52 protein-coding genes, 2 pseudogenes and 1 riboswitch (2 of these 55 only partly in view) are annotated in these 57,671 nt (G+C 69.2%); of the genes and pseudogenes, 19 read left to right on the forward strand and 35 right to left on the reverse strand.

Features of this window, described 5'->3' with window-relative positions; all coding sequences use genetic code 11:
* The 3 genes in view from NE236_RS33840 to NE236_RS44790 are tightly spaced (at most 42 nt apart) and all read left to right on the forward strand, a layout consistent with a single transcriptional unit that may run on beyond the window.
* Positions 1-179: the 3' portion of a dioxygenase family protein gene (locus tag NE236_RS33840; protein ID WP_252846306.1), read on the forward strand. Its footprint begins 691 nt before the window's first position; only the last 179 of its 870 coding nucleotides appear in the window; the start codon falls outside the window, past its left edge; the stop codon is at positions 177-179.
* 42 nt (positions 180-221) lie between these two features.
* Positions 222-722, forward strand: coding sequence for a flavin reductase family protein (locus NE236_RS33845; RefSeq protein WP_252846307.1), 501 nt, complete (start codon positions 222-224; stop codon positions 720-722).
* An 11-nt stretch (positions 723-733) separates the two neighbouring features.
* Positions 734-2,962 carry a helix-turn-helix transcriptional regulator gene (locus NE236_RS44790; protein ID WP_252846308.1) on the forward strand — a complete coding sequence of 743 codons (2,229 nt, stop codon included), beginning with the start codon at positions 734-736 and terminating at the stop codon, positions 2,960-2,962.
* A gap of 30 nt (positions 2,963-2,992) precedes the next feature.
* On the opposite strand, the gene NE236_RS33855 is transcribed toward NE236_RS44790, so the two are convergent.
* Both NE236_RS33855 and NE236_RS33860 read right to left on the reverse strand, forming a co-directional pair.
* The gene (locus tag NE236_RS33855) at positions 2,993-3,604 is read right to left on the reverse strand and encodes a malonic semialdehyde reductase (protein WP_252846309.1); all 612 of its coding nucleotides are present in this window, start codon (positions 3,602-3,604) and stop codon (positions 2,993-2,995) included.
* A gap of 147 nt (positions 3,605-3,751) precedes the next feature.
* On the reverse strand, positions 3,752-5,278 hold the full coding sequence (locus NE236_RS33860; protein WP_252846310.1) for a 4-hydroxyphenylacetate 3-hydroxylase family protein: 1,527 nt from the start codon (positions 5,276-5,278) through the stop codon (positions 3,752-3,754).
* Positions 5,279-5,507: 229 nt separating this feature from the next.
* Here NE236_RS33860 and NE236_RS33865 point away from each other — a divergent pair, with 229 nt between their 5' ends.
* Positions 5,508-6,380 (forward strand): ADP-ribosylglycohydrolase family protein, encoded by an 873-nt coding sequence (locus NE236_RS33865; protein WP_252846311.1) that lies wholly within the window; start codon positions 5,508-5,510, stop codon positions 6,378-6,380.
* 131 nt (positions 6,381-6,511) lie between these two features.
* Here the strand turns inward: NE236_RS33865 and NE236_RS33870 are convergent, their stop codons facing one another.
* The 12 genes from NE236_RS33870 to NE236_RS33925 form a co-directional block, all read right to left on the reverse strand.
* The gene (locus NE236_RS33870; RefSeq protein ID WP_252846312.1) at positions 6,512-6,826 is read right to left on the reverse strand and encodes a hypothetical protein; all 315 of its coding nucleotides are present in this window, start codon (positions 6,824-6,826) and stop codon (positions 6,512-6,514) included.
* Between the two features lie 583 nt (positions 6,827-7,409).
* A complete protein-coding gene (locus tag NE236_RS33875; protein ID WP_252846313.1) occupies positions 7,410-8,567 on the reverse strand; it encodes a glycoside hydrolase family 5 protein in 1,158 nt (385 codons plus the stop codon).
* Positions 8,568-8,732: 165 nt separating this feature from the next.
* On the reverse strand, positions 8,733-10,418 hold the full coding sequence (locus NE236_RS33880) for a glycoside hydrolase family 6 protein (protein WP_289851216.1): 1,686 nt from the start codon (positions 10,416-10,418) through the stop codon (positions 8,733-8,735).
* A 14-nt stretch (positions 10,419-10,432) separates the two neighbouring features.
* On the reverse strand, positions 10,433-13,354 hold the full coding sequence (locus tag NE236_RS33885) for a glycoside hydrolase family 48 protein (protein WP_252846314.1): 2,922 nt from the start codon (positions 13,352-13,354) through the stop codon (positions 10,433-10,435).
* 79 nt (positions 13,355-13,433) lie between these two features.
* On the reverse strand, positions 13,434-14,462 hold the full coding sequence (locus tag NE236_RS33890) for a LacI family DNA-binding transcriptional regulator (RefSeq protein ID WP_252846315.1): 1,029 nt from the start codon (positions 14,460-14,462) through the stop codon (positions 13,434-13,436).
* A gap of 240 nt (positions 14,463-14,702) precedes the next feature.
* Positions 14,703-15,479, reverse strand: a complete 777-nt coding sequence (locus NE236_RS33895) for a CPBP family intramembrane glutamic endopeptidase (protein ID WP_252846316.1) — start codon at positions 15,477-15,479, stop codon at positions 14,703-14,705.
* A complete protein-coding gene (locus NE236_RS33900; protein ID WP_252846317.1) occupies positions 15,476-16,228 on the reverse strand; it encodes an enoyl-CoA hydratase-related protein in 753 nt (250 codons plus the stop codon). Before NE236_RS33900 ends, NE236_RS33895 begins: the two co-directional genes overlap by 4 nt.
* A 244-nt stretch (positions 16,229-16,472) precedes the next feature.
* Positions 16,473-18,401: an ATP-binding protein gene (locus NE236_RS33905; protein ID WP_252846318.1), complete on the reverse strand. Its 1,929-nt coding sequence runs from the start codon at positions 18,399-18,401 to the stop codon at positions 16,473-16,475.
* A 3-nt stretch (positions 18,402-18,404) separates the two neighbouring features.
* Positions 18,405-20,003, reverse strand: coding sequence for an acyl-CoA carboxylase subunit beta (locus tag NE236_RS33910; protein ID WP_252846319.1), 1,599 nt, complete (start codon positions 20,001-20,003; stop codon positions 18,405-18,407).
* Positions 20,004-20,096: 93 nt separating this feature from the next.
* A complete protein-coding gene (locus NE236_RS33915) occupies positions 20,097-21,308 on the reverse strand; it encodes an RNA-guided endonuclease InsQ/TnpB family protein (RefSeq protein WP_252846320.1) in 1,212 nt (403 codons plus the stop codon).
* Positions 21,292-21,738, reverse strand: coding sequence for an IS200/IS605 family transposase (gene tnpA, locus NE236_RS33920; protein ID WP_252846388.1), 447 nt, complete (start codon positions 21,736-21,738; stop codon positions 21,292-21,294). Before tnpA ends, NE236_RS33915 begins: the two co-directional genes overlap by 17 nt.
* A 260-nt stretch (positions 21,739-21,998) precedes the next feature.
* Positions 21,999-22,451 (reverse strand): MarR family winged helix-turn-helix transcriptional regulator, encoded by a 453-nt coding sequence (locus NE236_RS33925; RefSeq protein WP_252846321.1) that lies wholly within the window; start codon positions 22,449-22,451, stop codon positions 21,999-22,001.
* A 132-nt stretch (positions 22,452-22,583) separates the two neighbouring features.
* Here NE236_RS33925 and NE236_RS33930 point away from each other — a divergent pair, with 132 nt between their 5' ends.
* The 3 genes and pseudogenes from NE236_RS33930 to NE236_RS45325 all read left to right on the forward strand — a co-directional run.
* Complete coding sequence (locus NE236_RS33930; RefSeq protein WP_252846322.1) at positions 22,584-22,982, forward strand: PPOX class F420-dependent oxidoreductase; 399 nt, start codon at positions 22,584-22,586, stop codon at positions 22,980-22,982.
* A gap of 50 nt (positions 22,983-23,032) precedes the next feature.
* On the forward strand, positions 23,033-23,266 hold the full coding sequence (locus tag NE236_RS33935) for an RNA polymerase subunit sigma-70 (RefSeq protein WP_252846323.1): 234 nt from the start codon (positions 23,033-23,035) through the stop codon (positions 23,264-23,266).
* Between the two features lie 2 nt (positions 23,267-23,268).
* A pseudogene (locus NE236_RS45325) lies at positions 23,269-23,799 on the forward strand (Clp protease N-terminal domain-containing protein); the annotation flags it as partial.
* Positions 23,800-23,896: 97 nt separating this feature from the next.
* Here NE236_RS45325 and NE236_RS33945 read toward each other — a convergent pair.
* Entirely contained in the window at positions 23,897-25,426 is a 1,530-nt protein-coding gene (locus NE236_RS33945; RefSeq protein WP_252846324.1) for an MDR family MFS transporter, read from the reverse strand.
* A 345-nt stretch (positions 25,427-25,771) separates the two neighbouring features.
* On the opposite strand from NE236_RS33945, the gene NE236_RS33950 reads away from it, so the two are divergent.
* Positions 25,772-26,782, forward strand: a complete 1,011-nt coding sequence (locus NE236_RS33950; RefSeq protein ID WP_252846325.1) for a pectate lyase family protein — start codon at positions 25,772-25,774, stop codon at positions 26,780-26,782.
* A 63-nt stretch (positions 26,783-26,845) separates the two neighbouring features.
* Here NE236_RS33950 and NE236_RS33955 read toward each other — a convergent pair whose 3' ends face one another.
* The 3 genes from NE236_RS33955 to NE236_RS33965 form a co-directional block, all read right to left on the reverse strand.
* On the reverse strand, positions 26,846-27,868 hold the full coding sequence (locus NE236_RS33955) for a glycosyl hydrolase 53 family protein (RefSeq protein ID WP_252846326.1): 1,023 nt from the start codon (positions 27,866-27,868) through the stop codon (positions 26,846-26,848).
* Positions 27,869-27,881: 13 nt separating this feature from the next.
* Positions 27,882-29,750: a rhamnogalacturonan lyase gene (locus NE236_RS33960; protein ID WP_252846327.1), complete on the reverse strand. Its 1,869-nt coding sequence runs from the start codon at positions 29,748-29,750 to the stop codon at positions 27,882-27,884.
* Positions 29,751-29,869: 119 nt separating this feature from the next.
* Positions 29,870-30,127 (reverse strand): hypothetical protein, encoded by a 258-nt coding sequence (locus tag NE236_RS33965; RefSeq protein ID WP_252846328.1) that lies wholly within the window; start codon positions 30,125-30,127, stop codon positions 29,870-29,872.
* A 153-nt stretch (positions 30,128-30,280) separates the two neighbouring features.
* Here NE236_RS33965 and NE236_RS33970 point away from each other — a divergent pair, with 153 nt between their 5' ends.
* The 7 genes from NE236_RS33970 to NE236_RS34000 all read left to right on the forward strand — a co-directional run bounded on the left by NE236_RS33970 (position 30,281) and on the right by NE236_RS34000 (position 35,650).
* Positions 30,281-31,018: a hypothetical protein gene (locus NE236_RS33970; protein ID WP_252846329.1), complete on the forward strand. Its 738-nt coding sequence runs from the start codon at positions 30,281-30,283 to the stop codon at positions 31,016-31,018.
* Between the two features lie 335 nt (positions 31,019-31,353).
* Complete coding sequence (locus NE236_RS33975; RefSeq protein ID WP_252846330.1) at positions 31,354-31,779, forward strand: DUF4262 domain-containing protein; 426 nt, start codon at positions 31,354-31,356, stop codon at positions 31,777-31,779.
* A gap of 499 nt (positions 31,780-32,278) precedes the next feature.
* The gene (locus NE236_RS33980; RefSeq protein ID WP_252846331.1) at positions 32,279-32,725 is read left to right on the forward strand and encodes a GNAT family N-acetyltransferase; all 447 of its coding nucleotides are present in this window, start codon (positions 32,279-32,281) and stop codon (positions 32,723-32,725) included.
* Positions 32,726-32,764: 39 nt separating this feature from the next.
* Complete coding sequence (locus NE236_RS33985) at positions 32,765-33,205, forward strand: SMI1/KNR4 family protein (protein WP_252846332.1); 441 nt, start codon at positions 32,765-32,767, stop codon at positions 33,203-33,205.
* Between the two features lie 145 nt (positions 33,206-33,350).
* Complete coding sequence (locus NE236_RS33990; RefSeq protein WP_252846333.1) at positions 33,351-33,797, forward strand: PaaI family thioesterase; 447 nt, start codon at positions 33,351-33,353, stop codon at positions 33,795-33,797.
* A 68-nt stretch (positions 33,798-33,865) separates the two neighbouring features.
* A riboswitch (TPP riboswitch) is annotated at positions 33,866-33,964 on the forward strand.
* 60 nt (positions 33,965-34,024) lie between these two features.
* Positions 34,025-34,705, forward strand: coding sequence for a TenA family protein (locus NE236_RS33995; RefSeq protein WP_252846334.1), 681 nt, complete (start codon positions 34,025-34,027; stop codon positions 34,703-34,705).
* Positions 34,706-35,242: 537 nt separating this feature from the next.
* Positions 35,243-35,650, forward strand: a complete 408-nt coding sequence (locus tag NE236_RS34000) for a hypothetical protein (protein WP_252846335.1) — start codon at positions 35,243-35,245, stop codon at positions 35,648-35,650.
* Between the two features lie 106 nt (positions 35,651-35,756).
* On the opposite strand, the gene NE236_RS34005 is transcribed toward NE236_RS34000, so the two are convergent.
* The 3 genes from NE236_RS34005 to NE236_RS34015 all read right to left on the reverse strand — a co-directional run bounded on the left by NE236_RS34005 (position 35,757) and on the right by NE236_RS34015 (position 37,403).
* Positions 35,757-36,116 (reverse strand): hypothetical protein, encoded by a 360-nt coding sequence (locus tag NE236_RS34005; RefSeq protein ID WP_252846336.1) that lies wholly within the window; start codon positions 36,114-36,116, stop codon positions 35,757-35,759.
* A 185-nt stretch (positions 36,117-36,301) separates the two neighbouring features.
* Entirely contained in the window at positions 36,302-37,009 is a 708-nt protein-coding gene (locus tag NE236_RS34010) for a hypothetical protein (RefSeq protein ID WP_252846337.1), read from the reverse strand.
* 76 nt (positions 37,010-37,085) lie between these two features.
* Positions 37,086-37,403: a hypothetical protein gene (locus NE236_RS34015; protein ID WP_252846338.1), complete on the reverse strand. Its 318-nt coding sequence runs from the start codon at positions 37,401-37,403 to the stop codon at positions 37,086-37,088.
* A 229-nt stretch (positions 37,404-37,632) separates the two neighbouring features.
* Here NE236_RS34015 and NE236_RS45330 point away from each other — a divergent pair.
* Positions 37,633-37,998: pseudogene (locus NE236_RS45330) on the forward strand (transposase); the annotation flags it as partial.
* On the opposite strand, the gene NE236_RS34025 reads toward NE236_RS45330, so the two are convergent.
* The 6 genes from NE236_RS34025 to NE236_RS34045 all read right to left on the reverse strand — a co-directional run bounded on the left by NE236_RS34025 (position 37,971) and on the right by NE236_RS34045 (position 43,248).
* Positions 37,971-38,333 (reverse strand): cyclic nucleotide-binding domain-containing protein, encoded by a 363-nt coding sequence (locus NE236_RS34025; protein ID WP_252846339.1) that lies wholly within the window; start codon positions 38,331-38,333, stop codon positions 37,971-37,973. The pseudogene NE236_RS45330 and the gene NE236_RS34025 overlap by 28 nt on opposite strands.
* Positions 38,334-38,585: 252 nt before the next feature.
* The gene (locus NE236_RS44015) at positions 38,586-38,720 is read right to left on the reverse strand and encodes a hypothetical protein (RefSeq protein ID WP_289851218.1); all 135 of its coding nucleotides are present in this window, start codon (positions 38,718-38,720) and stop codon (positions 38,586-38,588) included.
* A gap of 43 nt (positions 38,721-38,763) precedes the next feature.
* Positions 38,764-39,360 (reverse strand): DUF1036 domain-containing protein, encoded by a 597-nt coding sequence (locus tag NE236_RS34030; RefSeq protein WP_252846340.1) that lies wholly within the window; start codon positions 39,358-39,360, stop codon positions 38,764-38,766.
* Between the two features lie 363 nt (positions 39,361-39,723).
* A complete protein-coding gene (locus NE236_RS34035) occupies positions 39,724-40,575 on the reverse strand; it encodes a hypothetical protein (protein ID WP_252846341.1) in 852 nt (283 codons plus the stop codon).
* A gap of 156 nt (positions 40,576-40,731) precedes the next feature.
* Positions 40,732-41,241 (reverse strand): hypothetical protein, encoded by a 510-nt coding sequence (locus NE236_RS34040; RefSeq protein ID WP_252846342.1) that lies wholly within the window; start codon positions 41,239-41,241, stop codon positions 40,732-40,734.
* A 48-nt stretch (positions 41,242-41,289) separates the two neighbouring features.
* Positions 41,290-43,248, reverse strand: coding sequence for a LamG domain-containing protein (locus NE236_RS34045; protein WP_252846343.1), 1,959 nt, complete (start codon positions 43,246-43,248; stop codon positions 41,290-41,292).
* A 707-nt stretch (positions 43,249-43,955) separates the two neighbouring features.
* Here NE236_RS34045 and NE236_RS34050 point away from each other — a divergent pair.
* Positions 43,956-46,928: a sialidase family protein gene (locus NE236_RS34050; RefSeq protein ID WP_252846344.1), complete on the forward strand. Its 2,973-nt coding sequence runs from the start codon at positions 43,956-43,958 to the stop codon at positions 46,926-46,928.
* Positions 46,925-48,082: a GDSL-type esterase/lipase family protein gene (locus NE236_RS34055; protein ID WP_252846345.1), complete on the forward strand. Its 1,158-nt coding sequence runs from the start codon at positions 46,925-46,927 to the stop codon at positions 48,080-48,082. Before NE236_RS34050 ends, NE236_RS34055 begins: the two co-directional genes overlap by 4 nt.
* Positions 48,083-48,086: 4 nt before the next feature.
* Here NE236_RS34055 and NE236_RS34060 read toward each other — a convergent pair whose 3' ends face one another.
* The 7 genes from NE236_RS34060 to NE236_RS34085 are packed head-to-tail and all read right to left on the reverse strand — an operon-like array spanning position 48,087 to position 55,830.
* Positions 48,087-49,307: an acyltransferase family protein gene (locus tag NE236_RS34060; protein ID WP_252846346.1), complete on the reverse strand. Its 1,221-nt coding sequence runs from the start codon at positions 49,305-49,307 to the stop codon at positions 48,087-48,089.
* Positions 49,308-49,313: 6 nt separating this feature from the next.
* A complete protein-coding gene (locus NE236_RS44020; RefSeq protein ID WP_289851219.1) occupies positions 49,314-49,436 on the reverse strand; it encodes a hypothetical protein in 123 nt (40 codons plus the stop codon).
* Positions 49,437-49,442: 6 nt separating this feature from the next.
* Positions 49,443-50,834: an ATP-binding cassette domain-containing protein gene (locus NE236_RS34065; RefSeq protein ID WP_252846347.1), complete on the reverse strand. Its 1,392-nt coding sequence runs from the start codon at positions 50,832-50,834 to the stop codon at positions 49,443-49,445.
* Positions 50,835-50,836: 2 nt separating this feature from the next.
* Positions 50,837-51,733, reverse strand: coding sequence for an ABC transporter permease (locus NE236_RS34070; RefSeq protein WP_252846348.1), 897 nt, complete (start codon positions 51,731-51,733; stop codon positions 50,837-50,839).
* Positions 51,730-53,838 carry a glycosyltransferase gene (locus NE236_RS34075; protein WP_252846349.1) on the reverse strand — a complete coding sequence of 703 codons (2,109 nt, stop codon included), beginning with the start codon at positions 53,836-53,838 and terminating at the stop codon, positions 51,730-51,732. The genes NE236_RS34070 and NE236_RS34075 overlap by 4 nt, the downstream gene beginning before the upstream one ends.
* Positions 53,835-54,971 (reverse strand): UDP-galactopyranose mutase, encoded by a 1,137-nt coding sequence (glf, locus tag NE236_RS34080; RefSeq protein WP_252846350.1) that lies wholly within the window; start codon positions 54,969-54,971, stop codon positions 53,835-53,837. Before glf ends, NE236_RS34075 begins: the two co-directional genes overlap by 4 nt.
* Positions 54,961-55,830 (reverse strand): glycosyltransferase, encoded by an 870-nt coding sequence (locus tag NE236_RS34085; RefSeq protein WP_252846351.1) that lies wholly within the window; start codon positions 55,828-55,830, stop codon positions 54,961-54,963. The genes glf and NE236_RS34085 overlap by 11 nt, the downstream gene beginning before the upstream one ends.
* Positions 55,831-56,015: 185 nt before the next feature.
* On the opposite strand from NE236_RS34085, the gene NE236_RS34090 reads away from it, so the two are divergent.
* A complete protein-coding gene (locus NE236_RS34090) occupies positions 56,016-56,888 on the forward strand; it encodes a glycosyltransferase (protein ID WP_252846352.1) in 873 nt (290 codons plus the stop codon).
* Here NE236_RS34090 and NE236_RS34095 read toward each other — a convergent pair.
* A protein-coding gene (locus NE236_RS34095) for an LCP family protein (RefSeq protein WP_252846353.1) crosses the window boundary here: on the reverse strand, positions 56,860-57,671 show its 3' portion. The gene runs 763 nt beyond the window's last position; only the last 812 of its 1,575 coding nucleotides appear in the window; the start codon falls outside the window, past its right edge; the stop codon is at positions 56,860-56,862. The two genes, NE236_RS34090 and NE236_RS34095, sit on opposite strands and share 29 nt — an antisense overlap.

Consider the following 57,671-nt stretch of genomic DNA (forward strand, 5'->3'; position numbering starts at 1 on the left):
TGCTCTTCCCGTCGGACGACCTCTACCTGGACGCGGACCCGGTCTTCGGCGTCAAGCAGTCTCTGGTGGCCGCCTACGACGAGTACGCGGCGGGCACCGGTCCCCACTCCGAACTGACGGATGGCCCTTACACCCTGCTGCGGCACACCTTCGTTCTCGAGCCCACCACCGGGCGCTGAACGCTCCCTCACCCCCGAACCTGGCTCTCCAGGGAGGTCTCGATGTCTGACAGCACCGTCCTTGAACCGGCGAACGCCTTCCGCTCCACGATGGGCAAGCTCGCCACCGGCGTCAGCGTGATCACGACGCGGACCGCGGATCGCCCCATCGGGATCACGGTCAGCTCCGTCGCGTCCCTGTCACTGGACCCGCTGCAGGTCCTCGTCTGCGTCAGCAACCACCTGTACACCCGCACCGCCATCGAGGAGCACGGCCGGTTCGCCGTCAACATCCTCGGCGAGGAGGGCGAGTACCTCGCCCGGCAGTTCGCCTCCTCCCGCCCGGACAAGTTCACCGGAGTCGACATACAAGAGGACCACGGGGTGCCGGTCCTCAGGGACGCCATCGCGTACCTCGTCTGTGACGTGTCCGACGTCCTGCCCGGGGGTGACCACACGATCTTCGTCGGCGACGTCCGGCACTTCGAGCACATCCAGGACGGCCGGCCGCTGCTCTTCTTCGCGGGTGCGTTCCACGCGCTGCCCGGAGCCGCGGCAGGATGAACCGGCCCGTCGTGCACGATTTCAAGCTGCGACCGCCCATGCCGCACCACCGGCTGGTGCACCGACCGCGTCTGCTTCGGCGGCTGGACACCGCGACCGGAACGCTGGTCGTCCTGTCGGCACCGGCCGGGTACGGCAAGACCGCGCTGCTCGCCGACTGGTCGCGAGATCTCCTGGCGCGAGGCGACTGCGCGTGGCTCAGCCTCGACGCGCACGACAACAGGCCCGACCGTCTGTGGGGCGGCATCCTGCGAGCCCTCCGGCAGGCCCGGCCGGACCTGCGGCTGCCGGAGGGCACCGACGGCTGGACCGTGGACCTATGGGTCGAGGAGATGCTGCCCGCCCTGCTGGCCGCACTCCCCGGCGACAGGCCGCTCACGCTCATCCTCGACGGTGCGGAGAACGTGACGGACGATGAGGCGGCCGGCAGCCTGGGCGACTTTCTCGTCCGGCTGCCGGCCGGCCTCCGCGTCGTGCTGTCGACGCGGTACCGGCCCGGCGCGCCGGTTCCCGCTCTCCGCGTGCAGGGGGCGGTGGCCGAGTTCGACCAGATGGATCTGCGATTCTCCCGGGAGGAGGCCGCCGCGCTGCTCGCCGACGGCCTGGGAGCGTCGCTTCCCCCGGATCGGGTGGAAGAACTCCATGCGGTCACCGAGGGCTGGGCCGCAGGGCTGTGCCTCACCGGCCGTACGCTCGCCGGGCAGGGGGGCGAGGCTCTGCCGCTGCTCGCCCCGGCGGGACGGGTGGTCGCGGACTACCTGACGACCGAGGTACTCGACCCGCTGACGGCCGAGCAGCGCCGTTTCCTGGCTCGATCCAGCGTCCTCGACGTCCTCGACGTCGGAGCGTGCGAGGCCGTCACCGGGAACGATCACGCGGGCCTGCTGCTCCGTGAACTGGCACGGAAGGTGCAGTTCCTGGTGCCCGTCGGTGCCGGGAGGGAGACGTACCGCCTCCACGGCGCCCTGCGGTCGGTCCTGACGACGTTCCTGTCCGCCGAGCAGCCGGCCGGTCCGGCGGAACTGCACCGTACGGCGGCCCGGTGGTACGCCGGGCAGGGGCGGACCGAGTCGGCGATCCTTCAGTCGGCCCTGGGCGGCGACATCGCATCGGCGACGACGACCGTCCTGGACCGATGGGAGGAACCGGTCGCCACGGGGCGGGCGGCGGACGTCGCGCGGTGGCTGCGCATCCTGCCCTCTCGCACGGTCTCGAGCGACCCCCGCCTCTGCGTGGTGGCGGCCATGGCCGCGCTCTCCTGCGGAGACCTGGAAGAGGCCCAGCGCCGGCTCGACATCGTGCAGGGCCCGGCACGCGGTGCCGACGCGTTCGGGCCGGCGACGACGGTGATCGACGCCGCCACCGTCGCGCGGGCCGTGGCGGGGTGCCTGAGGGGCGACATCCAGGCCGCCGACCGGTTGCCCGATGTCGGCGACCCCCGCGACGCACGGGAGCTTCCCACGATGTGGCGGGCGCTCGCCCGAGTCGCCTGCGGTACCGCTCTGCTGTGGCAGGGAGCCTACGAGGAAGCCGACCACCGGCTCAGCGAAGCGGTCCGGGACGCGTACGCCGCCGAGCACACGCTCGTCCTGGTCCGCGCCTTGGGCGCTCGCGCGGTCTGTGCCGCCCTCGACGGTCGCCAGGCGGATGCCCGGCAACTGAGCGAGGAGGCCGTGCGGATCGCCGAGGCGGAGGGGCTGAGCCGCCATTTCGTGGCCGCGCTCGGCCATGTCTGCCGCGGCCGGCTGCTGATCCGATCGGATGCCCTCGATGAGGCGGAGCACTCCCTGATGTGTGCGGAGGAAGCCCTCGCGGCTACCACCGCGGCCGGCGGCGAGCCGCACGCACGGACTTTGTGCCAGCTCTCCCGGGCGATGCTCGAGGACGCGCGCCGCGATGCCGATGCCGCGCGAGCGGCGGTCCGTGCCGCCGTTGACACGGCGGCGCGCTGTGAGTCGCCCGGCGTCTTGGGCGACCTCCTCATCCGGGCGGAGACGCGCTGCTCCCGGACACGACCCGCCTCCGGCCACGTGGACGCGCCGGCCGTGCGGGAGCTGTCGCCCACAGAACGGCGGGTGCTGCGTGCGCTGTGCGGCCCGCTGACCCTGAAGGAGATCGCCTCGGAGCTGTACGTCTCCCACAACACGGTGAAGACCCAGGTCAGAGCCATCTTCCAAAAGCTCGACGCGCACAGCCGCAGCAGCGCGATCGTCCAGGCACGCGAGCGCGGTCTCCTGTAGCACCTCTGGTGTCGGACGCCGGCCGCCGCGTCAGACGCTGGTCACGACCTCCTCGTAGTCCAGGCGCGGGGAGCGGGCGAACCAGGCGTTCTCACCGGGCTTGCCGATGTTGACGACGGCCAGCACCCGGTGGTCGCCTTCGGGGAAGAACTCCTTGCTCAAGCCAGCCGCGTCGAAGCCCGTCATCGGGCCGGCGGCGAGGCCGGCGGCCCGTACGCCGAGGATGAAGTAGCCGACCTGGATGGCGCCGTTGAACGCCGCGGACTGCTCGCGCACCGAACGCTCGCTGAAGAGTAGATCCTTGGCCTGCGGGAAGCGGGGGTAGACCCGCGGCAGGCTCTCGTGGAACTCGAAGTCGGCGGCGAGGATGGCGGTGAGAGGGGCCTTGGCGGTCTTCTCCTTGTTGCCGTCCGTGAGGTGGCCGACCAGACGCTCACGCGCCTCCTGGGACCTGACGAGCACGATCCTCAGCGGCTGCTGGTTCATCGAGGTCGGGGCGTACTTGATCAGATCGTAGATGGCCTGGATCTGGGCATCGGTCACCGGCTCGTCGGTGAAGGCGTTCGCGGTCCGGGCGTTGCGGAACAGCAGGTCCTGAGCCTCAGCGTCGAGCAGGATCTCGGTGTTGGCATCTGCGGGCATGGAGAAACCTCCGGTCGGATTCGGTAGTGGCCACGGTGACGCGCGGACGCGTCGCCCGTGGCCGGAAGGATTCCCCCCTACCGCCCTCATCTGGTGAAAAGCGTTAGAGGGGAGGATTTGGGACGCTGACGGCGTCGTCCGACGGACTCAGCTTTTAGACGCGTCCTGGCGGCGGGCGTAGTCCGCCTGCGCCGAGTACGCGGACCCGGTGTTTTCGGCGTCGTGCGTCTCGATGCCGCAGACCTTGCGGGCGAGGTCGGCGATCGGTCCACCGGGCGACAACTCCGCGCGCTTCATGGTGAGCGTGCGGATGGCCAGCAATGGGGTGCCGTTGAAGTTCTCGAATGTGCTGATCCGGCTGCCCCAGTCGGACAGGAACAGGTCGCGGATCACCCTGCTGATCTTCAGCCGGTCGTGTGGCTTGCCGACCGGCCCGGTCTGCAGCGCCTCCAGCCATGGCCGCAGCTCGGGCCGCTGCCACTGGCCCTCGGTGGGGAAGATCAGCGATGCACGGCCGGCGAGATCGACGATCTCGTGCACCAGCTGGGCGACGTTCTCCAGGTAGTACGCGCGACCGAAGTCGAACGTCAGTACGTTCGGCTTGTACAGGCCGCCCGGCGTCGTGAAGCCCTCGACCTCCGAGGCGATCACGTGCGCCTTCAGGGTCTGGTGGAAGCCGACGAATTGGGCCAGCCGGGTCTGAACCGGGGGCAGCCGGTAGGTGCCGATGTGCTCGGTGATCAGCAGCGCGACGCCCAGCATGAGCTCCGCGCGGACCATCTGGCGAACCAGCGCCTGATAGTGCAGCCAGTCGAACACGCGCTGCGGGTAGAGCGAGGTGTGTTCGGGGTTCCCGACGTGGAACACCCGCTCCCATGGGATGAACACGTCCTCGAAGATGATGATGTTGTCCAGCTCGTCGCCCTTGGCGGCGAGCGGATGTTCGACGTCCTGCCCGTCCCGCACGTTGCTTTCGCGGGTCACCAGCGTGACCCCCGGCGTGTTGGGCTTTACGGCGCCGAAGATGACCTGCTCCGGCAGGATGCCGGGACGGTAGAAGACACCGATGTGGATCCAGTCGGCGAAGGCCGTGCCGGTCCCGATCGCCTTGACACCACGGACGACGATGCCCTCGTCTGTCGTCTCGACGATCCGCAGAGCGGGGGACTCGGCCTGCGCGGACTCGCGGGAGCGATCCGTCTGCGGGTCGACGAAGGCCGGTGTGGCGTTGAGGTCGCCCTCACGCACCAGGTTCCAGAAGTCCAGGATCCCCTTGGTGAGGTCCCGGCCGCCCGTGCCGACCGACTGGGTGCTCCAGGGCTCCGGGTCGTCGACGTAGGTGAGCAGCACGTAGTTGTTGACGTCCGGAGTCCGCGGGGTCGAACCGCCGCCGAGCTCGCGCAGCACCGTCTCCATGTAGCGCCGCTTGCGCTGCAGGTCCTCCAATGTGCGGTGCTGGAACCACGTCATGGAGCGGCGTTCGCCTGACTCGTCCACGAACGTCATGACGTCCGTCAGATCCGCACGGTGGTGCAGGTCATAGAACTCCGCGATGCGCTGGGCGTAGGCCCGGGTCTTGGGGTGCGTCGCCACGTTGTCGACGAGCTCGTCACCCACCCATACCTTGCGACCGTCGTTGAGCGACTCCAGATAGTCCTTGCCGGTGCGCAGCATGCCGTGCGCCTCCCTCCCGTACGTCCGAACACGACGAGGTCAGGATCGCCTCCGACAGGGTGAACCGGACGTGTCGCCTGCGATATCACCCGGGGTGAAACGCCGTCGCCGGCCGTCCCGCCCGGCCCGTGGCCGTGGACGGACGACACCGAGGCGGGAACGCCCGCAGACCGTGACAGCGGTCGCCTGCAGACCGTGACGGCGGCAACGTCCGGTACCGTTGCGGGCGATGACCGCTCTGGACTCCCTTGCCGGGCTCTCCGTCGGTGACGCGTTCGGCGCCCAGTTCTTCGCCGCCGAGAACAGACGGCTGCTCCTCGACGAGACGGCGGTGCCGCCGGCTCCCTGGCCGTGGACGGACGACACCGAGATGGCCTGCAACCTCGTCGATGTCCTGCAGCGGCACGGGGAGGTGGACCGCGACGCCCTCGCCGCCGCGTTCGCGGATCGTTACGACCCCTACCGCGGGTACGGACCGGGCACGGTCGTCCTGCTGCGCGCCCTCCGCGACGGGGCGTCCTGGCGGACGGTCTCCCCCGCGCAGTTCGGCGGCCACGGTTCGATGGGCAACGGGGCCGCCATGCGCGCCGCCCCACTGGGCGCCTATTACCCCGGTGACCTCGAACGGGTCGCACTGGAGGCCGCCGCTTCCGCCGTCGTCACGCACGCGCACCCGGAGGGCATCGCCGGTGCCGTCGCGGTGGCGATCGCGGCCTCGTATGTCGCGCGCGGTGACGCGGACGGGCTGATGGACGCCGTCCTCGCGCACACCCCGCCCGGCGCCGTGCACGACGGCGTCCGCAGAGCGGCCGGTCTACTCGACCGGACGCGTGAGGAGGCGGCGTACGAACTCGGCAACGGTTCGCGCGTCCTCGCGCACGACACCGTGCCGTTCTGCCTGTGGGTCGCCGCCCGCCATCTCACCGACTACGAGCGGGCGGTGCGCACCTGCGTGGCCGTCGGCGGGGACATCGACACGACGGCGGCCATCACCGGCGGCATCGTCGCCGCCCACACCGGCGCCGGCGGCATCCCCGAACCCTGGCTGGCGGCCCGCGAGCCCCTGCCCGGCTGGATCGCGGAGTCCAAGGCGCGTCGATGAACCGCCATGGCCGCCACCACCCTGCGCGGCCCATGCCTTCCTCGCCCGGGGCGGCGCGACGACGGCGGAGGCCGCCCGCCGCCGTCGGGTGCCCCGCGCGGCACCGCCGTTCGGGCCACGCCCTCTCGGCCTCAGGGGGTGCAGGTGTACGTCGTCCAGTTCTTCGTGGACTTCGCCTTAATGATCCAGGCGATCGTCTGCCCGTGCTTCACATAATGGCACTTGCCACCGATCTTCAGGGTCTTGTTGTTGACCGGCTCTTTTCCGATCTTCCACTTATCGCAGTTGTGGTAATGCATGGAGATCTTGCCATGGCCGAGGTTGGCCGTCGACGTGCCACAGCGCCAATGGGGATCGGCGTGTGCGGCAGGAGAAACGGTGGCCAGCAGTCCGGCCGTCATCGCCAGACTCGCGAGCGCCGTGCGGGTGATACGGCGATTCTTCATCCGATTCCTTCCACGAGGCAGGACTCCTCCATCGAGCCCTCCTCCGTCGGCGGGATGGTCCCGGGCCACCGGCGCTGCGGGATACGACGCCGGGCCAGTGCACCCGCTGATCACTTTCTCGCGTCGGAAAGAACCGATGCCAGAGCCTGCAGCCCCAATCTCAGCGCTCCGCACTGAGCCCACAGCCCCAGCGTTCCTAAGACAGGGGCAGAGACGCCCTACAACCGCCGCTCGGCGCGCCGTTCGTCTCCGGCCGGCGCGGTCCAGGCGGCCAGAAGCTCAAGCCCGGCCGCGAGGCGCCTGGCGCCGCCGGCCTGGCGATCCACGTGCATGCGGACGGGTCGTGAGAGAGACGCCGAGGTCACCCGGCGCTCCCACACCGTTCGTGGCGACCTCGGCGTTCCACCCCTTCCGTCGTCCGGGAGCGCCGGAAGGTTGCCGTCCTTCCGCGGAATTTCCGGTACGGCAGAAGGGCGCCGGGGTCACGGCGCTCCCACCGTTGGGTCGACCCCGGCGCCCCGTCTGTCGGTCGCCTCCCGGGAGGGCGCTGTCCCGTCCCGGGAGGCGAGCCCCCGGCCTCCGGTCAGCTCGGAGGGATGAGATAGGGGGTGAGGTAGGACTGCTTCGTCGTGTTGACCGTGGTCCAGTCGTCGTTCAGGATTCCGCCGGTGTCACCGGAGTTGGGGTTCCAGCACCAGTACGTGAAGCTGATCCCGCCGCTGCCCTGGCCGAGGTAGGCGAGCAGCGTCTTGAGCCAGGTCTGGTCGCGCGGGTCCTGGAGCGTCGTGCCGAACTCCCCGAGGAGGACGGGCGCGACGTTGTTCTTGTACAGGTAGCCCCAGTTCCTGTCCCAGATCCCGGCCAGGTTGTTCGGGAAGCTCGGGTCGGAGAACCACGGCTGCGGGTAGACGGAGGTCGCGTAGTCGTGCGCGGAGTAGACGAGCCGGTTCGCGACGTTCAGGCGCACGGGGGCCGAGGCGGCGCCCTGGAGGTTGCCGCCCCACCAGTAGCCGTTGCCGTTGTAGCTGTCGACGCCCTCGACGATGATCAGCCAGTTGGGGTTGACCGACAGGACGGCGTTGCCGGCGCGCTCGGCGGCGAGCCGCCAGTCGGTGGTCTGGTCGCCGCAGCCCCAGCAGGCCGGGCTGTGCGGCTCGTTGTGCAGGTCGGCGCCGATGACGGTGCTGTTGCCCGCGTAGCGCTGGGCGAGCATCTTCCAGTCGGAGATCCACCGTGACTCCGGGTACGCGCTGGTGTACCAGAGCGCGGACTGGCTGCCGGAGTCGGGCCGGTGCCGGTCGAGCACGACCTTCAGCCCGATCTGCCCCGCGTAGGCGATGATCTTGTCGACGATCTGCAGGCCGGTCAGGCCTGCGAGGTCGGGGTTCTTGTTGTAGTCGATGCTGTTCGGCGTGGATCCGGAGTCGAAGAGCTGGTTGGAGTACGGCAGCCGCAGCGTGTTGTACTTCAGGCCCTTGATCTGGTCCAGCATGTCCTTGTAGCCGCGGCTCCACAGTCCGTGCGGCGCGTACGTGCTGGTCTCGGCGCCGAACCAGTTGATGCCGGTCATGCGGACGGGCTGGTTCTGGGAGTCGAGCAGCTGCCGGCCGCTGGTGTGCCAGTAGCCGGAGCCGGCGGCGCTCGCGGGGCCGGCCCGCCCGACGATCGGCACGAGGGCCAGGGCGAGCAGCGCGACGATGGTGGTCACGACGGCGGGGATGCGGCTGAGCGGTGAGGTCAACGAGACTCCATCCGGCGGTTCGGGCGCGGGGCGGGGAGGCGTGGTGCCGTTGCCGTCGCGCGGATGCGTGGTCCCCCGTGGAGGGCCGGGCGGAGGCGGCATGAGGCACCGCCTCCGCCCGGCGTCGGTGGCGCGGGTCAGGCCCGCGTCGTGGTGACCGGTGCTCTACTGCACCGGCGGGTAGGCGTTGGTCAGGAGCTGGTGGAACATCGCGGAGAACCAGTGACCGGACAGCGGGGCGTTCGCCAGGGCACCGGTCGGGCTGTTGCCGTTACGGGCGTTGCCGCCGTAGGTCGGGTCGCACATCCGGTCGAAGCCCTTGCCCTCGTCATTGGGGATGCTGGTGCTCGACCCGTCGGACTCGCCCGGCGGCTTGACCCAGACGTAGGCGTCGATCCCGGCGGCCGGGGCCGCGGTGGGACGCTCGCCGAGACCGGAGCCGGACTGGTTGCACCAGTCTCCCGCGTGCGGGCGGCGGTCGACGCGCGACTCGTTGATGAAGGTGTTGATGTCGGTCGACGTGCTCGCCTTGGTGGGCCGGTTCGGGCCGCCCCAGCCGTTGCGGGACGTGTCGATCAGCATGCCGATGCCCGAGTTGAACCCGTCGGAGATCAGCTGGTTACGGAACGCCGTCGCGAAGGACGACTCGTCGACGTACCGGTTCCAGTCGATCCACTTGGACGGGCGGGTCTGGTCGGTGACGGTGATGAACGGCTCCTTCAGCGCCGAGTAGTTCGCGGTGTTGACGATGAAGCCGTCGACGCTGGAGACGCCGGCCGTGGCGCCCTTGGCGACGTTGGCGAACAGCGTGGCGGCGGGGCCGAAGTTGCTGTCCCAGCCGAGCCATGCGTGGTGCCCGGCGTCGATGTAGTTGTAGACGTTGGAGATCGCGTGCAGCTTGTTCAGGGCGTACTGGACGCCCTTCACGTAGTTGCCGTTCTGGTTCATCGTGTCGCACTCGGCGGTGGCGCCGGGCGTGCCGTTCGTATTGGTGACCAGGTTCGGCAATGAGTCCGGCTCGATCACGTTGATGATCTTCAGGTTGGCGTACTTGGAGTCGGCCATGATCGCGGCGATCGGGTCGATGTACTGGTGTTCGTACTTGTCGAGGTCCGTCGGGCCGAGCTCGCCGTTGGACGCCAGCGCGGCGCAGTCGCGGCCGGGCAGGTCGTAGATGACGAACTGGGCGTACGACGCGCCCTGGGACAGCGCCGCGTCGAGGTGGGCGCGCAGGCCCATCGCGCCGCTCACGCCGTTGATCGCCGCGATGCGGTCCAGCCACACGGCGGTCGGCTGGCCGGCGATCGCGCTGCCTCCGTCGGCCCTGGCCTCGGCGGCCCACTCGGAGTTCACATAACCCTTGCCGCCGGCATACGGGTTGTCGGCGTGTGATCCGGGCGGTGTGGGCGTCGGGGTCGGGGTGGGCGTCGGGGTGCCGGGCGACCCGTTGCAGGTGGTGCCGTTGAGGGTGAAGGACGTCGGGGCGTCGTTCGTCCCGGAGAAGGAGGCGTTGAAGCCCAGCGACGTCGACGCGTTGGTGGCCAGGCTGCCGTTGTAGGACAGGCTCTTCACCGTGACGTGCTTGCCGGACTGGGAGAAGGTGCCGCTCCAGCCCTGGCTGACCTGCTGGTTCCCGGCGAAGTCCCACTCCAGGGTCCAGGAGCTCACCGCGTCGCCGAGGTTGGTGATCCCGAGGTTGGCGGTGAAGCCGTTGCTCCACTGGTTCACCGAATAGGTCACCGTGCAGGCGACCGCGGCGCGGGCCTGCGTGACCGCGACCATGATCAGACCGAGGCCGAGCAGTAGTGCGCTGAGCACCACCGTGGCCCGGTTCAGAGGACGTGCTCTCATCGAGGGGGTTCTCCTCACTGGTTGAACAGCTGGCCGTAGGTCGCCATCGCCATCGCGATGTCCGCCTGCGCCCAGAACCGGTGGTAGTTGAAGACCGGGGCCGCTCCGCCGTTCAGGTACGTCTGCACCTTCGACCAGCCGGGGTCCTGCTTGTACCAGGAGCGGATGGACAGGAACGTCGCGTTCGAATCGATCGTGTCGCCGTTCGGCATCGTGCCGGTCCAGCCGGAGGGCACGTAGACGCCGTCATGGTTGGGGGTGGAGGTGCTGTAGGCCTGGGTGAACCGGTTGTAGTCCGTACGGGTCTCCGGCACCGAGATGCCGATCCCGTCCTGGTTCTTGGTCCACATGTCGTCGAGCAGCGTCTGCGCGGTCGACCGGGCCGTCGTGCTCCCGGACTTGGCCGCGTAGTAGGCCAGGGTCTTGGCGTACGCCGCGGTCACGCCGACGTCGTTGGTGTAGTCGGCGATGGTCACGTGCAGGCTCGCGTTGGAGCCGGGGCTGGAGGCGTTCCAGGTGTCGGGCTGGCCACTCCAGTGCAGGGTGGAGGGGATCTGGTAGGTGCCGTCGGCGTTCAGCTTGGTGTTGGCCGTGGCCCAGGTCACCCACTTGTCCAGCAGCGTCTTGGCGGTGCTGTCACCGGTGACGTAGTAGTACTCGGCGACCCGCTCCATCGACCACGCCTGGAAGCCGAACCACTGGTTGCTCGGCGGGTCGTGGTAGACCGGCTGCCAGTCGTAGGCCATGCCGTAGAAGGTGGAGTCGCCGGACGGCGGCGTGCCGTACGCCCCGCCCCAGCTGTTGGTCGCCCCGCCGGCGATGGCGCCTTCGGAGGACTGCAGCCAGCGGTAGAACTCCAGCTGCCGCTGCAGGCTCTTCTTCCAGTCGTCGGTGCCCGTCGCGGACTTCGGCTGCATCGCCGTGTCGTTGGTGAGGGCGTAGGCCGCCATGGGGTTCTGGTAGCCGGAGTGGGAGGCGCCGTCGCCGATCCGCCAGGCCCAGCCGGCGCTGGAGTCGGTCGCGCCGCCCCAGGCGTAGTACCACGACAGGAGGTAGTGCGCGCTGTCCTTGCCGGTGCCGGCCGGGCAGCTCGGGCTGGTGCAGTTACCGATCTTCTTGAAGTACTTGTCGAAGAAGGAGTACCGCAGGTAGTCGCCCATCTTGCCGGCCTTGGCGACCGTGGCGGACACGTCCGAGCTCTTGCCCTGTTCCTTGGCCCACGTGTCGGCCCAGTACGCGGCCTGAATGGCGCGCGCGTCGGCGTCCGGGGCGTCGGTGTACTTCCACTGCTTGGCGTAGCTCGAGTCCTTGATGAACAGGTCCAGGTAGCCGTTCTTGCCGCCGTAGGCGAACTTGTCGCAGGTCGGCTGCGGGATCGTCTCCCACACCGACTCCTGCGGGCCGCGCTGGTAGCTGTTGATGTAGGACGGCGCCTTGGTACTCGGGCCCTCCTCGCAGCCGCCGCCGGGGGTGTCGCCGTAGCCGTAGGTGTTGTCGACGTCCTGCAGCCAGTGCATGCCGTAGACGTCGTCGGTGCCGTACGCGGACTTCAGCTCCGCGGCGATCGGGTCCTGGCCGACGGAGACGCTGGAGTCGATCTGGGAGGGGTACTGCTCCGGCAGGTCGTGCTCGGCCGCGTACGTCGCCGGCTTGCTCGCGTTGTAGAAGCTGTTGGTCGGCTGGTCGGCGTGGGTCGGGATCATGTACTTCTCCATGAGCGCCCACGCGTTGTTGAACTTGCTCCAGTCGCCGGTGACCTTCCCGTAGACCGCCTGCATCCAGATCAGGTAGCTGTAGGCCTCGGAGGTGGTCTCGTGCCCCTGGTCGGGCGCCTCGACCATCAGCGTCTCCACCGAGTGGTACGGGATGCCCTCCTTGCTGAAGTAGCCGTTGGCCGGGTCGGTGATCTTGTTGTAGAGGGTAAGGAAGCGGTCCTCGTACGCGCCGTTCGACTTGGTCTCGGTGACGGTGACGCTCGCCGTGTCGTACCCGGTCGCCTTGGCGGTGAAGGTGGCCGCGCCCGTGCCGGCGGCGTCCGCGCTGATCGTGACGTTCTGCGCGGTCGACCAGTTCGACGAGGTGAAGGTGAGCGTTCCGCCCGCGGAGACCGACAGGCCCGTGTTCCCGCTGGCCCGCGCGACCGTGACGGTCACGCCGGCGGACGGCTGGCTCGACAGCTTCACGCCGAACGTCCCGGTCTTGCCCTGCTGGACGGTCAGGGCGGTCGGGCTCGCCACGACGGCGGGACCGCTGGCGACGTGCACGCCGACCGGCGTGGACTCGGCCGTGGCGCCCTGGCTGTCGTACGCCTTGGCGTACAGCGAGTAGTCCCCGGCCGGCACGCTCGCCCAGTCGAAGGAGTACGGCGAGGAGGTGTCGGTGCCGAGCAGCGTGGTGTCGTTGTAGAACTCGACCTTGCTGATCGTCGCGCCGTCGTTCGCGCTCGCCGTGGCGGCGAGCGGGATGGTCGCGCCCGAGCTGTACGTCGAGCCGGCCGCCGGGCTGGTCAGCGCCACGGTCGGCGCCTTGTGCGCGCCGGTGCAGGTCGTCCCGTTGAGGGAGAACGACGCCGGCTTGGCGTTCGTACCGCTGTAGCTGAAGTTGCCGCCGATGCTGAGGCTGCCGTTGGTGGCGATCGCGCCGTTGTAGCTCAGGCTCGTGACGGTGACGTCCTTGCCGGACTGCGACCAGGTGCCGCTCCAGCCCTGCGTCAGGGTCTGGTTTCCGGTGTAGGAGTACTTCAGCGTCCAGCCGTTGATCGCGGGTCCGAGATTGGTGATCGTGATGTTGGCGGTGAAGCCCGAGCCCCAGTCGTTGACCGAGTAGTCGACCTTGCACTGCACGTCGGCGGCGCGCGCTCCGGGACCGGCGACCAGCACGCCGGCCAGGAGCGACAGGACGACCATGAGCGGTCGCCACCTCTGCCGTCTCTTCATTGGCGGTTTCCTCCTGACGGGGATCACCACCGGCCCGCCGGGGCCGGCTGCTGAGGGGGTACGGCCGTACGAGGCCGGGCTACGCGGAGTCGCGGATGATCAACTTGGTGTTGAGCACGACGCCCTGGCCGGAGGACGCGTCCCCGGCGATGCGGCCGAGCAGCTCCCGTGCCATCCGGACGCCCATGTCCTCGATCGGCTGGCGTACGGTCGTCAGCCTCGGACGGACCCGGCCGGCGATCGGCGAGTCGTCGAAGCCGACGACGGCCACGTCCTCGGGGACCCGGCGCCCGGTGCGCCGCAGGGCGCGCAGCGCCCCGACGGCCATCTGGTCGGAGGCGGCCAGCACGGCGTCGATGTCGGGTCTGCGGTCCAGCAGGCGGTTCATCGCGTGCTCGCCGGACGCCTGATGCAGGTCGCCATAGGTGATCAGTCCGGAGGTGGGCAGGCCGGCGTCGCCGATGGCGGCGCGGTAGCCGGCCAGGCGGTCGACCCCCAAGGCCCGGTCGGGCGGCCCGGCGATCGTCCCGATCGTCTGGCGTCCGCACTGCAGCAGGTAGTCGACCGCCGTACGGGCTCCGCCGCGGTTGTCGGCGTCGACGTACGGCAGCGGCGTGGTCCAGAGCGGCCGGCCTGCCAGCAGGACGGGAACCCCGGTCTGGCGCAGGGCCATGGCCGGGGCGCCGTGCGCGCTGATCAGCAGCACGCCGTCGGCGCGGCCGCCGCGCAGATACTCCGCGACGGTGCCCCAGCGGCCGGCCCGGCCAACAATCAGGACGACGAGCTCGCGTTCGTCGCCCAGCTCGCGCCGGACGCCGGAGAACAACCGGGCGAAGAAGTGATCGGTGAAGACGCGGGCGTCATCCTCGCAGACCACGGCCGCGATCGACCCGCTACGGCGATCCGCGGGGGCGGCGCGGTGTCGCACGTAGCCGAGCCGTTGGACGGCCTCTTCGACGCGGGAACGGGCGCGGGGGCTGACCCGCGCGGTCCCGTTGATGACACGTGACGCGGTGGCGGGCGAGACTCCGGCGAGGGCGGCGACGTGGGCGAGCGTCGGCGTCTCGACGGCGGTACAGGAGGGTGCGGAGAGTTCCCTTCCGTTCACGGAAATGACTCCCTTCGGGCGCTACGGCTCGAGTGGCGGGGTGTGGGAGCGCTCCCACCATCCAAGGCGCGCGAAGAGGTTGTCAAGGGGAATGTATCAACCGTGTAAACGGGGAGTTTCGTGACGACGATCGCCGTGTGTCCGTCCCCGCACGCGAGCAGGCGGCTTTCCCGTCCGCCTCTCGGCGCGGCCCGGCGAAGGGCCTTGAAAGACCATGAAAGAGGAAGAAAGGCGTGGCGCTCAGGGCAGCCAGGACACGTGGCCGTGCAGCAGGGTGTACCCGACGAACGTGACGGCGTCGATCAGCGTGTGCGCGACGATGAGCGGCGTGGCACGACCCCACCGCCGGTACAGCGCTCCGAACAGCAGGCCCATGATGACGTTCCCGGCGAAGCCGCCGAACCCCTGGTAGAGGTGGTACGACCCGCGCAGCACGGCACTCAGCGTCAGGGCCCGGCCCGGCGACCAGCCGAGCTGGGACAGCCGGTGCAGCAGGTAGCCCGCGACGATGACCTCCTCGAGGATCCCGTTCTGGGCGGCGGACAGCAGCAGCACCGGGATCCGCCACCAGACGGCCGGCAGGTGGGCCGGCACGACGGCGAGGTTGGCCCCGGAGTAGTACGCGGCGAGGTAGAACGCGAGGCCGGCGCCGCCGACCGCGGCGGCCAGGGCGGCTCCCCGCAGGGTGTCCCGCAGTGGTTCGCGCCGGTCCACGCCCAGAGTCGCCAGTGACTCTCCCGAGCGGGCCAGCAGGTAGGCGACGAGCGCCACCGGCGCGAGGGCGCTGGCGATGCCGAACAGCTGGAACATCAGGTCGATCCAGGGCCGGCCGGGCGCGTACGAACCGACGATCAGGGCCTTCTGGTGCGACAGCGCCTTCGGCGCGGTGAGCGAGGCGATGAGCTGCAGCAGCGCCTGGACCCCGCTTGCGCCGAGCGAGACGGCGAAGACCACCCAGATCTCGGCGGTGAGCAGCCGCCGGCTCACCGGCTCGGCGCGCAGGTCGGCCACGGTCATCGAATCCACCGCGGGTCGCGCTTGTCCAGGAACGCCGCGATGCCCTCCCGGGCCTCCTCGGAGGCGAACCGCTCCGCGGACAGCTCGGCCATCCGCGCGAAGTCCTCCTCCAGCGACGCGCCCGGCACGGTGCGCGGCAGTCGCTTGGCGAGGGCGAGGGCCTCCGGGGCTCCGCGCAGCAGCATGCCGGTGTAGTGGGCGACGGCCGTGTCGAGCTCCTCCGGAGTCACGACGCGGTTGATCAGCCCGATCTCCTGCGCCCGCCGGGCGTCGAAGACCTCGCCGGTCAGGAAGTACTCGGCCGCGGCACGCTGTTCCATGCGGCGCAGGCAGGTCACCGCGATCATGGCGGGCACCACGCCGAGCCGCACCTCGCTGAAGGCGAACGTCGCGGTGTCCGGCCCGACGGCGATGTCACACGCGGTGACCAGCCCGAGCCCGCCGGCCCGCGCGGGCCCGTTGAGCCGGGCGACCACCGGCTTGGGGCTGTCCCAAATGAGCGTCAGCAGCCCGGGAACGTCCGGTGGGGGCTCGCCCGCCGCCTGCTCCTTCAGGTCCGCGCCCGCGCAGAAGACCGGGCCGGTGCCCGTGAGCACGACCACGCGCACGGCGTCGTCCGCGATGACGGCGATGAGCGTCTCGCGCAGCTCGGTGACGAGCCGGCGCGACAGCGCGTTGCGGTTCCCCGGCGAGTCGAGCGTGACGGTGGCGACGCCGCCCTCGGCGGCGAGACGGACGAGCGGTTCCATGGGTCACATCTTGGTGCATCGGGCGGGCCGGATGGATCACGGGGTACGCGGGCGTCAGAGTGCCCGCCGGGTCGGCCGCCGGCGAGGGTGCGGCGCGGTGCGGCCGTCCGCGGCGCGTTCCCACCTCGGCGTCGGGTTCACCCCCGGCGTTCCTGCCGATCGGCCTCCGGCGAGGGAGCGGCCAAGTGCAGCGGTCCGCGGCGCCTTCCCACCTCGATCGCGGGTTCACGCGCGGCGTCCGGAGTCAGCTCTCGGCGACGACGGCGAGGACGGCGCCGGTCTCGACCTGGCGGCCGACCTCGGCGTGCAGCGCCGTGACGACCCCGTCGGCCGGGGCGAGGATCTGGTGCTCCATCTTCATCGCCTCCAGCCACAGCACCGGCTGCCCGCGCTCGACGGAGTCGCCCTCGCGCACCGCGACCCGTACGACGGAGCCGGGCATCGGCGCGAGCAGCGTGCCGGGCGCGACCTGCTCGGCGGGGTCGGGCAGGCGCTCGACCGGGGTGAGCCGCACCGGGCCCAGAACGGACTCGACGTGCACGCTCCGGTCGTACCACGCCACGGCGAACCGGAGCCGTACGCCGCCGGTGTCGAGGACGACCTCGGCGGGCTCGGCGGACACCAGCGTGACGTCCGGATGGCCCTCGGCGACCAGGCCGCCGCGGGTGAGGCGGTAGGCGGCCTCCGCCTCCTCGAAGACGGTGCGCTGCGGCTGGGACGGGACGTTGCGCCAGCCGCTCGGCAGGTCGCGCAGCACGGGGGCCGCCCGGCGGTCGGCGGCCGCGCGCGCCAGGGCGGCGGCGAGCGCCGACAGGCGTACGGCCTCCTCACCGGCGAGTGGCGCGGCCGTCGGGTGGCGGTCCAGGAAGCCGGTGTCGGTCGCGCCGGCGCGGAAGGCGTCGTGACGCAGCGTGGTGACGAGCTGCTCGCGGTTGGTGACGAGCCCGTGAATGCGGGCCCCTGCCAGGGCGGCGGACAGGCGGCGCACCGCCGCGGCCCGGGTGGGCGCGTAGGCGATGACCTTGGCCAGCATCGGGTCGTAGTGCGTGGAGACGACGCTGCCGGAGACGACGCCCGCGTCCAGCCGCAGCCCGTGACGTCCTGAGTGGACGGCGAACTCCACGTCCACGCCCGGGATCGCGAAGGCGTGCAGCGGGCCGCTGTGCGGGCGGTACCCCTCGGCCGGATCCTCGGCGTAGAGCCGCGCCTCCACCGCGTGGCCGCGCGGGCGGGGCGGATCGCGCAGGACGGCGCCCTCGGCGACCTCGATCTGCAGCGCGACCAGGTCCACGCCGTACACGCACTCGGTGACCGGGTGCTCGACCTGCAGCCGGGTGTTGACCTCGAGGAAGAAGAAGCCGCCGTCGGGGGCGAGCATGAACTCGACGGTGCCGGCACCGGTGTACCCGATCGCGCGGGCCGCCGCGGCCGCCGCGTCGGACAGGCGCCCGCGGAGCGCGGCGTCGACGGCCGGGGACGGGGCCTCCTCGATCACCTTCTGGTGGCGCCGCTGGATGGAGCACTCCCGCTCCCCCAGGGTCCAGACCGTGCCGTGGGAGTCCGCGAGCACCTGCACCTCGATGTGGCGGGCGCCGGTCAGCAGCGGTTCGCAGAACACGGTCGGGTCGCCGAACGCCGATGCCGCCTCCCGCCGGGCCGACTCGACCGCGCCGGGCAGTTCCTCGGCGGTGCGGACGACGCGCATGCCCCGGCCGCCGCCGCCCGCCGACGCCTTGATCAGCACGGGGAAGTCGGTCACCGAATCCAGGGGCGGCTCCGGGAGGACGGGCACGCCCGCGTCCCTCATCAGCCGCTTCGCCTCGATCTTGGAGCCCATGGCCACGATGGCCGCCGGGGGCGGCCCGATCCAGGTGAGCCCCGCGGCGATGACCGCCTCGGCGAACGCGGCGTTCTCCGACAGGAAGCCGTAGCCGGGGTGGACGGCGTCCACGCCGGACGCTCTGGCCGCCGCGATGATCGCCTTCTGGTCGAGATAGGTCTCGGTGGGGGTGGCGCCCGGCAGGCGCACGGCGAGGTCGGCCTCGCCGGCGTGCGGCAGGGCCGCGTCCGGGTCGGAGAAGACGGCGACCGTGGTGATGCCGAGATCGCGGCAGGTGCGGAACACCCGGCGGGCGATCTCGCCACGGTTCGCGACGAGCAGTCGTGAGATCATCGCCTACATCCTGAAGACGCCGTAGCCCTGCGCGGGCTCGTCGGCGGGTGCACTGTTGATCGCGGACAGGCAGAGGCCGAGGACGGTGCGGGAGTCGCGCGGGTCGATGACGCCATCGTCGTACAGCCGCCCCGACAGGAAGAACGGCAGCGACTCGGCCTCGATCTGCCGCTCGACCATCTCCCGCATCCGCGCGTCCGCCTCCTCGTCGTAGTCCTGTCCGCGCGCCTGGGCGGCCTGGCGTCCGACGATGGACAGCACGCCGGCGAGCTGGGCCGGGCCCATCACCGCGGACTTGGCGCTCGGCCAGGTGAACAGGAAGCGCGGGTCGTACGCGCGGCCGCACATGCCGTAGTTGCCCGCGCCGTACGACGCGCCCATGACCACGGTCAGGTGGGGCACCCGGCTGTTGGACACCGCGTTGATCATCATCGCGCCGTGCTTGATGATGCCGCCCTGTTCGTACTCCGCGCCGACCATGTAGCCGGTGGTGTTCTGCAGGAACAGCAGCGGCGTGCCGGTCTGGTTCGCCAGCTGGATGAACTGCGCGGCCTTCTGCGCCTCGGCGCCGAACAGCACGCCGCGCGCGTTGGCGAGGATCCCGATCGGGTACCCGTGCAGCGTGGCCCAGCCGGTGACGAGGCTGTCGCCGTACAGCGGCTTGAACTCGTCGAAGTCGGAGCCATCGACGATCCGGGCGATCACCTCGCGCGGGTCGAAGGGGACCTTGAGGTCCTCGGGGACGATGCCGAGCAGCTCCTCCTCGTCGTACGCCGGGGGGCGTGCGGGGAGCGGCTCGCGGCCCTGCTTGCGCCAGTTCAGCCGGGCGACGATGCGGCGGCCGATCCGCAGCGCGTCGCGCTCGTCGGCGGCCATGTAGTCGGCCAGCCCGCTCGTGCGGGCGTGCATCTCGGCGCCGCCGAGGCTCTCGTCGTCGGACTCCTCACCGGTGGCCATCTTGACCAGCGGCGGGCCGCCGAGGAAGACCTTGGCGCGCTCCTTGACCATGACGACGTAGTCGCTCATGCCGGGCAGGTACGCGCCGCCTGCGGTCGAGTTGCCGAACACGAGCGCGATCGTGGGGATGCCGGCGGCCGACAGCCGGGTCAGGTCGCGGAACGTGCGGCCGCCGGGGATGAAGATCTCTTTCTGGGTCGGCAGGTCCGCGCCGCCGGACTCGACGAGATTGATCACCGGCAGGCGGTTGCGCAGCGCGATCTCGGAGGCCCGGAACGACTTGCGCATCGTCCACGGATTGCTGGAGCCGCCGCGTACGGTCGGGTCGCTGGCGGCGATCACGCACTCGACGCCCTCGACCACGCCGATGCCGGTGACCACGCTCGCGCCGACAGTGAAGTCGGTCCCCCAGGCGGCCAGCGGCGACAACTCCAGGAACGGCGAGTCCGGGTCGATCAGCAGCTCGATCCGCTCCCGGGCCAGCAGCTTGCCGCGCTTCCGGTGCCGTTCGACGTACTTCGGGCCGCCGCCCGCGACCGCCTTGGCGTGCTCGGCGTCCAGCTCCGCCAGCTTGGCCAGCATCGCCGCCCGCCGGGCCGCATAGGCCGGGCCGGCGGTGTCGAGCGCGCTGGTGAGAACCGTCATCCGTCCATCCCATCATCCCCATTCATCCATCCCCGTCCATCGAGTGTGACTCCTCCCCCTGGATGAATCCGGGGGGCTTCTCCTGTCGGTGGCTCAGGCCACTTCGGGAAGGACCAGCCCGGCCCTGATGGCGACGTTGAGTGCGCCGACCTGATCGGCGTTGGCGGTGTGTCCGCACTGGGTACACTCGAACTTCTCTTGAGTGGTGCGGTTCTCACCGGACACGTGCCCGCAGGCGGGGCAGGTACGGGAGGTGTTGCGAGGGTCCACCGGGATCAGTACGCGACCGGCGCTTTCAGCCTTGTACGCGAGGATGCCCAGGAACACCCCCCAACCCGCATCATGGATGCTCTTGTTCAGCCCGGTCTTGGCGGCGGCACCGTTCGGGAAGAACGCCCCGGTGTTGTCAGGGTCAGGCTTTGGCTTGGGTGCGCGGACCATGTTCGCGATGCTCAGCCGCTCGTGGGCGATCACGTCGTAGATACGGACCAAAGCGAGCGCGGTTTTGTGTGCGTGGTCGGTGCGCTGACGACGCACCGTGCGGTGCAGCGCGGCGACCTTCTCCACAGCCCGGCGGTGCTTGGCACTGCGGTTCTCCCGCTTACACCGGGGAAACTCCTTCAGGGCGCGCTGAGCCTCAGCGAGGGCGTCGGCGTTGCGCTTGCCGTGCCGGGGATTGGGCCGGTGCTCACCCTCGCTGGTGGTGAGGAAGTGAGCTATCCCCATGTCGATACCGGTCACGGCCCCGGTCGCGGACAGCGGCTCGACCGGTACCTCATCACAGGCGAGAATCACATACCACTGCTTGCCCTCACGCTTGACAGACACGGTCTTGACACGGCCCCTCACGCGCCGGTGCTGGTGCACCCGAACGTGCCCGACACCTTGGAAGCGAACACGGGTGACAGGGTCGTGCGGGGTGGAATCCCAGCGGCAGCCATCGCCGTCCTTGGGAAAGTCCACGGTGTCGAACCAGTTCACGCCCCTGAAGCGGGGATAGCCGGGCTTCTCCCCCGCCTTCACCCGGCGAAAGAACGCCTGAAACGCCCTATCCAGACGACGCAACGTCGCCTGCTGAGAGGAAAAAGACCAGCGGCCTTGCCTCTCCGGGTCGAACGCCCGGATCTCCTTGAGCTGCGCGGACTGCTGCCCGTACTTGATACGCGTCTTCGACGGGTGGCGGTAGGCGTCACGGCGCTCCTGCAACGCGCCGTTGTAGAGAGAGCAGTGATCCCGCAGCATCTCATCGAGGGCCAGGCACTGGCGGACAGTGGGGCGCAGGAGGAACTTATACGCGCGGTGCACGCTCGCCCTCCTCCTTCCGCTTCTTCATCCAGGGCCGTTCCCACTGAGTGTTGATGTACTTCTCGACCGTGTCCGCGCCGACCACACCGACCGAGGCGACGAAGAACGATGACGACCACAGCGTGGGCATCCGCGACTTCAGGTGCGGGAACTCCTCCCGAAGCACGCGGGAGGTGAAACCCTTGAACTGGTTCGCCACATACGACGCCGACGCTTTCGGCTCATGCTTGACGAACAGGTGCACCTGATCGGGCATCACCTCAAGGCCGACGATCTCCCACCCCTTCTCGGCCGCCTTCTGCTCGATCAGCTCACGCAGCCGGACCGCGACCCGGCCACCGAGCACCCGACGGCGGTACTTCGGGCACCACACCACGTGGAGCCCAAGGTCGTACACGCCACCGGAATACCGGCGAACCTTCCTGGCCACAGTCACGAGACTCCTTATACACGAGGCATACATCTAGCCAAGGCCAAAAGTGCAGATCCGTGCCGCGCAGTTGAGGTCAGACCAGCCCAAAGAAGCGATTCCCCCCACACCTGAAGGCACAGGCGTCCCTTGCTGGCTGGCTGGCTGGCTGGCTGGCTGGCCAACCGCACTGGCGCGACGGAAGATCACCGGCCTGGCGAATCGAATCTCAATTGGTCCGATGGGCTCTCATTCGGTCGCCTGCCCGGCCCCACGAGATCTCACTCGGTCGTCTGCTCGGCGGCCCCCGCCTGGATGGCCTTGGCGAACCGGGTGAGGAGGGCGCGGAGGGCGTCACGCTCCTCGGGGGTGAACTCCCCGGAGATGCGGCGCTCGATCGCCGAGGCTCGCGCGTCCGCCTGCTCCAGCGCGGCCCGCCCCTTCTCCGTGAGCCGCGTCTCCAGGACGTTGCGATGCCAGGGGTGCGGGGTGCGCTCGACGAGGCCGCGCTCCTCGAGATTTTTCAGCACGCCGGTCATCGCCTGTGGCGTGACCACGCAGGCGCGAGCCAGGGCGGCGCCCGACATGCCGGGGTTGTCGGCGAGAACGTACAGCGCGGCGTACTGCGGGACGGTCAGCCCGGCGACCTTGACGGCGGCGTGCTTGGCCGCCATGAGCTCCTGCTCCACCCGCTTGAGGTCCATTCCGAGGCGTTCGTCCAGCGGCATGCCCATGCCCGGATCATACAGGCCCGTTCATCCATACCGAGCTTGACAGTCATCAAGGTCTTGATAAGTTGCGGGCCGTACCGAACCGATTCGCCTGGCGGCCGACCGGCCCGCCCGAGACCCGACCGGAGACATCCGATGACCACACAGACCCCCATCCCCGACAGCCACCGCGACCTGCTCGAGCGCCCGCTGTTCGCGCACCTGGCCACGGTCGGCCCCGGCGGCCGGCCGCAGGTGACCCCGGTGTGGGTGCTCTGGGACGGCGAGTTCCTCCGCTTCACCACGACGACCGACCGCCAGAAGTGCCGCAACGTCCGCCGCGAGCCGTCCGTCGCGATCTCCATCAACGACCCCGACCGGCCGTACCGCTATCTGGAGGTGCGCGGGCTGATCGAGCGCGTCGACCCCGACCCCGAGGGCGCCTTCTTCGACGTCCTCGCCCGCCGCTACAGGTTGCCCTACGACCCGCCGGTCGGGGACGCGGACCGGCGCGTCGTCCTGGTGATGCGCCCGACTCACGTCACTTCCCAGTAGCGCGTCAACTTGGGTTGACAGCCGACTGGTTGTCAACCTATGTTGACGGCATGAGCGACGGAGTCCAGCTCGCCCAGGAGGCGAGCAGCCGCGACCCGGCGATCGGGTTGCGGGCGGTGCGCGCGCTGCGCGAACTCGCCGAGCGCCTCGAGGGGCTGCAGGTCGAGAACGCGCGCGACCAGGGATGGTCCTGGCAGGAGATCGCCGTCTGCCTCGGCGTCAGCCGGCAGGCGGTCCACAAGAAGTACGGCGCAGGCCGGCGGATTCTCGGGAAGGAGCGGTAGGGATGTTCGAACGGTTCTCCGAGGAGGCCCGCTCGGTGGTGCGACTCTCCCAGGAGGAGGCCCGGCGGCTGCACCACCCGTTCATCGGCACCGAGCACCTACTGATGGCTCTCCTCGACGAGGGGCACGGCCCGGCGGCCCAGGCACTGATCGACCAGGGCCTCACGCTGACCGGCCTGCGCGACCGGATCGTGCGCCTCACCGCGCCGTCCGCGAACGAACTCGACCCGGAGGCGCTCGCCACGATCGGCATCGACCTCGAGCAGGTGCGCCAGGTGACCGAGGCGAGCTTCGGCCCCGGCGCGCTCGACCCGAAGGCGCGCAAGGCCGCGAAGAAGGGACACATCCCCTTCAGCAAGCGCGCCAAGAAGGTCCTGGAGCTGTCGCTGCGCGAGTCACTGCGGCTGGGACACAACTACATCGGCACGGGTCACGTGCTCCTCGGCCTGATCCGTGAGGGAGACGGCCTGGCCGCCCGCACCCTCACGGAGAGCGGCGTCGACCTGTCCGCCCTCCGCGACGACGTCATCCGGCGCATCCCCCCGAAGGCGGCCTGACGAAAGGGCGTCGAGCACGAGGGTCCGGCGGCCGGCCGGACCCTCGTCCGCCGCCCGCGCGCCTCCGGTCGTTTCAGTCCAGGGCGAGCGGCTCGGCGCGCCGGGGCATCAGGGCCACCGCCGTCACTCCGAGGACCGCCAGCACGACGAGGGTGAGGAAGACGTTGTGGGTCGCGTGGGAGAGCGAGGCCCGGACGTACGCCGCGGTCGCCGCGTCCTTCGCGCCGCCCCGGCCGGCCGACACCAGGCTGGCGGCGTCGACGTTCTTGCCCAGCCGGCCGGCGAGCGCGGCCGGAGGATGGGCGAACCTGCTCGCGAGGGTCCCGTTGGCGATCGCGCCGAACACCGCCGCGCCGACCGCGCTGCCGAGCGACCGGCCGAACATGTTGGTCCCGGTGACGACGCCGCGGTGCTCCCACCCGACGACGGACTGCACGGCGACCAGGGTCGGGCTCGCGGTGAAGCCCAAGCCGATGCCGATCACGAAGCACGCGCCGCCGACCTGCCAGAGCTTCGCGTCTTCGCCGAGGGTGACGCACAGGAGCGTCCCGACCACCACCACGACACTGCCGATCAGCGCGGTGTCGCGGAATCCGATGCGCAGGTAGACGCGCCCGGCCTGTGAGCCGGAAATCGGCCAGCCCACCGTGAGCGCGGCGAGCGCGAACCCCGCAACCAGCGCGCTGGTGCCCAGCACTCCCTCGGCGTACGTCGGCACGTACGAGCTGAGCCCGATCAGGATCGCGCCGACGGCGACGGCCGTGAGATTCCCTCCGGTCAGGACGCGGTGGCGGAAGACCCACAGCGGCAGGATCGGCTCGGCCGCCCGCCGTTCCAGCAGGCAGAAGACCACGAGGGCGACCGCGCCGACCGCGAAGATCAGAAGGCTCGGCGCCGAGGCCCAGCCCCACGCCACCCCGCCTTCGAGCAGGCCCAGAATGATCAGGGAGCAGCCGGCCGTGAGCAGGACGGCGCCGGGGTAGTCGATGCGGTGCGAGCGCCGCTCGACGGCCTCATTGAACCGCCGCGCGAGCATGAACGCGGCCAGCGCCCCCAGCGGGAGGTTGACGAAGAAGATCCAGCGCCACGACAGGTAGTCGGAGAACACGCCGCCGAGCGTCGGCCCGACGACCGAGGACACGCCCCAGACGCTGGCGATGTACCCCTGCACCCGGGCGCGTTCCTCGACGGTGTACATGTCGCCGATCATCGTCATGCTCATCGGCTGGACGGCGCCCGCGCCGATGCCCTGGACGGCGCGGAACACGATGAGGCTGAGCATGCTCCAGGCCGCCCCGCACAGCACCGACCCGAGAAGGAACACTCCGATGCCGAAGAACATGATGGGCTTGCGGCCGAACACGTCGGCCAGCTTCCCGTACAGCGGCACGCTGACCGCCTGCGTCAGCAGATAGATCGAGAACAGCCAGGGGAACTGCGTGAAGCCGCCGAGGTCGTGGACCACGGACGGCACCGCCGTGGCGATGATCGTGCTGTCCAGGGCGACGAGTCCGGTGCAGAGCATCAGCGCGGCGAGCACCGGTCCGCGCTCCGATCGCAGGCCCACTCCCCCTGCCGTCGACGGGGGCCTTGTCGTCGTCACGTCGGTGTCCCTTCTCCCCGGCAGCGCGAAACCGGTCCTCCCTCAGGGGAACGACCGGCCGTTAGCTCACGCAAGCGTTCCATACGCGGGCGCATTTCGGATGAACCGGGACGGTCTGCGCCGATGAAACTTTCACGGGGACGGACCGCCGTGCGCCCCGGGCCTAACGGGTGTCCGGCCTGGTGGCCCGGTGCCCGCGATGCCGGCGTGACGATCGAGCCGACCGTGGCGCGGGGGTTCACGCGTCTTTCGTTGACGCAACCGGAACAGTGGCGTGACCCTGACCGTCAGGAAAAGCTTTTCCAACCGCTCCCACCGCACCACCACCCCTGGAGGAGGGACATCGTGGGGAACAGACAAGGCACGGCTCAGAGCCTGCGGCTTCCGCTGCGCACCTGGAGCGTGGTCGCGGCCATCGGTCTCGCGCTGGGCACCGGGGCGCTGACCGGCACGGGCGCGACCGCCACGACCGGCACGGCGGCCGCCGCGGCGTACGAGTCCAGCCCCGTCGGCTTCGCGAGCCTGAACGGCGGCACGACCGGCGGCACGGGCGGCACGACCGTCACCGTGACCACCGCGTCGCAGCTCACCGACTACGCGTCGCGCAGCGGCTCGTACATCATCCGGGTCAACGGGACGATCTCCCTGTCGTCGATGACGAAGGTCGCCTCCAACAAGACGATCACCGGAGTGGGCACCGCCGGGAAGATCACCGGCTACGGGCTGAACGTCGCCTCCGCGAAGAACGTGGTCATCCGGAACCTCACGTTCACCGGCTCGGCCGACGACGCGATCAACGTGCAGTACTCGACGAACGTGTGGCTCGACCACAACGACCTGTCGAGCGCCTATGACGGGCTCATCGACATCAAGCGTGCCTCCGACTACGTCACCGTGTCGTGGAACCACTTCCACAACCACGACAAGACGGCGCTCCTCGGCCACGACGACGGCAACGGATCCGAGGACATCGGCCACCTGCGGGTGACCTACGTGCACAACTGGTTCGACGGCACGACCCAGCGGCACCCGCGGGTCCGCTTCGGCAACCCGGTACACGTCTTCAACAACTACTACGGCGCCGTCACCAGCTACGGGGTCGCCTCCACCTGCAACGCGGGCGTGTTCGTCGAGAAGAACTACTTCGACAACGTCTCGCACCCGACCGTCACCCAGACCGGTGACTCGCCGGACGGCAACCTGAAGGCGGACGGCAACTACCTCGTGAGCTCGGGCAGCGTCGCCACCCGCAACGCCTCCAGCGTCGCGAGCATCCCCTACTCCTACTCCGCCGAATCCGCCTCGTCGGTGAAGTCGACCGTCACCGCGGGCGCGGGCGTCGGCAAGGTCTCATAGGAACCGGGGGCGACCAGACGGCCGTGGCGGGCGAACCCCGCCACGGCCGTCGTCTTCGCCTGGTCAGGCGTTCAGGAAACCGTTCAGGGCCGTCGTCGGACGCCGGGTCGCGGGGTCCCACGCCCCCATCGCGTACGAGTTGAACGGGGAGTACACCTCCGGCTCCCAGTAGAAGAGGCCGAGTCCGCCGAAGCCCTTCAGCCCGGTGATGAAGGCCTGCAGGTCGGCGCGGGTCCGGTCCGCGCGGTCGTACCGCCCGCCGAACTCCACCTGCATCACCGGCTTGCCGTACCTCGACTGGATCGCGGCCATGTTCGACAGGATCGGGGGGATGTTCGTCCCACTGGCGTACGAGGACAGACCCGTGATGTCCCATCTGCCGCCATTGCCGCGATAGGCATCGAGGAAGCCGTAGATGCCGTCGAGGTTCTGCGGCTGGGCCAGGTGGACCAGGACCGGGGTGCTCGGGAAGACCTCTTTCACCATGTCGTAGGCGGCGCCCAGCAGCCCGGTCATCTGCGCGGGCCTGCTGAGACTGCCGACCGGATGGCAGATGCCGCCGTTGGTCTCGTTGCCGATCTGCACCCAGCCGGGCGTCACGCCGCCCGCCTTGATGACGTTCATCGAGTGATAGACGTAGTTGTACATCGCCTCGAGCATCTGGCTGTAGGACATCCCCGCCCAGGCGGCGGGCGGGTTCTGCACCCCTGCGGAGTTCCACGTGTCGCCGAAGTGGAAGTCGATGTCGACCGGCAGCCCGGCGCTCTTGCACCGCGTGGCCATGGCGGCGGTCTCCTCGATCGAGCAGTGGCCGTTGCTCGGGTCGCTCGAAGGGTTGACCCAGGTCCGCAGCCTGATCGCGTTGATTCCGTAGCCTTTGAGAATGGTGAGCAGGTCCCGCTGGACCCCGCCGGCGTCGTAGAACGTGTAGCCCTTCGCCTCCATCTGCGGCAGCCAGCTGACATCGGCTCCCTTGACGAACGTCGCCGCCGACGCGGGCCCGGCCGGCAGCAGCGCGGACGAGGCGAGCGCGCCCGCGCCCGCGCCGGCCGCCTTGAGAAGCGTCCTTCTGTCGATGCGATTCACCGTGCCACCTCGCTCAGCGGACGTAGATGTTCGGCAGGGCGGGCTGGGCCATCCCGTCACCGATGAAGAAGCTCGGGTGCGGCGGCTGGTTGTAGGCCGTGTTCTGCCACGCGATGGCGGTGCGGTACTGCGTGTCGTGCATCAGCGTCACGATGCGCCGGTCGGTGACCGCGGTCGTCGTGTAGATCCGCAGCGCCGTGCTGTCGGAGGTCCGCCAGACGACCTCCTCACGCCAGTCGCCCAGGATGTCGCCGGACAGCGCCGGCGTGGACTTCGTACTGTTGTTGGACGCCACTCCGGAGCCGGTGAGCAGCCGCGTGTCGGAGCTGGTCCCGTACTTGTCGATGTGCGTCCCGTCCAGCAGTTCCCGTACGGGGTCGGCGTCCCACCAGACGAGGAAGTTCGTCGAGGACGGCTTGCGGCCGATCACCGTGCCCTGGGTGTTGCGCAGGCCGTCGGCCGCCGCCGACCAGGACTCCGCGCCGGGGCTGCCCGCCCAGATGTCGCCGGAGACGCCGCGCCCGTTGTCGCCGTTCGGCGAGGTCTGCCAGAGGATCTGGCCCGTACGGGCGTCGGCGAACCAGGAGCTCGGCTTGGAAGAGTCCTCGTCGACCTTGAACTCCTCCAGGCCCGGACGGCTCGGGTCCAGGTCGCCGACGTGCATCGCGTCGCCGTGGCCGTTCTTGGTGGTCCACAGCCCGGCGCCGTTGTCGTCGACGCACATCGCGCCGTAGACGATCTCGTCCTTGCCGTCGCCGTCCACGTCGGCCACCGACAGCTGGTGGTTCCCCTGGCCGTCGTAGCCCTTGCCGGAGTTCGTCGAGCTGTTGGTGTCGAAGGTCCAGCGGCGGGTGAACGCGCCGTTCCGCCAGTCCCACGCGCTGATCACCGTACGGGTGTAGTAGCCGCGCGCCTCGATCAGGCTGGGCCGCTGCCCGTCGACGTACGCGGTGCCGGCCAGGAACCGGTCGACCCGGTTGCCGTAACTGTCGCCCCAGCTCGAGACGGTGCCGCGCGCGGGAACGTAGTCGACGGTCTGCATCGCCGCGCCGGTCTGCCCGTTGAACATCGTCAGGTACTCCGGGCCGGACAGGACGTACCCGCTGGAGTTGCGGTAGTCGGCGGAGGAACTGCCGATGACCGTGCCGGTGCCGTCCTTCGTGCCGTCGGCGGTCTTCATGGCGACCTCGGCCTTGCCGTCGCCGTCGTAGTCGTACACCTGGAACTGCGTGTAGTGCGCGCCCGCCCGGATGTTGCGCCCGAGGTCGATCCGCCACAGGCGGGTGCCGTTCAGCCGGTACGCGTCCACGTAGACGTCACCGGTGTAGCCGGACTGGGAGTTGTCCTTGGAGTTGGAAGGGTCCCACTTCAGGACGATCTCGTACTGCCCGTCCCCGTCGAGGTCGCCGACGCTCGCGTCGTTGGCGCTGTAGGTGTAGGCGACGCCGTCGGGCGTCGTGCCCCCGGCGGGTGGGTTGATCGGCACGTCGAGGTATCCGTTGGCGAACTGCAGCGCCGACTCCGACGCCGCCTGCTCGGCACCGTTGACCACGGGGCGCACCGTGTAGGCGGCCCCGGCCGCCGCGCCGCCGTCGTAGTAGTTCGTCGAGTTCGTGACCGGGCTGGAGTTCACCTTGGTCGAGCCTCGGTAGAGGTTGAACGCCACGCCCGACGGGTCGGTGCCGAGCAGCCGCCAGCTGACGAAGTTGCCGCTGCCGGATCGGACGCTGACCAGGCCGCGGTTGAGCTTTTCCACCTGGCGGGCGGTCGCCGCCACCGCGTCGTGCCGGGGCAACTGCGCGCCACCGGCGATCACCGTCCCGGCGGCGAGCGCGATCGCGACCGCTCCGGTCCGCCGTGGGTTGGTTCTTGGGCGTCCCATCGGCGCCTCCTTCGTTGTACGAACAGCACGGAAAGCGTTTTCCCGTGCGGTCGCCGAAGGCTAATCCGCCCGGCGGGACCGGCCAAGGCGCTTTCATCGCCCTTTCACGAGGCCCGGCGCTACAGCAGGACGACGCAGCCGCGGCCACGCAGCCGCTCGACCCAGCCGGGGATCCGGTCGAGCTTGGTCCAGCGCAGATCGAGCTTCTCCAGCCGGGGCAGGTCACCGAGACCGCCGGGCAGCTCCCGCACGCCCCCTGCTCCGCCCTGCACGGCCGCCGGTACAAGGGGGGCGCCGCCCGCCGATGGGCGGCTGGGCCGATAGGGCGGGCGGGCCGATTCGCGGTTGCCCGCACCTTCGATGACCCGCCGGCTCACCCCACTCCGTTGACTTTGGACTTGTGGCCCTTTCCAGAGCCGATGGAACGGCGCTTTTCCCAAAGTCAACGGAGCCGGGTCCCGCTACAACGGGCCCGGGCGGACCGGAAAGACGGTGTACGCGCGCTTCACCGGCTCGTACCGTTGTCCGGCGTGAGCGGATCCGTGGAGCTGGACGGTGCCTGCGGCCGGCTGTACGCGGCCTTCGCCCGCTACCCGCTGCCCGCTGCCCGCTGCCCGCTGCCCGCAACGACGGACTACTGCGACCACTGCGTGACCGCCGACGAGGTCGCGGCGACGCGGACAAGGCCGATGCGGCTGCTAACCGCAGCCGAACTTCAACCCTTCGTGACGCGCACAGTCTCGACCTGGGGAGACATGGCGGAGCTCAAACATTTCCTGCCCCGCGTGCTGGAGCTCTTCGCGCACGAGGAGGTCGAGGACACCACGACGGTATGGCCGTTCATGAACAAGATCGGCGCGGCCTGGCACAACTGGCCTGATGACGAACGCTCCGCCATCCGCGCGTTCCTCGGCGCCTGGTGGCGGACGACCCTGGGCGAGTACCCGCGCCGACTGGACGTGATGGAGATGCTCGAGGTCGTCGGCGTGCTGGATGTTCCCGTTGGACCGTACCTCGCTCACTGGGAGACGCGCCGGGACGAGGCGGCGACGCGTCACCTGGCATGGCTCGTCCGGGACTTCACCTGTCATTCCGCGTCCGCCGATGAGTGGTACGCGGCGCTGGACCGCTGGATCGAAGGGCCGGTCGTGCGGTGTCTGCTGGAGGCGGTGTCCGCCGCGAGCGCTCAGAAGGTCGCCGCCGAGTTCAGGCACGCACGGGAGATCCTCGATCAGTTGGGAGGTCCTCCGGGACCGGGCCGGACCTGATCCTGCGCGTCTCCCCGGCGATGATCCAGGCCACGAGCAGGTCGATGGCCAGGCCGGACAGCGCGGAGAACTGGTTGATGGTGAACGTGAAGACCTGTCCGGCGAGGATGTCGAGCAGCGTGGATTTCCGCGATTCGTACGGTCAATCGGTTTGTCGGAGCATTGGTGCCCGATGGAGCGGCGCTCCCCGTGTGCCGTACCGTTCTGCGTCATGTCCGCCGCGCAGCCCGTATGCCACTGCGTCATCTGCCACGACTACGGGGACCGCGACCGGCTCGACGCTGTCGACCCGGAACCTCATCGCGAACGTCCAGCGGCATGGCTGGGGCGTTCTCATGATCGCGGGCGACGACAAGGGGCCGGGCTGGGCGTTCACCGTTGGCCTGTGGCACACCCACCGGTCACCCGAACTGGCGATGTTCGGGCTCGACGTCGGCAACATGAAGACGTGTCTCAACGCGCTCGGCGGCCAGATCGCGGCCGGTGCGCACGCCGAGGCCGGCCAGGAATGCCAGGACGTGATCGAGGGCTACCCCGTCGTCCTGAAGGCGGTCGACTACGGGTGGTACCGCGTCTTCTTCGGGACGGCCCTCGCCTTCTACCGGCGGCCGCCCCTGCCGTACCTGCAGGTCGTGTGGCCCGGCTCGGACGGCTCCTTCCCCTGGGATCCGCGGTATCCCGAGCATCATCGAGATCTACAGCCGCAGCTGTGGCTGGCCCCGGCCGATCACCCGCCAGGCGTGTGGACCCAGGACCTGTAGGCCGCCCCCTGCCCTGTCCGCTGGACCGAATGCTCGGCAAAGACGGTCTCGGAGGCGACGAACGCCTCAGGCCTCCGGCCGGAACACTCCTTTGCCGAGCATCGCGCACGCCGGTGCGGCCATCCGGGTGGGTGTCGCCCGGATCACTCCGAATCGCCGCATCGACACTCCGGTCCGCTCCGTCCCCGGGGTTCGGTCGCCTGACCGCGTCACCGCCCCGAGGCGGCCGGCCGACCTGTCTCCGGCGATCCACGTGAGGTCGGCCGCATTGCCGTGACCCCGTCTCGGGCATGCGGCCACCCTCACTCGCGCTCGCGGATCGATCGCCGTAGGGGCGCGGAGACGGCTGCTGCGGTGACGGTTCCCGCCGTCACTGGTCTTCGCCTTTCCGCAGGAAGTGGCCGTGTCGCGGGCGGTCGCCGGTCCGTACGCTCTCGTTCCTGAGCCTGTCACCGGCTGCCGGTCCCGGCCGGCCGGCCGTACGTTCTGCGGGAGACAAATGATCAGCGTCCGTAAGCTCGTCCCCTCCGACAGAAGCGCCTGGGAGGAGCTGTTCCGCGGGTACATCGACTTCTACGAGCGCGTGGAACCGCCGGAGATGTACGAGCGGGCGTGGGGCGAGTTCCTCGCGGACACGCGCCTGCACGCCCTCGGCGCGACGCTCGACGGCCGGCTCGTCGGCATCGTGCACTTCCTCGTTCACGCCAGCACCTCGGCGCCCGACACCGACGTCTGCTATCTCCAGGACCTGTTCACCGCCCCAGACGTACGCGGCAAGGGCGTGGGCCGGACGCTGATCACCGCGGTGACCGCCTGGGCCAGGGCCCAGGGCTGCGGACGGGTGTACTGGCACACCCGCGAGTCGAACAGCGCGGCGCGACGCCTCTACGACCAGGTGGCCGAGAACCACGGTTTCATCCAGTACCGGATCGACCTGTCGAAGTAGGGCATGATCGTCGTTCCCGCGAGCGCGAGAGGACCGGCCATGTGGAGGGATCTGATCGAGCGGCTGTACGGCGACGCGGAGTTCGCCGCACCCGTGCCCGAGGAGGACATCGACCGGATCGAGCTACGGCTCGGCCAGACGGTGCCGGACGAACTACGACGGCTGCTCCGGGAGACCGACGGTGTGCAGACCGATGACGGCTCCGGGCTGGTGTGGTCGGTACAGGAGATCATCGAGCAGAACACGGAGTTCCGGCAGAGCACCGACTTCGCCCGGCTCTACATGTCGTTCGACCAACTGATGTTCATCGGGGACAACGGCGGCGGGGACCAGTTCGCGTACGTCCGGGTCCCGGCGGGACGGCCGGACGATGTGTTCGTGTGGGATCACGAAACGGACGAACGCAAGTGGGTCGCCGGATCGCTCCGGGACTACCTGGAACGCCGGGCAGGCGCGCCGACTGGTACAAGTGACCGGTGATCAGTTGCTGCCTGGCGTGATCGGCGGCTGATCGACGGGCGAGCGCCCCAGTCGGCCGACGGCACGGGCAACAGGTCTGCCGGCCATGCGGGCGAGGAACACCGCTCGCCTGTGGCTGTCGGTGAAGCACTGTTGAATGTGGCTCATGGAACTGGACACGAACAGACGCGGGCCGTTCTGGGACATGCTGGCGGGGCGCGTCCCACCGCCGCCTTCGGCGGCGCTTCTGGGCTGGGAGCTCATCGAGATCGATCCCGAGCACGGGACCATCGAGGTGGCGTTTCAGGCGACTCGTCAGTTCGCGAACCCTGTCGGTGTCGTTCAGGGCGGGTTCTTGGCCGCGATGCTCGACGACACCATGGGGCCGGCGCTGGTCGCGACGTTGCCGCAGGACCAGTTCGCGCCGACGCTGGACCTCCATGTCCAGTTCCTGCGCCCTGCCCGTCCCGGACGGTTGGTCGGGCGGGGACGAATCGTGCAGCGCGGCAAGGAGGTGTGCTTCCTCGCCGGCGAGCTCCTCGGCCCTGACGGCAGACCGGTCGCCACGGCGACCGCGACCGCACGAATCCAGACCGTACGTTCGTCGGCGTAGGCGATCCGCGCCGGGTCGGCGCATGGGGCCACGGTGGGTGGTCAGGACCGACGGTTGTTGTTACGGTCGGCGGTGACGCGGGGTGCCCGGGAGCCTTCCGGGCTGAGAACAGACCCGTAGAACCTGATCTAGTTCGGACTAGCGAAGGGACGTCACCGATGACCGGCTCTCTCCTGATGTCGTCGCCCGTCCGCGCCTGGCCGTCCGGTGACCACTGAGAGGCTCTGATGTTCTGCGACGACGTGTGGAAGCGCTCGGCACAGCTGGTCCGCGCGATCCACGAGCACCCGTTCAACACCGCGCTCAGCGACGGCACGCTGGACCGTGAGCGGTTCGCCTTCTACATCGTGCAGGACGCCCGCTACCTGGAGGCCTTCTCGAGGGCACTCGCGGTCGCGTCCGCACGGGCCACCGACACCGACGACGCCGTCTTCTTCGCCGAGAGCGCGCACGCCGCGCTGGCCGCGGAGCGCACGCTGCACGCCGGCTACATCGAGGAGTTCGGCCTGACCGCCGACGACCTGGCGGGCATCGACACCTCCCCCACCTGCCTCGGCTACTCGTCCTTCCTGCAGGCGACGGCCCTGGCCGACCCGTATCCGGTGCTCGCGGCGGCGGTGCTGCCCTGCTTCTGGGTCTATCAGGACGTCGGCACGACCCTTCTCAAGAACACGGCAGGCGTCGAAGACCATCCGTACCGCGCCTGGATCGCGACCTACTCCGACCCAGCCTTCACAGCGTCGACCGCACGGGCCAAGGAGATCACCGACCGGCTCGCCGCCACCACCGACGTAGCCACCCGCGAGGCCATGGCCAAAGCGTTCTACCGGGCCACGGAGTACGAGTGGATGTTCTGGGACAGCGCGTGGCGCCGCGAGACCTGGCCCACCGCCGCGTGGCTCGCATGAGCGTGGACGCCGAACCACTGCGCTGCGTCGGCGCGCTGATCCTGGACGACCCCGGCCGGATCCACGTCCATCTCTTCGCCGCCACCCAGCACCGGCCACCCTCCGCCATCTGACCAAGCAAGACACGCCGTATGAGTTAAAGAAGCCACTCGCGAACAACACGCGATAAAGACTCTTTAAATACGGTGCACCAGACCACCTCGGGGCGGATCCCATCGCAGACGCCCACAGCCACACGAAGCATGCATAGCCTGACATCTCATCATGATTGACAAGATCCACAACGCGTGGCAGTATCCGTGACGTGCCGCAATCCCACTAGACGAGATATCTTCTCACCAATCGGGGCAACACGTCGCTCGACGCCGACGAGCCGATACGGGCATGCACTAGTACCGCGCGCGCCCAGTGACCCGCCATTGGCGCTGTAGCGATCTCAACGAGGTCCATTCATCCTCTCTTGAGAAGGCTGGCGCTATGGCACGTATCCCCAGGATTGGCTCCCGGACGGCTCGCATCGCAGCAATCTGCACAATCATGGCCTCGTTAACCCTGATCGAGGCCGGTCCGGCCAGCGCAGCGAGCAACCGCCTGGCCAACGGAAAGAAGCTCACGGCGGGACACTGCATCGTCGATCGCGCCGGCACGTCAAAAGAAGCCAAGTTCTGCGTCGGGAAGTACTACAACATCAACCTGTACTACAAGCGCAAGATCTGCTGGTCATGGCAGACCAAGGGCCACATCGCGGGCCCGTCCGCGTTCGTGCAGGTCGCAAAGAACGGCGATGTGGGGTTCTACCAGTATTCTGGCGGGCGACGCCTGTGGCACTCCAAAACCTCGAAGTTCCGAGGTGCGGCCCTCGTCGTCGGCTCACACCTGTACGGGAAGGCGATCCTTGCCGTGGACACCGGAAAAGCATTCTGGACGTTTAAGAGTTGCCATTGACGGAAGCCGCCAGGTCGTCATAGGAATTGATCGTGCCGCCGTGCTCTTGGCCGCCGATTGCCAGCGCGTAGTGGAAAACCCTCAGTGCCTGAAGATCTACGATGTTCTATCCAAGGACCTCACCCAAATCAGGCACCACCCATCCGCTATCGGCGCATCGCAGAAGAAAGCAGATCACCTTCCTTGAGTGGGGATCGCTTGCAGCGATCGACTCCAGAGCATCCTTCTTCGCCAGCACTTTGTCGATCAGCTGGGGAATGAGTTCTACCGTCGCGCCATCAGGTGCGACGAATACCTCAAAGGCTGGCTCCGGCTGAAACGTCCCCCACCAGTCCAACAGGACCCATACGGCCGCCAGACGTGGCGGCCCTTCTTTCTCCACAACGATGCCCAGTAGACGCTCCGTCGCGGCAACAGCAGCGGGGTAGAGAGTTCCCTGGTGGTCATTACCGACCACGCTGCGCACGAAACCCCCGCTGTCGCCGATACCGACTCCCACTCTTTCAATCGAGTGAAGCGCAGTCTCGACAAGAGATGCGTCATAATGATCTGGCCCAGGATAGTCGGACCAGCGAACCACTCCCACCACAGCCCCTAACATCGATGTTCGATAACCAGCCAACGGCGTATGCGGTTATTTTTATTCGATCACTACTCTGCGACGGATTCGATGAAGACGGGCAGACCCAGCCGCTTTCCTACGGTTTGAGTGAACCAGGCGAAGAAATCATTGTCGGGATCGAACCCGGCCTGCGCCGCTTCGCTCCATTCGGCGCGTCGCAGTACGGCGAGGTATCGGTCGACCAGGCATTCTCGGTGGTCTGGAGTCATACTGAGCCGGTCAGGAGATGCCTGGGCGAGGTGGTCGGCGATGCGGGCGGCATCGAGATAGCGCTTCAGATTTGGTGCCTGGCCGGCGAGGTGACCGACATAGGCCTCCAGAACGATACGGACCGGAGGGTAGCCCTCCCAGGTCATCCCCATCCCGCTGCAATCAGCCATGATCCTCAGCAGGCGACCGGTGTGATCGATCAGCTCGTCGTCCGCGTCGGGAGCGATGATCGCTTCGTGGAGATGGGCCGCCGTCGCAATCTTCCCTGCGAAGTAGCCATTGAGGTAGTCACCGTCGCACGCCTGCCGCAACAGCCAGGACCGGGCTCCACTGCTTCCCGCCGCGCAGAGTGCCTCGACGAGGTAGACGCGTCCCCAGCCCGCTACTCGTTGCGCGAGCCAGAGCAGGGCACTCGTCCCACCCAGACGACGTTTCAGAGCATCGGCGGCGAGCGGAGCGAAGTTACCGGAGAGCAGGCCGATGATCCGGATAAGCTCGATATCGTCGTCCGCCCAGTCGGCGGTCAACAGCGCCAGTCCGATCAGGGCTGAGCAGCGATCGGGACTGTAGCGGACCAGCCATCGCCCCGTCTCCCGGACCCTCTCACGGTCGAGGGAGCGCCGCCGCGGCGATGTGCTCATTACGGTGGATCGGAACATCCACATCGTGGAAGGCCCAGGTCAGTTCGCCGGGATGGGCCTCGCTCCGTGCGAAATGAGCATCCAGGAGGGCCGCGGCCTCCATGCCCCGCCGACGCTGGTCATCCGAGAAATGCGGCCTTCGTCGGTGCTGTTCGTCGTCGGGATACGGTTCGCCGTCGCGAGGTAGTGACGCGTCGGGATTCAGTCGATGGAGCCGTAAAGCATGGTCGTACAGGCTCAGCTGGTCTCCGAGCGGTCCACGCTCGGTCTTCTCGCTCACCGGCGAGCGGTGGACTCGATTCTCTCGATCATGTGGACAAGCATGCCAGAAGGAAACAAGTCCGCAACGTTTCTCCGGGGCGCCGCGAGCGTGCGGTTCGACTTCACGCAGCTCAGAAGCGGTCGGGACGACGATAGCGGGTGCAACAGGTGTGGTGCACGGAGCTCGGCGGAAGATTCGGGCGGAGTCACCTGGGGTGTGGCCCAGGTAAGGACATCGCTTTCGGGTCCGGACGGGTGTGCCATGGCGGGACCTACCCGGGCGGCACGGGTCGTGGCAGACGGTGTATGGGTTGTTCCGCCGCTGGCAGCGAGATGGGACATGGGCGCGGATCGTGACCGACCTGCAGGCACGAGCTGACGCTGAAGGCTTGATCACCTGGGACGTCTCGGTGATGCCAACTGGCCATCGGCCTGGAAGCGCGGGCACCGGTGCGTCAGGGAGGTGCATGTCGGCGGCGGCGGAGCGGGTGATCCAGCGGGGCCGGTTGTCGGTGACGTCCAGGTGCCGCGGGGTCAGCGCCGCGGCCAGGTCCGGGTCGAGGGTGGTGACGGTTGGGGGATGCGGTTACCGCCGTTTCTGGCGGGCGGAGTAGGCCGCGATGTGAGATCTCAGCGACTCAGATCGTTCGGCGATCTCTTGAAATGTCCGCAGCGGCAGTGCCAGGACGGTGGTGTTGGATACGGCTCTCACGGTGAAGGACCAGGTTCCGTCGGGTTCGAGCGGCACCTGTTCGCCGAAATAGTCGCCGTCTGTCAGGTTGCCGAGCATCCTCTCGCCGCTGTACTTGGTGAGCTTCCCGCGAGCGATCAGGAAGATGTGGTCGGCGGGAGCTCCCGCCTTGACCAACGTGTCGCCTGCGGCGTATTCGCGCTGCACGAAGCCATCCGCGAGTGCTTCGAGTGCCGCTCCGTCATCAAAGCCGCGCAACAGTGGAAGCTCACCCAGCTCGCGGGGGAGTGCTGAACCGCACCTTGCCGTCGCCGACCTGCTCGCTCATTGACTCCGCCGTTCCTGTCGTTCCAGCACTGACATCACCCCCCGAAGCCTGCCCCGTTGATCATCGGCCGCAAACTCCGAGCCCACAGATGGTTCAGTGTGGGCCGTCAGCGCCGCGCGAGAGTATCCATATGGAAACTTCCCTTGCCCGCTTACCCTCGCGGCTCCGCGCACCGTGGCGCTTCACCGATCGTCGTCGTCAGCGTCCTCGGCGTTCTGATCGGCGGCCGACTGCGCGCGCCGGTCGAACTCGTCCCGTGCCGTGTCGGACTCGGGGTGGCGCGCCGCGGCCGACATGATCCGGGCCTTTGTCCTCACCCGGGTCCTAGCCCTCTCACCGTGCCCGGCCGTCACGCAGCGGTCAGGAGTTCCTCAGTTCCACGTAGTGGTAGTTGACAAACAGCGGAATCTCGATCTTCCGGCCGCCCACCGCCCGGTCGCCCGGTACTCGGTCGCGCGCGCACCGGCGGAACGCCTCGCTGGTGACGAAGATCGTCGTATCGCTACCAGCCCAGGTGCCCGAGGCGTTGTAGGCGTACCAGTAGACGACACGGTTGTCGGTGTCCGCGATCACGGCTTCGCCGCCCGGCGAGATGCGGATCCAGCCCCGCGATATCCAGCCGTTGGAGCTTGCACAGCCGCCCGCGAGGTATTTGGACACCGCCCACACGTCGCTAGAGGTCCGGTTACGGAGCCGCACCTGGCGCCCGAGCACCTCGGCGTCATTGGTGGCCCCGGCGACCTGGCCGATCTCCCACGGCAGCGGCCCCTCCTCCAAATCCACGTCAGGGAACGGCGGCTGTGTCAGCAGACCCGGCCCGGTCTCGGCCGACGCCGCAGGCGGTGCCATGCCCTGAGCCGCCTCCACCTCCTCGACGGCCTTGGGGTCCTCCACCGTCCCGAAGTTCACTAGCGGGGTCGTCGGCAGCTGCGGCAGGTCATTGTCGGTCGCGGTCATGTACTCACTCCTTCAGGCCGTGCCGCAGCCGAGTCCGGGCTTGCGGCGGATACGCTCGAAACGACGCCGTCATTCCTCCTGACTTTGCCCGGGTCAGTCCTGTCGAGAACCCATGTCGAGATTCAACGTCGGTAAACCCCGGACGACGCACTCTCGACAGCCGGACGCGGGGCCTTAGAGGTCTCGGGCCGGGTAAGAGCCGCCTGCCTCTGGGACATCCACGCAGGTCAGCACCATTGATCATTCTCGCCGTTACTGACTGTTCCTGGACTCCTCGACCCCGGAACCGGAGAGCTGACGACTTCAAGATCAACTACCTGGCGGCTTTTGTCCTTACCTGAGCCACACCCCTCATCAGCCCCGTCACCTGTTCAGGCGCTCGCGGATCGCTCGGCGCTCGGCTTGTTCACGGATGAGCGCCTGCCGATGGATTTGGGGGTCGCGGTGGGCCTCGATGGCCTGGCGCACGATCGCGGCCAGGATGTCGGGGGGTAGGGCCTCGGCCTGGGTGGTGGCGGCGCCGGAGAACGAGCGCCGGTCGGTCGTCTTGGGCGGAGCTGTGGGCAAGTTGTAGGTCACGACCTGCTCGGCGGTGACCGCGACGCGCTCGAACTTCACCTCGGCGCCCGCGGCGGCCGCGAACGCGATGACGTCCTCGGCCAGGGACGTGAAGAGGTGCTCACCGCTCGGGTCAAGGTCCCCGAGGTGGAGTATGAGGCTCTTCTGGCCCCCTTCCACCGCTCGCACGGCCGCGTCGTGCTTGCCGGCCAGGCCATCGAACCCGCCGCCGGAGAAGCAGGCGATGCCGAACTCCTCGCCGATCCGTACCAGTTGCGGAACCATGCCGGCTGTTATCCCGCCAGTACGTTGAAGCCGTCTCCTTCGCTCATGAGCTTCTGTCCCGCACGTCAGGCCGCTGAAGAGGTCACGCCGGCAGCAACAGTGGTGTTGCTCTTTGAATGCGGGGTTCGCAGGCTGGAGAAACGCCTGAGCGAAGTGCTGGGCGAGTAGGTCTGGCGCGAGTTCGGCATCGGCGGCCCGGACGACGCCGACCAGCAGCTCAAGGCCCGCATCACCACCCTCGAACAGCAGGTGACCGACCTCCAGCTCAAGTTCCAGGAACGCGACGACGACCTCTCCGCTGCCCGCGCCGCTAACCGTGAGCTCATGGCTCAACTTGACCGCTCCACAGGCTGGCCCGACGGCTGAGCGCACACGCTGGTGACCACTGAAAACGACTGGATGCACCCGGCTCGCGCCGTCCCATGGCGGGAGCCGGTCCCACGTGGAACGGGCGTCTTCCAGGGATCGGCTGGTTCCTGGGCAGGCTGGATCACTGGTGAATCGGACCTGCTGCTCAGTACCGGTTGGTCAGCGACGCAGGTTGGTGAGTCCCGTTGGGTTGTCTGCCGTGTCGAGTCCGAAGTGGATTCCCTCGCCGGGCTCGCGGATCGTCAGTGTGTCGGGAACGGCGTCGAACAGGCAGATCAGGACGTCGGGGGCTGGTCGATGGCGGCTGAGCTCGGTGACCGGGATGCCCGCGCGAGTTGCGGTGAGATCGAACTCTGTCCCGTCTTCAACGAGATGGGAATGGACCAGGAGTGCCGCCCCCGCCTCCGGACGCTCGGCGGCGGTCTGGGCGCCGGCTGCGGGGGACAGAGGCGCCGCGGCCATGCCCTCGGTGACTCCGTCGCGGAGGGCGTCGATCCATCCTGGGTCGATCCGGAACAGGCGGGCGGAGTCGTCCGGGAGGAGATCGGGGTCGGGGAGGAGAAACGAGAGGGGGACGCTCTGGAGGGCGGAGAGGCCGTCCGGCTCTTGGGCGGGCGGGGTATCCAGGTCGACGTCCGGGGCACCCAGGGCAAGATCCGGGGTGCCCAAGGCGAGATTGCGCCCCAGGGTCCACGCAGCGGCATACCCGGATCTTCATCAGGAGGCCATATCGTTGATCTCGTTGTCGGTGAGGACACCCGTGAACGCCTGAACGTCATCGATCGCACCAGGCCAGAATTCCGCAGCGGCGCCCTTCTCCTTCGCCGCCCCGATGTGGAATCCGCCGTCGGCATTCCACGGCGCCGCGATCGGGGTCTCCGCCTCTGAGACGCCGTCGACATACAGGCGGATCTTCTTCGCTGCCGGGTCGTAGACGCCGGCGAGGTGATGCCACTGTCCGTCGAGCACGACCGGGTTCACGCTGTGCGCGTGGGTCAGGTCGGCGTCATCGGTGTCGGCCGCCGACATGGTGAACGCCCAGTAGCCGACGCCGTCGAACGCCCGGTAGCCGAGATAGAAGGCACTGTGGTGGGAACCGTCCTGGGCCAGCACCGTCGCGTTCCCGCTGGGGAGCTTGGCGAGCCGCACCCACGCCGTGACCGTGAAGGCGGTGTCCGTACGCACGACCGGGGCGCCCGTCGTGGCATGGTCGTGATTCGCGTCGTCCAGATTGAGTGCACCACCGACATGGCCGCTCGTGGTCCAGGCGGTGGCGGAGCTGAGCGTGGCGTCGCGGCCTCGCCCGCTGGAGTCGGCCACGTTCGTCCCGGAACCGAGATCTCCGGCCCAGTGCCCCTCCTGGACGACCGGCCGATTCGCCAGATCCGCTATGCCACCGGTCGACCCCTCGATTCCGTCGGGCTCGGTGCCGTACACGACGCGGTCGTAGACGCGGACGTCGTCGAGGTCTCCTTCGAAGGGATCGCCGAAGACGCCATCAGCTTTAGCCCGACCGATCTGCAGGGGACCGGTGGCATCCCACGGCGTCGTGAGCGATGTTCTTCGGGACTGCAGGGCACCGTTGACGTAGAAGCTCATCTGCCCGGTCGACGCGTCGTAGACACCGGCGAGATGCGTCCAGACGTCGAGCTGGGCGGGTGCGTCCGCGACCACGGGCACATCGACCGCACCGTCGGCGTCGGCGGAGTGGCGGTTGAACACCCAGGTCTTGTACGACGGCGAGTAGGAGATCTGGAAGCCGCTGGACCTGCTGCCCGCCTGGCTCACCGCCGTCGAGGAGTGGCTCGCGTCGGTCAGCCGCGCCCAGACGGACACCGTGAAGTTCTTGTCCGTATGCACCACGGGTGATGCCGTGGCCGCATGGTCACCGTTGCCGGTGAGCCGCAGCGCCCGATCAATCCGGCCGGCCACTCCCGGGGTGCCGCCGACCAGCGTCGCGGTGTTCCCGCCCACCGAATCGGCCAGGGCCGCACCACCGGACTCATCCAGCTTCCAACGACTCAGCGGACCGATCGGCGAGTGGAGGTAGAACTCGAAGACCCCTGGGTTGACACTGCGATTGTTCGCGCTGTCGTAGCTGACGACATACAGCCGGAAGACGAAGTCCTGAGTGTAGGGAACCGTGAGTGTCACGCTCGCCGTGCCGTCGGCGCCGGCCGCCACGGATGGCGCGCCCGCCGCTCCCGCCACCGTGGCGTCCTCCCACGCGTATTGGTACTTGGTGACACCGGTGGCACCGTTCGGCGCGAACGTGAAGGTCGCTGTTCGCCCGATGGCGTCATTGAATTCTTGCGAGTCGACAGGCTTCAGGTCGGATGTGACGCTGGGTGCCGACTCCGGCGCGGTCCTGTCGACGCTGTAGTAACACCAGCCGCTCATGGTTCGGTGGTATGCCCTCGCCAGGGTGACCCGCCAGCGGAAGGTCTGCCCGTCGGCGAGCGCAGCGTCCGGCAAGGCCATCGAAACCTGGGTACCGGGCTTCGGTCCCGTAATGGTCGTACCGGCGACCTTGTCTCCCCCGGTCGTCCCGCTCCACACTTCGAAGCCGACCTGCGGGCTCGTCGTATCCAGGATGGTCGCGACCAGTGAGGGCTTGGAATTGCCGACGGCGACCGGTGCCGTCAACGACCCGCAGCCGACCTTCGGGTTCGTCATCCCCAGCTCGGAGACGCCGTTGGACTCGGATCTCCGTTCCGATACCTCGACCGGTTGACCGGAGGAGCGGGGCTTCCGCAGTCCGGTGACACGAGCGGTTTCCGATGCCGCATTGGCTACCCGCCCGGAGCGAACCGCCGCGTCGGCGGATCCGCCGGTCACGATCGACAGCAGCGGCATCGCCAGAGCGATCCCGACGCCGCCCGCCGACCACTTCCGCCAGACGCGTCGACGCCCGGCGCATGCGAATACCCCACGACCCTGTCGGCCGACCACGTCAGCTCCCCCGTACGTAAAGGATCTTTACTGTGCGCACGGACGGTAACATTTGAGGTGATGGATTCAACAGCGCCAGACAAGTGACGTAAATCACCTGTCAATCGGTAAACGGGACACGGCCTCCACACTGACCTGCAATGACTCGACCCGATCCCCCAACTACATCCAGCAGCACGGCCGGATGCGGTCACGTTCGGTCCCACGCCAGTCCCGACACTTTTCGTCACTGTCCGTGATATTCGTCGGACGCGCTTCGCCGCGTTTCAACGGAGCGGAGGGCGACTCACAACTCGTCCGTACGTGATCCCGGGGCTTTTAGGGCACCTGCGCCGCATGACCGCTTTGCCCCGATAAGATTTGCGCCACGACTCTCTGCACGGAGGGGCGGGTCGGGGTCGCCCTCGGGGCGATGGACGGGAAGGATGCGCGTGGCCGGGCAGAACACGCCGGACGACGATCCGAACACGGAGCCTCCGTCCGACGATCAGTGGTCCCCTCCTCCCCCGCCGCCTCCGGCGCCCTGGGGGCCGAATCCGGCGCAGCCTCCGCTGCCGCCCTGGGCCACGCCTCCTCAGCCGCCGTACGGCGCCGCGCCACCGGGCCTGCCCGGTTCGCCGCCGTACGAGCCGGTGCCGGAAGGCTTCCCCGCCTCACCTCCCCAGGGGCAGCAGAGCCCCTCCGGTCCGCCGCCTGAGACGCCGGGCGAACCAGGCGACGGTGGATGGCAGGAGCCGCCGGAGACGCGGGAATGGGCGCCGGAACCTCCCGTCGACCCGTGGCGGATCCCGCCGCAGCCGGTATGGGACCCGGCGGTGGAGCCCCCCCTAACCTGGGCTCCGCCTCCCCAGGTTCCGTACGGCCCGGGCGGGCAGGAACCGCCCGCACCGCATTTCCCCGCCTATGACGCCGGTGGAGGCGACCAGCCGACCTCCCTGGACCTGCCACCGTCCGCGATGGTTCCGCGGTCCACACCGCGGCCCCCCGGTGATCCCGAGCGGGAGCCCCGGAGTACCGGAGAGAACCAGAGCGTCCGCTTCGACGAGCCGTGGCGCACGGAGACGCCCGGCCGCGCGGGCCGCCGGGTGCGCCTGCGGCCGATCCTCATCGGCGTCGCGGGTGTCCTGGTCGCCGGCCTGGTCGCCGGAGGCGTGTACATCCTGACGAGCGGCGGGAAGAAGGAACCGAAGACGCCGGCCGCCGTGCTTGCGGGCCGCATGTTCGCGGCGGATCCGGCGGCCAAGACCGATGGCCGCGACCAGGAGCTGCTGAACGTCGCGGCGTGGGGTTCGACGGTCGTTGCGATCGGCGGGGAGTTCGACACGGATTACCGAGGGGAGTTCTTCGTCTCCACAGACGGCGGCCGCTCGTTCGGGCTGGCGGACGTCCACACCGCCGACGGGCAGGAGCCGCCGTACGGAGACGTCCCCCGGCGAATCGTCGGGGCGGCCGGTGCCTGGGTAGCTCTCGGCAATTCACCCACCGGCACCGTGGTGTGGACGAGCCACGATGGCAGGTCATGGACGCGCCAGCCCGACGATGCCGGCTCGTCGTTCAACCGACCGGACCGGGTCGGGCGGATAGTGCGGACGAGCACTGGATTCGTGGCAGTGGGCGACACTTCGGCGAGGGGCGACTACAGCGACGCGTCGCCGATCGTCTGGCTGTCGCCGGACGGTCGCCGTTGGGACCGTCAGCCCGCGGATCAACTGGGCATCTCTGCCAAGGAGGGTGCCCTGTCCCTCGTCGATGCGGCGGCCGTTGGGAACACGGTCATCGCGCACGGCTGGAACACCGTCGGCAAATCCTCCCCCTCGGACCTGACGTGGCGCTCCGCCGACGGCGGGCGAACGTGGGAGCAGGTATCGATCCCGCAGCCGAAGGATGCGAGTGGCCTGGGCATCACCGCCACACCGTCGGGATTCGTCGCCGCGCGCAACGTCTCCGGGACGACCGGCAAGGGGGACAAGAAGAAACCGGAGTTCTCAGGTGTGGTGCTGTCGTCTCCTGACGCCAAGCAGTGGACGCAGACGGGGAGCATTCACGTACCCGGCTACTACGGGCTGCAGCGGATCGCCGGGTCCGACCGGGGCCTGGCCGCTCTGGTCGACACCGGAAAGAAGCTCGCGGTGGTCCGCAGCACGGACGGCAGATCCTGGAACGCCGCCGGCGAGGTGCCCATCGTCAAGGGGCAGGACGTTCAGGGCGTCGCGGCGACCGCCGGCACGACGATCGTCGTCGGCCGGGTCTCGGCGGAGGACGGGAACGACGCCCTGCTTCAGGTCCGGGACACGCAGGGACAGAATGTCCCGGTCAATCTCTTCGGCGTCTCGGGCGGGAACCAACCGGATCGGTCCGTGAGCGCGCTGGCATCCGGCCAAGGGACCACGCTGGCCGTCGGCAGCGTGAACGGCGACGGCGCAATCTGGCGGTCCCGCGACGGCCGTACGTGGGAGCGGGCGAGCGCGACGGGGCAGGTGCTCGCGCGCCCCGGCCGACAGCGATTGCTCGGAGCCGCTCAGGGCGGCGCAGGCTGGCTGGCGGTCGGCTACCACGGTCTCAGTCCCAAGCGCCCACTCGTGGTCACGTCCGCCGACGGAGCGACATGGCAGGCCGCGGACGGGAACGGTGTCTTCAAGCCGTCCGGTGACGCGCAACTGCTGACCTCGGCGACCGCAGTCGGCAAGGCAGGGTACGTGGTCGTCGGCGCGGATGGCCCGTCAGCAGCGACGTGGTCCTCCGCCGATCTCAAGTCCTGGTCCCGGGGCAGCGGTTCGGGCAAGGGCGACCTGGACGGCAAGCCGGAGGCGCCCCGGTGGATGGCCGATGTCACCGCCGGCTCGTTCGGATACGTCGCCGTGGGCGGTCTGAACGACCCGACCGCCGGGACCGCCGCGAACGGGCGCCCGGTCGTCTGGACGTCATCGGACGGCAAGACGTGGCGCCTGCAGCAGCTCCCCGTCCCCGGTGGAACGCTTGAGGCCACGTTCGCGCACGTCGCCACCGCGAACGGACAGTTGCTGGCGGCGGGGACGGCTCGGACGTCGTCGGCCTCGACAGTGTTCGCCTACACGTCATCCGACGGCGGGAAGTCGTGGCAGCAGCTTCGGCTGCCCGGGGCCGATGGCTCGACCGGCATGGCGTTGACCACGCTGACCGCCACCCTGAAGGGCTTCGTCGTCGCGGCCGGTGCCGGCCGTGGAGGACGCAGTGACGTCTATCTGTGGACGATGACGGGCGGCAAGGCCTGGCAGCTGGACAAGCCGCAAGGCCTCGGGTTGTCCGGACGCGGGGATCAATGGCTCACCGGCCTCACGACCAGTGGTCCCGACCTCCTCGCCGTGGGCGTAACTGCCGACCATCGCGGGGAGCAGCCGATCCTCTGGCGGAGACCCTTGCCGTGACGTTCGCAGGCGCCTCGGCGCATGCGTGGGCCACCACCGGTACCGTCCGGTGGTGGCTCGTCCGGCTATGCGGAACGATGCTGCTCCTGGCCATGACGGCGTGCGGCTCGGCGGCATCGCAGACGCGGCCGAGCAAGAGCCCGGCTCGCTCGTTCGCCGCCTCCCCACAGAGGACCGTGCGCGTGATGCCGCTGGGCGACTCGATCACCGCGGGGGTCAACGTCAAGGGCGGTTACCGCAGTGATCTGTGGCAGCTCATGTCCACGGGCGGGCAGAGCGTCGAGTTCGTCGGGTCATTGTCGGCCGGCCCGGTGCAGCTTCCCGAACGGCGGCACGAAGGGCATCCCGGCTGGGAGATCGGGCAGCTCGACGCTCACGTCGACGCCTGGCTGAGGAGTTACCGGCCCGATGTCGTCCTCCTTCACATCGGTACGAATGACGTCCTGCGCAACCGTGACGTGGAACACGCAGCGGACCGGCTCGCGGTGCTGATCGATCACATCACCGGGGCGCTGCCGAACGCCCAGGTGTACGTCGCGACGATCGCCCCGCTGGCGCGGGCCGGCCTGGACGCGCGAGCGGAGCGGTACAACACCGAGCTGGCGGACGTCGTCCGGACACGAGCCCTCCAGCGCAGACGCGTCTACCTGGTCGACATGCACGCGGCGTTGACGCGAAGAGACCTTGCGGCGGACGGCATCCATCCGACCAACGGCGGCTACTCGAAGATGGCGGCGTGCTGGTACGCCGCGCTGCGTTCGGCGCCGATGACACGCTGGGAGGCGGAGGCGGTCGGACGTACCTCGGTCAACGACGGCGAACGACTGACCGACCAGAGCGCGTCCGGGAGTGGCAAGGTCGGCTATCTCAACTACGCGGACAGCCATGTGGACTTCTCCATCCAGACGCCGACCACCGGATGGCATCGGATCTACGTGCGTGCGGCCAACGGGATGAAGGGCACCTGCACTCAGGCGCTTACCGTGAACGGGCGTCCCCAGGGCCGGGTCGACTATCCGAGTTACGGCTGGGACCACTGGACGATCACCGCGGTGAGCGCCTGGCTGACCGCCGGCCGCGACGTGCTGCGGTTCTCACACCTGACGTGCGCCGCCGAGATCGACTCGATCGACGTGTCGCCTGCCGTCCGCTGACGCCCTATCGGTGGGTAGCCGTCTCGGCGGGGCGATCGTCCGGCCGTTCGGAACGCGTGGCGTCGCCTTCCGCCGTCCGGCGGATCTGTTCGGCCGCCCTCTTGAGCGCTCTGCGGAATCGCCGCTGCACCGGGCGTTCGACCAGCCGGTGGACCAGGTAGGCCGACGTGAGGGTGGCCGCGACGGCGATGGCCAGCACCGCCCGCGGGTCCATCCTCCAGTCGAGCTGTTTGATCACTACCCGCGAGACCGTCTCGTGCAGCAGATACAGCGGATAGGTAAGCGCTCCGGCCAGGGTGAGGCGCTTCCACCGCAACCAGGACAGCCGGTGCGCCGCCACGAGCGCCATGACGACGAAGATGCCGGTAATGACTGCGGGAAAGACATACTCGTGCACGCCGGGCCATGCCTGCCACGGAAGGACTTTCCGCAGTGAGTAGTAGACCGCCAGCGCCCAACTGCAGGCGACGAACAGCCAGAGCACGATGTTCGAGCCGTACCGGTAGATGAGGAAGAAGGCCATTCCAGCGATGAAGTACGGCGCCCAGTCGGGGATCAGCACCGCCTTGAGGAGCGCCGAGTTCGCCTCTTCGGCGACGATCCCGGCGAGGAGCCAAACGGCCATGAACGCCACCGACCGACCGTACGTCACCCCCCACCAGACGAAGAGCGCGATGAGCAGATAGAAGTGGAGTTCGACCCAGAGCGTCCAGTACGGGACCTCAAGATCACCGGCGCCGATTCCCTCCTGGAACATCGTCAGGTTGGGCAGGAGACGCGTTCGCGTCCCCGGCGGTGTTCCCACCAGACCCGGGATCATGAATAGCGCGAAGGACAGGACGACACTGAACCAGTACGCGGGAAAGAGCCGGACCAGCCGCGAGATGGCGAATTCCCCCGGGGTCCTCCCCCACACGCTCATCAGGATGACGAAGCCGCTGATCACGAAGAACAGGTTCACGCCGAGATGACCGAAGCGCGCGGCCATCGACAGGCTCGGGAAAATGATCCTGGGATCGCCGTTCCACGACCCCTGGGGAACGCCGGTGAAATGGTGCAGCATGACCGCCACGGCGGCCACGAAACGCAGGAGGTCGAGTTCGCGGAGCCGTCCTCCCTGCCGCTTCGGCTCAGGGGCCGCCTCGGTGCTCTTGGGCACGACGCCGTTGTCGGAGCCCTCAGCACCCTGTGCGTCGTCCTTCGAGGAGGCGTTCGTCGATGGCATGGCGGGTCAGTCCGTCGCGGTCGCGAAGTAGGGACTGCAGACCTTTCCGGCCTTGGCGGTGAAGGCGACGACGTACGTGGCGGCGCCCACCGCCGCGTAGACCGGAATCCGGCGCATCGTCTTCTCCATGGGGCTCTATTCCGTTATCCGCACGATGGCCTGCTCGTTGTCGCGCGTGTAGCCCTCGTAGGTGAACCGCAGGCCGGTCCGCTCGACGTACTCCGTCCATGCGCGGTATTCGTGGTCCCGCCAGCCGGGGTAGCCGAAGAACTCGTCGAAGACGATGACGCTGCCGGGGCGCAGGCGCGGCCCGGCGTGGTGCAGGACGGTCCGTGCCGAGGAGTACAGGTCGGCGTCGACGTGCAGGAAGGCGACCGGCTCGGGGTGCTCCTCGAGGAAACCGGGGAGGGTGTCGTCGAACAGCCCGACGACGAGCTCGGCGCCGAGCACCTCCGGCGGCTCGTCGACGGCGAAAGTGCCGACGGGGAAGCCCTCCCGCCAGTCCTCCGGGAGTCCCTCGAAGGAGTCGAAGCCGAAGACGTTCTTGCCGTCGCGGGCGGCGGTGATGGTCCGCAGCGTACGGCCGGAGAAGACGCCGAACTCCAGGGCCATGCCCTCCTGGCCCTCGGCGAGGGACAGGGCGTGCTCGAGCGTCGCCTGCGGGTCGGCGAACGCCGGGGCGTCGGGCATGATCTCTTCGATCAGCGTGGCCGTCTCGGTGGCAGCGGCCTTCTCCTCCTTGAGCGTGGCGGCGGCCAGCTTCGCCTCCTCGCGGCCGCGCTGGCGCCGTGCGGCGTCGAGGGGACTGTCCGGCGGGGCGAGGAAGTCGACGGCGTCGGCGATGTCGCCCTCGAACGCGACCCGGCCCTCCCGCAGGACGACGCCCCGTCCGCAGACCTTCTCCAGGGTGCCCATGTCGTGGGAGACGATGACGAGCGTGCGTCCCTCGTCGTGGAGTTCCTCGATGCGGTCGAGGCACTTCTTCTGGAAGGGCGGGTCACCGACGGCCAGGACCTCGTCGACGAGGAAGATGTCCGGGTCGGTGTGGACGGCGACGGCGAAGCCGAGCCGCATGAACATCCCGGAGGAGTAGAACTTCACCTGGGTGTCGAGGAACTTCTCGATCTCGGAGAACGCGACGATCTCGTCGTACTTCGCCTCGGTCTCCGCCTTGCTCATCCCGAGGATCGCGGCGTTGAGGAAGATGTTCTCCCGGCCGGTCAGGTCCGGGTGCAGGCCCGCACCGACCTCGATCAGGCCCGCGACCCTGCCGCGGACGCCGACCGAGCCGCCGTCGGGCTGCATGACGCCGGAGATCAGCTTGAGGAGGGTGCTCTTGCCCGATCCGTTGAGGCCCATGAGGGCGAGCGACTCGCCCTGCTCGACGGTCACGGACACCTCGTCGAGCGCCGTGAACCGCTCGGACAGGCTCTGGCGCCGCGCGGCGCGCACGGTCATCTCCTTGATGGAGTGCGCGTGGCGCAGCGTGAAGCGCTTGGTCACACCGTCGACGACGATTGATTCCATCTCTAGAGCTCCTGGGCGAACCGCCGCTGAAGGCGGAAGAAGACCATCTGCGCGAGCCCGAGCAGCACGACGGCGGCCAGCAGGCTCGCCAGCCCCCGTACGGTCAGGTGGTCGGGGAACGCGTGCCTGCCGTCGGGGAACGTCGGGGTGCCGTCCGGCAGCTCGGCCTTGTGCGGATTGGCGGGCCACCAGAACGCCCGCTGGAACAGCAGCGTCGCCGTCGCGAGGGGGTTGGCGAGGTAGATCTGCAGGCCGAGGCCGTTCCCGGTGGCCTCCTGCACGGCCGTCCACGGGTAGATCATCGGGACGGTCCACGGGATGACGATGTTGAGGATGTCGACGACCTGCCCGAAGTCACGGAAGAACACGTTGATCGCGGCGAACAGCAGGCCGAACGCCAGTCCGAGAACGGCGACGATCGCGAAGCCGAGCGCCATCGACCCGAAACCGAGCGCGGAGGGCGTCCATCCCCCGACCAGTGCGCCGATCCACAGGATGGCCAGCCCGGGCAGCATGTGCACCGCCGACACCAGAGCGGACGAGGCCGGGAACATCTCGCGGGGCAGATAGATCTTCTGGACGAGCGGCGCGTTCCCGATGACGGACCAGGTGCTGGTGATCAGCGTCTCGGTGAAGAAGCTGATCACCACCATGCCGGAGAACAGGAACACCGGGTAGCCGGGGATCGCCTTACTCATCTTGAGGAAGACGCCGACGACGAAGAAGTAGACCGCGAAGCTGACGGCGGGGCGGACGTACGACCAGCCGAGACCGAGCAGGGACCCCTGGTAGCGGCTGCGCAGCTCCCGGCGGACGAGCAGACGCAGCAGGTAACGCCGCCGGGCCACCTCCAGCAGGCCGCCGCCGCGGCCGGGGGCGGTCAGCGGCGGTACCGTCACCGCTCCTCCGGGGCCGAGGTGTCGCGGCTCCCGCGGGCGGGGGGCTCTCCGCCCGCGCCCCCGCGCTTCTCACCGGCCGCCGCCTCGCCGGGCGCACGCCCCTGCTCGCCGCCCGGGTCTCCGACCTTCCCCGAGACCGTGTTCCGCGCCGGCGGGGTCGCGGCGTCGAACGTCTCGCGCCAGCGTTCCGGGGAGGTGATGTCGGGCAGGGCCGTCCGGTAGGCGCGGCTCAGCTTCGACCAGTCCTTCACGAGCCGCGCGTGCAGGGCGGCGTTGCGCTGCAGGATGGAGCGCAGGCGGGCCGGGTCGCGCTGGTACCAGGACACCTTGGTGCCGTCGGCGGCCGAGACGAGGGCGCTGTCGAACCGGGACAGCAGCCACCACGACTGGTCGACGTGCGGGACGGTGACCTCCGGATGCGTCCGGTGGAACGAGCCGACGGGACGCAACTGTCGTGCCATCCCGGTGAGCGCCGTCCTGATCATCTCCTTGCGGTTGCCCGGCGGCACGGGCTCGCGTCCCTTCTTCGGCGGCTTGCGGCGCCGGACCCGCGGGAAGTCGTCGATGTCCGGCCGGGCCTCGGCGTCGGGGTAGGCGGCGCGCAGTCTCCGCAGTTCGGCCATCTTGGTGGTGATCGAGCCGTGCAATCCGGCAGGGCCCTTCAGGACGTCCTCGATGCCCAGCAGCATCAGCTCGGCGGTGGAGTACTGCATCGCCAGCGCGTGCTTGGTCACCATGATCAGGCTTTCCTTGAGCATGTTGCCGCCCCGGTCGTACGGGGAGTGCAACAGCGCGCTGACGATGCGGTTCCGCTCCTGGAAGTAGGCCTGCCAGTCGAGGTCGTTGTCCTTGGAATGCCAGGGCACGTGCCAGACGGCGGCACCGGGCAGCGGGACTGTGGGGATGCCCGCCTCCTTGGCCCGGACGCCGTACTCGATGTCGTCCCACTTGATGAAGAACGGCAGTGACAGGCCGATCTTGCGGAGGACGTCGACCGGGATGAGGCACATCCACCAGCCGTTGAAGTCCGCGTCGATCCGGCGGTGCAGCCACGGCGTCTCGCGGAGGCTGTGCCCCTCGCGGGCGAGGTCGTGCCAGTAGAACGTGTGCGCCGCGGGCACCATCCACCAGCGGTAGCGGGCGACGTTCTCGCCGTGGGCGTGCAGGACCGAACGGTTGAACAGGTCGAACATGTGCCCGCCGACGACCGTCGGCGTGCGGGCGAGGTCGGCGAAGGTGACGGCCCGCAGGATGCCCTCGGGCTCGACGACCACGTCGTCGTCGAGGAGCAGCACGTAGCCACTGCGCCCGGCGTCGAGGGTCTCGGCCATGGCTCGCGAGAAACCGCCCGAGCCGCCGATGTTGGCCTGGTCGATGACGCGCAGCTTCTCGCCGAGGGCCTCGGCGGCGGCCGGGAAGTCCGGGTGGTCCACGACCCGCTTGGTCCCCTGGTCGACGACGAAGATCTCGTCGACCACCTCGAGCACGTCGGTCGCCTCGCCGAGGGCGAGCAGCTGTTCGACGCAGAACTTGGGCCGGTTGAACGTCGTGATGCCGATGCTGGTACTGCCCTGGGGCCGGTCGCTGTCGGCGCACCATTCGGCGCGTTCGAGGACGGCGTTGCGGTCACCGGCGATGATGTCGAACCAGTACCAGCCGCCATCGATGAACGGCTCGAGCGGCAACTCCACATCGCGCTCGACGGCGACATCGGAGTCGACGTGCAGCTGGGTCACGCGCTGGGTGAAGCCCTTGCCCGTGGACCGATAGACGATGACGATGGCCTCGCCGCGCATCCTGAGCCGCAGCCGTACGTCGCCGACGGTGCTCCAGCGGCGCCAGTAGCTCGCCGGGAAGGCGTTGAAGTAGGTACAGAACGACACCCGACGGCCCAGGGGAACGACGAGGCTGCGCCGGCCGACGATGCGGACGCCGCGCCGGGTCGCGAGGACGGCGTCCCCCGACGAGTCACCGGCCAGGTCCTCGGCGGCTGCCGTCTCCTGGGCGACCGCCTCCTCGCCCCGGACGATCCGCCCGTCGACGTACAGCTTGAGCACGTCGAGGTCGCGGTCGACGGGCAGCACGAGGCGCTGCAGGACCCTCATTCCGTTCCTCCGGTGAAATGCGGCCGCAGCCGGTTCTCGTACATGGTCAGCGCGGACGCGATCGCCATGTGCATGTCCAAGTACTTGTACGTGCCGAGGCGGCCGCCGAACAGCACGCCCTGCTCCGCGCGGGCGAGTTCGCGGTAGCGGTGCAGCCGCGCACGGTCGGCGGGCGTGTCGATCGGGTAGTACGGCTCGTCCCCGGGCCCGGAGAAGCGAGAATACTCACGCATGATCACGGTTCGGTCACCCGGATAGTCCCGTTCCGGGTGGAAATGTCGGAACTCGTGGATCCGGGTGTACGGGACATCCTCGTCGGCGTAGTTCATCACCGGCGTGCCCTGGAAGTCGCCGGTCGGCAGGACCTCCAGCTCGAAGTCGAGGGTGCGCCAGCCCAACTCGCCCTCGCTGTGGCCGAAGTAGCGGTCGATCGGGCCGGTGTAGACGACCGGGACGTTGCCGACGGCGTCCAGGTCGAAGAAGTCGGCGCCGAGCCGGACCTCGATCCTCGGATGGTCGGCCATGCGCTCCAGCCAGGCGGCGTAGCCGTCCACCGGCAGGCCCTCGTACCGGTCGGCGAAGTAGCGGTCGTCGAAGGTGTAGCGCACCGGCAGCCGGGTGATGATCTCCGCGGGGAGCTCTCGGGGGTCGGTCTGCCACTGCTTGGCGGTGTAGCCCCGGATGAACGCCTCGTACAGCGGCCGCCCGACCAGCGAGATCGCCTTCTCCTCCAGGTTGGCCGGGTCGGTGATCTCCGCGGCCTGCCCGGCGATCAGCGCGCGGGCCTCGTCCGGGGACATGGCCCGGCCGAAGTACTCGCAGATCGTGCCGAGGTTGATCGGCATCGGGTACACGCGGTTCTTGAAGATCGTGAAGACGCGGTGCCGGTAGTCGGTGAAGGCGGTGAACCGGTTGACGTACTCCCAGACCCGCTCGTTGGAGGTGTGGAACAGGTGCGCGCCGTAGCGGTGGACCTCGATGCCGGTCGACGGTTCGGCCGCGCTGTGGGCGTTCCCGCCGATGTGGTCGCGGCGCTCGACGATCAGCACCCGGAGGCCGAGCTCGCGGGCGCAGCGCTCGGCGACGGTCAGCCCGAACAGGCCGGCGCCGGCGACGACCAGGTCAGCGTTCACTCGTCTCCTCGACCGGCACGGCGGCCGCCCGGCGCGCGCCACGGGGCGCGACGAACCGGCGGTACAGGGGCCGGCGGATCCAGGCCGGCGTCAGCCGGTACCCGCCGCGGACGCTCACGTTGCGCAGGTACTGGGCCGGGGTGGTGAAGCCGCTGCGCCGAAGCTCACGTTGCAGGCGCAGCTCGGCGCGCAGCAGCACCAGGCCGCCGCGGCGCTCGTAGGCGCCCTCGCCCACGCGGTAGTACACGAGCGGCTCGGGCAGGTTGACGACCGTGGCGCCGCTAGCGATCATGCGGGCGAACAGCCAGTAGTCCTCCATCAGCGGCATGTCGCCGTAGCCGCCGGCGGCCAGGACGGCGGTGCGCCGGTACACGATCGTCGGGTGGTTGAACGGGTCGTGCAGCCGCGCGTACCGGGCGATGCGCTCCGGTTCGGAGACCGGCGTGCGGCTCCCCACGATGTCGTCCCTCTCCGTCCCGAACTCCAGCATTCCCGTGCCGACCAGGTCGGCGCCCCGCTCGATCACCGGCAGCTGGACGGCGAACCGGTGCGGCATGGCGATGTCGTCGGCGTCCATGCGGGCCACGACGTCGTACCGGCTGGCCGCCAGCCCGGCGTCGAGGGCCGGTCCCAGGCCGCCGTTGTGCTCCAGCGGCAGGAATGTCACCGGCACAGGGCTGTCCTTCGTGAGTTCGGCCAGGCATCCGGCCAGCTCGGCCGAGACCGGTCCGTCCTGCACGAGGATGACCTGGTCGGGTCGGCGCGTCTGGGCGTCCACCGCGCTGCGGAAGGCCTCCCGCACGTGGTCCGCCCGGTCCCCGCCGTAGACGGTGAGGAGGAGCGCGAAGGGTTCAGCCATGCGTCCGTCCTGTTTGCCACCCCCGTGGCTTCGCCCCACCACCCCCCGGTACGGAGGGGGAAGCGATGAGGCCAGTGGGGCGAAATGCATCTTATGCTACTTTTGCGGGCTTCATGCGCGCGTCTTACTCCCACCGACTCGGCGATAACGTGAGGTGTCAGCTGAAAGACGCCCAAATCGCCGCCGTGGTTGTCACGCACGACCGGCGCGATCTTCTGACCGAGGCGCTGACCGCCCTCCTCTACGGCCAGACACGGCCGCCCGACACGATCGTGGTCGTCGACAACGCCTCCTCCGACGGAACCCCCCACCTGGTCCGTGAACGCTTCCCGGCCGTCCGTCTGCTGGAACTCCCCCGCAACACCGGCGGGGCGGGTGGGTTCGCCGCGGGCATCGCCCACGCCCTCGACCTGGGCGCGGACGCGCTGTGGCTGATGGACGACGACACGGTGCCCGAGCCGCATGCCCTGGCCGCCCTGCTGGCGGCGCGCGACCGGGGACGGGACGAGCGCGGGCGGCCGCCCGCGCTCGTCGCCAGCCGAGTCGTCTGGACCGACGGCCGCGACCACCCGATGAACACCCCCCGTTCCCGGCCGTCGGCCGTCCCCGGGTGCGCCCGGATCCGCTCGGCGTCGTTCGTGTCGGTGCTGGTCGACGCCGAGGCCGTACGGGAACGAGGGCTGCCGATCGCCGACTACTTCCTGTGGAACGACGACTTCGAGTTCACGCTGCGGCTGCTTCGGGGGCGCGCCGGCCTCCTGTGCCGGGACAGCGTCGTCGTGCACCGGACCGCCTCCCCCGCCTTCGACCCGGGGCGGCGGTTCTTCTACGAGGTGCGCAACAAGGTGTGGCTGTTCACCCGCAGCCGCTGTCTCCGCCCCGGCGAACGCCTGCTCTACGCCGGCGCGACGGCGCGCCGCTGGGCCCGTACGCTCGCCGGCTCGGCCGACCGGGCGGCCCTGCTGCGCGCGCTGGGCCGGGGACTCTGGGCGGGCCTGCGCTCCGGTCCCCGGCCCAACGAGGCCGTGCTCACTTACAGGGGTTCTGCGTCGCGTTGATCTCCCCGTCGACCTTGGGGATGTCCGGGGACTTCACCTGCACGCCCTCGGGACCGGCCACCAGCGAGACGGTGCCCGGCGCGACGGACTTGTCGGCGGCGATGACGACGCCCGGGACGGCGACCGCGAGGGCGTCGGCGAAGCGCTCGGCGCCCGTCCCGTAGAGGATCCTGGTCTGCCGCTGCGCGGGGCCCTTCGCCGCCGTGACGTGGAAGCCCTGGGCCTTCAGGTCCTTCACGGCCTTCTTCGGCGCGTTCACCGCGGTGACCCTGACCTCGTCCGGCTTCGGCGCCGCCGGCTTGGACGGCTCCGGCTTGGGCGCGGGCAGGTCGTCGTCCTTGCGGATGGCCTCGAACAGCGGGCCGGCCTGGGACATGTCCCACTGGACCCGGTTGGGGTCCTTGGGGTACGTCTGCGTCGGCACGGTGACGAACCGGACGGTGCCCGCGCTCATCCCCTTCAGGCTCGTCGCGAGCTTCTTCATCGCGGACACGCTGAACTCGTCGTCGGTGGCGATCGACTTGGTCACGGCGTTCAGGAACTTGTAGGCGCGGGTCGGGTCGGTCAGCATGTCCTGGCTCGTGGCCTTCTTGACCACGGAGGCCATGAACTTCTGCTGCCGCTGGATGCGCTCCAGGTCCGAGCCGTCGCCGAGGCCGTAGCGGGTGCGGACGTACCCCAGCGCGTCGTTCCCCTTGACGACCTGGCGGCCCGCCTTCAGGGACAGGTTTGCGCGCGGGTCGTTGACCGCCTGCGGCACGCAGATCTCCACGCCGCCCAGCG

The organism is Actinoallomurus purpureus, from assembly GCF_024055795.1.
Taxonomy (GTDB): domain Bacteria; phylum Actinomycetota; class Actinomycetes; order Streptosporangiales; family Streptosporangiaceae; genus Actinoallomurus; species Actinoallomurus purpureus.

Excerpts from the sequence above, each read along its gene's own strand:
- NE236_RS33930 (WP_252846322.1), top strand. The coding sequence starts at position 22,584 with ATGACCACACAGACCCCCATCCCCGACAGCCACCGCGACCTGCTCGAG.
- NE236_RS33960 (WP_252846327.1), bottom strand. The coding sequence starts at position 29,750 with ATGGGACGCCCAAGAACCAACCCACGGCGGACCGGAGCGGTCGCGATC.
- NE236_RS33985 (WP_252846332.1), top strand. The coding sequence starts at position 32,765 with ATGTGGAGGGATCTGATCGAGCGGCTGTACGGCGACGCGGAGTTCGCC.
- NE236_RS33990 (WP_252846333.1), top strand. The coding sequence starts at position 33,351 with ATGGAACTGGACACGAACAGACGCGGGCCGTTCTGGGACATGCTGGCG.
- NE236_RS33855 (WP_252846309.1), bottom strand. The coding sequence starts at position 3,604 with ATGCCCGCAGATGCCAACACCGAGATCCTGCTCGACGCTGAGGCTCAG.
- NE236_RS34045 (WP_252846343.1), bottom strand. The coding sequence starts at position 43,248 with ATGACGAACCCGAAGGTCGGCTGCGGGTCGTTGACGGCACCGGTCGCC.
- NE236_RS33975 (WP_252846330.1), top strand. The coding sequence starts at position 31,354 with ATGATCGCGGGCGACGACAAGGGGCCGGGCTGGGCGTTCACCGTTGGC.
- NE236_RS34085 (WP_252846351.1), bottom strand. The coding sequence starts at position 55,830 with ATGGCTGAACCCTTCGCGCTCCTCCTCACCGTCTACGGCGGGGACCGG.
- NE236_RS33995 (WP_252846334.1), top strand. The coding sequence starts at position 34,025 with ATGTTCTGCGACGACGTGTGGAAGCGCTCGGCACAGCTGGTCCGCGCG.
- NE236_RS33865 (WP_252846311.1), top strand. The coding sequence starts at position 5,508 with ATGACCGCTCTGGACTCCCTTGCCGGGCTCTCCGTCGGTGACGCGTTC.
- NE236_RS33910 (WP_252846319.1), bottom strand. The coding sequence starts at position 20,003 with ATGACGGTTCTCACCAGCGCGCTCGACACCGCCGGCCCGGCCTATGCG.
- NE236_RS34065 (WP_252846347.1), bottom strand. The coding sequence starts at position 50,834 with ATGGAATCAATCGTCGTCGACGGTGTGACCAAGCGCTTCACGCTGCGC.
- NE236_RS34060 (WP_252846346.1), bottom strand. The coding sequence starts at position 49,307 with ATGCCATCGACGAACGCCTCCTCGAAGGACGACGCACAGGGTGCTGAG.
- NE236_RS33900 (WP_252846317.1), bottom strand. The coding sequence starts at position 16,228 with ATGGAACCGCTCGTCCGTCTCGCCGCCGAGGGCGGCGTCGCCACCGTC.
- NE236_RS33880 (WP_289851216.1), bottom strand. The coding sequence starts at position 10,418 with ATGAGAGCACGTCCTCTGAACCGGGCCACGGTGGTGCTCAGCGCACTA.
- NE236_RS33925 (WP_252846321.1), bottom strand. The coding sequence starts at position 22,451 with ATGGGCATGCCGCTGGACGAACGCCTCGGAATGGACCTCAAGCGGGTG.
- NE236_RS34075 (WP_252846349.1), bottom strand. The coding sequence starts at position 53,838 with ATGAGGGTCCTGCAGCGCCTCGTGCTGCCCGTCGACCGCGACCTCGAC.
- NE236_RS33980 (WP_252846331.1), top strand. The coding sequence starts at position 32,279 with ATGATCAGCGTCCGTAAGCTCGTCCCCTCCGACAGAAGCGCCTGGGAG.
- NE236_RS33905 (WP_252846318.1), bottom strand. The coding sequence starts at position 18,401 with ATGATCTCACGACTGCTCGTCGCGAACCGTGGCGAGATCGCCCGCCGG.
- NE236_RS34000 (WP_252846335.1), top strand. The coding sequence starts at position 35,243 with ATGGCCTCGTTAACCCTGATCGAGGCCGGTCCGGCCAGCGCAGCGAGC.
- NE236_RS33895 (WP_252846316.1), bottom strand. The coding sequence starts at position 15,479 with ATGACCGTGGCCGACCTGCGCGCCGAGCCGGTGAGCCGGCGGCTGCTC.
- NE236_RS33845 (WP_252846307.1), top strand. The coding sequence starts at position 222 with ATGTCTGACAGCACCGTCCTTGAACCGGCGAACGCCTTCCGCTCCACG.
- NE236_RS33935 (WP_252846323.1), top strand. The coding sequence starts at position 23,033 with ATGAGCGACGGAGTCCAGCTCGCCCAGGAGGCGAGCAGCCGCGACCCG.
- NE236_RS44020 (WP_289851219.1), bottom strand. The coding sequence starts at position 49,436 with ATGGAGAAGACGATGCGCCGGATTCCGGTCTACGCGGCGGTGGGCGCC.
- NE236_RS33870 (WP_252846312.1), bottom strand. The coding sequence starts at position 6,826 with ATGAAGAATCGCCGTATCACCCGCACGGCGCTCGCGAGTCTGGCGATG.
- NE236_RS34030 (WP_252846340.1), bottom strand. The coding sequence starts at position 39,360 with ATGACCGCGACCGACAATGACCTGCCGCAGCTGCCGACGACCCCGCTA.
- NE236_RS33885 (WP_252846314.1), bottom strand. The coding sequence starts at position 13,354 with ATGAAGAGACGGCAGAGGTGGCGACCGCTCATGGTCGTCCTGTCGCTC.
- NE236_RS33860 (WP_252846310.1), bottom strand. The coding sequence starts at position 5,278 with ATGCTGCGCACCGGCAAGGACTATCTGGAGTCGCTCAACGACGGTCGC.